The organism is Vibrio rotiferianus CAIM 577 = LMG 21460, from assembly GCF_002741985.1.
Lineage (GTDB): Bacteria > Pseudomonadota > Gammaproteobacteria > Enterobacterales > Vibrionaceae > Vibrio > Vibrio rotiferianus.
On the sequence record NZ_APHW01000029.1, the window covers coordinates 1 to 51,837 of the forward strand.

Consider the following 51,837-nt stretch of genomic DNA (forward strand, 5'->3'; position numbering starts at 1 on the left):
ACCGTGTCTCAGTTCCAGTGTGCTGATCATCCTCTCAGACCAGCTAGGGATCGTCGCCTTGGTGAGCCATTACCTCACCAACTAGCTAATCCCACCTAGGCATATCCTGACGCGAGAGGCCCGAAGGTCCCCCTCTTTGGCCCGTAGGCATTATGCGGTATTAGCCATCGTTTCCAATGGTTATCCCCCACATCAGGGCAATTTCCTAGGCATTACTCACCCGTCCGCCGCTCGACGCCGTTATCGTTCCCCGAAGGTTCAGATAACTCGTTTCCGCTCGACTTGCATGTGTTAGGCCTGCCGCCAGCGTTCAATCTGAGCCATGATCAAACTCTTCAATTTAAGATTTTGTTCGGCTCAATGAATACTGAACATTACATAAGTAATGTTTGAATTGACTGTGCTGAGTCTTTCGACTCAATGGTCACTTCGTATCATTGAAACCTAATTTGAAACCGAAGTTTCTAATTGGATTATCATCAACGAGTGCCCACACAGATTGATAGGTTCTTATTTTTAAAGAGCTACTCTTCTTTGTGACTCACATCACTTCGGAAGAGGCGGCCATTCTAGCGAGATAATTTTTTGTGTCAAACACTTTCTCAAATTATTTCGTTTTTCTTTTTGACCTTGCCGACTTTGCTTTGAACCCTTGTGAGCTCTGCCCTGTCGACAAGGAGGCATTATAGAGATCGCGCTCACATTGGCAAGCGTTATTTTGCAAAAATTGCAAAAATAATAGTTAAACGCTGAGTTTTCGATCAAAGCCTTATTTATCCAACTTTACCCAAAGAAGGCAAACAACTTATCCACAGAGTTATCCTTTTGAACCTAATATTTACTCTTATAAATAAAGAAAAGCTGCTTTACAGCAGCTTCTTTTAGTTAACTCAAACTCAACTTTAACCAACTGACCACTAGATACCGGAGCCGTCTTGCTCAGTTCCATCATCCTCATGTAATCCACACTCACGTTTTAAGCCAAAGAAACGGGTTTCCTCTTCAGACATGCCCGGCTCCCACTTTTTAGTCGTATGGGTATCACCTACCGAAAGGTAACCTTGCTCCCAAAGAGGGTGATAACTTAAACCGTGTTCTTCTAGATAATAGTGCACATCTTTATTTGTCCAGTCGATCACGGGCAAGAACTTAAACACACCATTTTGAATCGATAAGATAGGCAGACCTGCTCGAGATTTACTTTGCTCTCGGCGTAATCCAGAAAACCAAGTACCAACGTTTTGCTCACGCAGAGCACGTCGCATCGGTTCGACCTTGTTTATCTTGTTGTACTTCTCGATTCCCTCGATACCTTGTTCCCAAAGTTTCCCATAACGCGCTTCCTGCCAATGGGCACTTTCTATCGCTCGGTATACTTTAAGGTTGAGGTTTAGTTGCGCCTTTAACTGATCAATAAAATGATAGGTCTCTGCGAATAGATATCCGGTATCCGTTAGGATGATCGGAATATCCGGCTTTTGTTGTGTCACAAGATGAAGCATCACTGCAGCTTGGATACCGAAACTGGATGAGACTGCGAACTCCCCTTCCAAATTCTCCAATGCCCACTTTACTCTCTCTTGCGCCGAAAGCTGTTCGAGCTCGACATTGATTTGAGCAAGACGGAGGATTTGCTCCGTCTTTGTTAATGTCAGTAACTCTGCTAGCTCCGGCTTGGAGGCTACAGAATCAAGCATGGAAGTCCCTCTTTGATACGAACACTTCTTGAATAATTCCAGCTCGAATAGTGAAATCGCCAAATGCTTCGCCTTCTTCACGCTCAACAGCCCAACGAGCCACCAGCTGATCAATCTCTTCTAAGATTTGCTTATCCGTAATGTTCTCTTTATACATCTTCGGTACTCTTGTACCGCCGCGATTACCACCTAGGTGTAAGTTGTAACGACCCGGCGCTTTACCGACTAAGCCGATTTCTGCCAGCATTGCTCGTCCACAACCATTTGGACACCCTGTGACACGAAGAATGATGTTGTCTTCTTCAGGTAGACCATGCTTTTCTAAAATGTCTTCAACATCGGTAACAAACTGAGGAAGGAAGCGCTCGGCTTCTGCCATTGCTAATGGACAAGTTGGGAATGCCACACACGCCATCGAGTTCTTACGTTGTTCACTTACGCCGTCATCCATTAAGCCATGCTCACGAGCAATCTTCTCGATCTTCGCTTTTTGGTTTTTTGGTACACCAGCAACAATCAGGTTTTGGTTTGCCGTCATGCGGAAATCGCCTTTGTGGATTTTGGCAATTTCAGCGACCCCTTTCTTAAGTGGCTTACCCGGGAAATCCAACAAACGACCGTTTTCGATAAATAGCGCTAAATGATGCTTACCATCTATCCCTTCAACCCAACCAATACGGTCACCACGTTCTGTGAATTCGTAAGGACGGCTTTGCTCAAACTTAACACCGGCACGTTTTTCTACTTCCGCTTTAAACACATCACTACCGACACGATCTAATGTGTATTTGGTTTTTGCATTCTTACGGTTAGAACGATTACCCCAATCACGTTGAGTTGTTACTACAGCAGCAGCAACGTCAAGAGTTTTCTCTAATGGGATAAAGCCAAAGTCATCTGCTCTACGTGGATAAGTTGATGTATCGCCATGCGTCATGGCTAGACCGCCACCAACGAGTACGTTAAAACCAACCAGCTTGCCGTTATCTGCAATCGCGACGAAGTTAAGATCGTTAGCGTGTACGTCTACGTCATTTTGCGGAGGGATAACCACTGTGGTTTTAAACTTACGTGGCAAATAGTTCTTACCTAGAATCGGTTCGTCTTCTTCAGTACTTTCTACTTTTTCACCGTCTAACCAAATCTCTGCATAAGCGCGTGTCTTCGGTAATAGATGCTCACTGATCTTCTTCGCCCATTCGTAAGCTTCTTGGTGCAGTTCTGACTCGACAGGGTTAGTGGTACACAACACGTTACGGTTAACATCACCCGCAGTTGCAATCGAATCAATACCAATGCTGTTTAGCGTTTGGTGCATCAACTTGATATTTGGCTTTAGCACGCCATGGAACTGGAACGTTTGACGGGTAGTAAGACGAATACTTCCATATAAAGAGTGCTCAGTTGCAAACTTATCTATTGCCAACCATTGTTTTGGCGTAATAATGCCTCCCGGCATACGTGCTCTAAGCATTACGTTATGTAGTGGCTCTAACTTTTGCTTGGCACGCTCGTTACGGATATCGCGATCATCTTGCTGATACATACCGTGGAAACGAATCAATTGGAAGTTGTCTGCAGTAAAGCCACCAGTAATACGGTCTTGCAGGTCTTGCTCAATCGTTCCACGTAGTAAATTACTTTCTCTTTTAAGGCGCTCGTTATCCGAGAGTGGGCCAAGCACCTCACCTAATACTTCTTGGCTGTTTGATTGTTGATTCGCGCTCATTAGTACACATCCCTTTGGTAACGTTTCGCTTTACGTAGATCGTTGATAAATGCTTCTGCTTCTTCACGAGATAGCTTGCCTTGTTGCTCGGCTACAAATACCAGCGCATCATGAACATCTTTTGCCATACGAGTGGCATCACCACATACATAGATATAGGCACCATCTTGAATCCACTGCCAAACTTGTTCAGCATTTTCTAGGATGCGATGTTGAACATAAACCTTCTCTGCCTGGTCACGGCTAAACGCGACATCAAGGCGAGTCAGCAAACCTGACTTGAGGTACTTTTGCCATTCCACTTGGTAAAGGAAATCTTGAGTAAAGGTACGGTCACCAAAGAACAACCAATTCTTGCCTTCCGCGTCACGGTTATCACGCTCTTGAATAAAGCTGCGGAAAGGCGCAATACCAGTACCAGGACCAACCATGATAATTGGTGTGTTGTCATCTTGTGGCAGTTTGAAGTTATTGTTGTGCTCAACGAACACTTTCACTTCGCCGCCTTCTTCTAGACGTTGAGAGAGGAAACTCGATGCGCCGCCGTAGCGCTTCTCATCACCTTTGTCGTATTCAACTAATCCGACAGTTAGATGAACTTCTTCATCCACTTCCGTTTGACTTGAAGCGATAGAATATAGACGAGGTGTCAATCGACGAAGTAAACCAACCAACTCTTCTGCACTTAGCTTGGTCTTCTTCTCCGCAAGCACATCTACGACTTGATTGTTTGATGCGTACTCACGAAGTTTGTCTTTATCTTCCACTAGCTTTTGTAGTTTCTTACTACCAGATAGCTCTGCAAATTTGGTGACAAACTGAGGGTTTGATGCGGTGATCTCGTATTTGCTGACCAATGCACTGTGAATAGAAAGGCTTTCACCATCCACTTCAACACTCTCGACACCAGAAAGACCGACTTTCCCTAAAATGGTATTAGCAAGTTCAGAGCTATTATCGAACCACACGCCTAGGGCATCACCCGGTTGGTAAGTCAGGCCCGACTCTTCTATATCAATCTCTACATGACGCACGTCTTTACCTGAATCACGCCCCGTAATTTTCTGGCTGGTCAGTAGTGTGGCTGTATATGGATTTTGCTTGTTGTAAGCAGAATGCCCTGGAGCGGCTTGACCGACGGGTAGTTGAACCACTTCTGCTTCATTACCTGAAGAAAGGGCTTCTTTTACTTGTTCAAGCGCTTGCTTACGCCATTCTGCTGCCGGTGCTTCATAATCCACATCACAATCAATACGGTCGATGAAGGCAGTTGCGCCGAGCTTAGATAAGTAAGTATCAAAGTCTTTACCCGTTTGGCAGAAAAACTCGTAACTAGAATCACCCAGAGCAATTACGGCGTATTGCAGATTTGGTAACTTCGGGGCTTTCTTAGATTGAAGGAACTCATGCAGTTCAATGGCATTATCCGGCGCTTCACCCTCACCATTGGTCGACGCTACGATGATCACATGGGTTTCTTTAGCAAGGTTCTTGCCTTTGTAATCGCTGGCGTCAAATAGCTCAACAGCAATGCCTTCAGCTTTAGCTTCTTGCTCTAGAGCCTCAGCAACGCCTTTTGCGTTACCAGTTTGAGAAGCAAAAATGATGCTTAGCTTTCCTGCTGGTTTTGCCGCCACCGCTGCTGCCGCTTGAGCAATTGGGTTTGCAGCCGCTGCGCTTGGTTGGTTTTGAGCTAGCCCCCAGAAGTACCCACTGACCCATGCGAGTTGTTGTGAAGACAACTCAGAGACAGTTTGCTGGAGTGCGTTAAATTGTTGGTCATTGATCGGGCTTGCGATTGGCGGGTTACCACTCTGCCCTTTATTTTCTTCCGATACATTCTTTTGAAAAGACATTGTCACGACATCCCTATTCATTGCGTGACGATAGATTAACCAACCTCCTTAATAACAAGAAAGAATAGAAGTGAATGTTTTATAACTTTTTGGAAGTATGAAAGCGAAACCAAGATTCAACGATCTTCAATTCGAACTTGCTGAAAGCCGACAGCCATGGCTGACTTTGAAGCCGTATCGAGATCATCGTAGAGGCATTCTTCTCCATGACTGTCCGTGAGACAAACGAAACCTCCACGCGCATGGCGAAACTCAACAACCCATCCGCCTTCTTGAATTGAAGGTTCGATAATGGCTTCTACCAGCTGGTTGTCACGAAATAGATGTCGTAATTCATTTATTGTCATCGCAATCCCTGCTCCAACTTTTATACATTGCTCTTAGATAAGCATGGTCGAAGTCTGAAACTTGGGCGAGAAATTCGATTTAATATAATGAAGTGATATAAAAAAACGCCGCTTATAAAGCGACGTTTTAAAGAATTGAGTAGTATCGAGTTAGAAGGAGTATTCTGCAGATACAAAGAACCCGTTTGCAAAGATGAACTCTTTGCCTAAGCTCGATAAGAATTGTTCCGACTCTAAATCAATCACACGGTACCCCCCCCACGAAAAGCCAGTTGAGACTCTTGGAAAGGAATTCGGTATTGCATACCAGCCATCAGATCAGTGCTTTTAATGCCTTTGCTATCACCAAAGTTCATTTCACCAATTACATCAAAATTAGTATTTGGTACCGTTATTTCCGCATAGCCATACCAAGCCCAAATCAGCTCATCAAAATCTTCAGTACGAGCATTAGTGCCTGCATCCACGTATTTCGTGTCACTCAAATTACTAAAGGTAAGACCTGCATCAAAATGAAGCAAATCATGTTCAAGAACTTGGTAGTAAAGCGTAAGGTCTAGCTTGTCGAGGCCCATATAATCCGCATCAACGCTTGAGTAACGAAGGCGCGCGTTTGGTACATATTTTACATCATGCTCAATCGCTGCATAAAAAGTACCGGTTGCACTGCTATCTCTTCTAACCTCATTAACTTTAGTATCTGCCGCCCAGACTTCTGCTCCTACCTTAGCAGTAAAAGAAGACTCTTCTGCAAAACAAGGGTAAGACGTTGCCAGCGATAGGGATACTGTCGCTAAAGCGATGGTCGCTTTATATGTCATGTGATTTTTACTCCGAGATAGCTGATTTCAACATTAAGGGGCGTGCCGGAATAATATCATATTCTCGCAGCCCCCCATCAACTAAATATCCATAACAACTTACTTATAACGAGGTTGGGCAACGCAATTTTTAAAAAACCAAATACCTAACGCAATAACAATTAACCACGGTAATAACTTCAGTACTACGCCGACCATACCCAGCAAGAACATCACCACTAGAGCAATTCCCGTCGCGGCAAATACTGTGACCATGGTAATCCCTGTTACCAGCAAAGTTGCCGTGAAAACTAAAATAAAGATGAGTTCCAACATAATCACTTCTCCTTTGTTTTAGTTTAACTAGAGCAGGTTCTGTACCAACTTATGAAAAACGAACTAAACCAATGATCTATAGACAAAAATAAAGCCAGAGGCATTTCTACACTCTGGCTTTACTATTTGTTAGTTGGCAATTTTCACCAACCACTGGTGAAATTTACACGTTCAACTCTTTAGGAATCTTAGCAAGTGCGTCTTGTAGCACTTCTAGACCTGAACCAGGTTTATGCGCGTTTTCACTGATGTGACGACGCCATTGACGAGCACCTGGCATGTTTTGGAATAGACCCAACATATGACGCGAGATATGACCTAGGTAAGCACCTTTTGCCAATTGTGCTTCGATGTACGGGTACATCTCTTCGACAATTTCACTACGCTTTTTCACTGGAGCAGTTGAACCAAATAGCTCTTGATCAACAGACGCTAGCAAGTAAGGGCTTTGGTAGGCTTCACGACCGATCATTACACCATCTAGGTGTTGTAGATGCTCTTTTGCTTCTTCTAGTGACTTCACGCCACCATTGATAGCAATAGTCAGATGCGAAAAGTCTTGCTTCAATTGATATGCCCGTGGGTAATCCAATGGTGGGATTTCACGGTTTTCTTTCGGGCTCAAACCACTCAGCCACGCTTTGCGCGCATGAATAGTAAATTGCTCACAGCCACCTTTTTCAGACACAATCGAAACGAAGTCTGTTAGGAACTCATAAGAGTCTTGATCGTCGATACCAATACGTGTTTTTACTGTTACGGGAATATCCACAACAGATTTCATCGCTGCTACGCAGTCTGCTACCAACTGAGGCTCTGCCATTAGGCATGCACCAAAGCGACCGTTTTGCACACGATCAGATGGACAACCTACGTTAAGGTTGATTTCATCATAACCACGCTCTTGGGCTAACTTGGCACACGTCGCCAAATCTACCGGGTTAGAACCACCAAGCTGAAGGGCTAACGGATGCTCTTCTTCGTTATAAGCTAGGAAATCCCCTTTTCCATGAATGATTGCACCTGTCGTTACCATTTCGGTATACAACAAGGTTTCTTTGGTCATCAAGCGATGGAAATAACGGCAATGACGATCCGTCCAATCAAGCATTGGTGCTACCGAAAGCCTGCAAGAATGAGTCATGATAAAGACACCCATATACGTATTAATTAAGGGAGCGTGATTAGCGCTCAAAATTCAAGTCGGCTATTGTATACCTATTGGGCTTTGGGATGCGAGTCTCGTTGACAATTTCAGTCAATAGGAAACACGCATAAAGTGTGTGTTCCTGCACTAATTCATCATTTGAGCCCTACGCAATTTGCTTTATGTCATGATTTTCGTTTTGATAGCAGGTAAAATTAAGAATTTCTAAACCAAGTTCCAATAGAAATGGTTTATCATTAGGCTAGTCCAATAGTTATGGTGAAGGATTTGGACCCAACAATCATTGAACAAATTGAAGGAATATGTGCGGCCAGAGGAGTACGATTAACTCCACAGCGTCGACGCGTTTTTGAGCTTATTTGTTCTAATCGCCGCGCCTCTAGTGCGTATGAGCTATTGGAGCAACTAAAGGAGAGCGAACCTCAAGCCAAGCCTCCTACAGTATATCGGGCTTTAGATTTTCTGTTGGAACAAGGTTTCATTCATAGAGTCGAGTCTACCAATAGTTTCATCACTTGTTGCTCTTGCAACACCGATCAGCACTATTTCCAATTGCTAATTTGCGATAAATGTGGCGACGTCGTTGAACTTGAAGATGAGACACTGATATCCTTGTTAGCCAATAACGCAGAGAAGCATGGCTTTCGAGTTACTAATCAGGTAATCGAAACGCATGGTACATGCCAGACATGTTCCTCCGAAATGAAAGAATAAGTATATAGAAGAACGTTATGCGCGCTGAATTTGTAAACCCGTTTTTAGCTTCATTAATGAATGTACTAAAAACGATGGCTTCCTTGGAGCTGAAGCCTCAAAAACCCCGTATCAAGAAGGACGAAATTGCACGTGGCGATGTTTCTGGCTTGATCGGTATGGTTGGAGCTCAAACTAGAGGTTCAATGTCGATTACTTTTGACGAAGCTCTAGCGCTAGAAATCATGCAAAACATGTTGGGCGAACGCCCAAATGGATTGAACGAAGAAGTTACGGATATGGTCGGTGAAATCACTAATATGGTGACTGGCGGCGCAAAACGTATTCTGGCTGAAAGTGGGTTTGATTTTGATATGGCAACCCCAGTTGTAGTATCCGGTAAGGGTCACACCATTCGTCACAAGTGTGAAGGCTCAATCATTATCATGCCTTTCTCTTCACAGTGGGGAAATGCCTTCATTGAGATTTGCTTTGAATAATTGAGAAGAAATAGGTTGGTCCGTGCCAACCTATTTTGTTTCTGCCTCAAGCAATAAAAAAGGTCAGCATTTGCTGACCTTTTGTTTTTCTATTCAAACATTAAGCCTTGAACGCTTTAAATGCATTGATTAGACCGTTTGTCGAACTATCGTGTGAGTTGATTTCAGACTCATCAGCTAGCTCAGGTAGGATTTGGTTTGCTAGTTGTTTGCCTAGCTCAACACCCCATTGGTCGAAGCTGAAGATGTTCCAGATAACGCCTTGAACGAAGATTTTGTGCTCGTACATTGCGATCAGGTTACCTAGCGTGCGAGGTGTGATTTGCTTAACTAGGATAGAGTTCGTTGGGCGGTTACCTTCAAATACTTTGAACGGTACTAGAGACGCCATTTCTTCTTCGCTCTTACCTGCTTTCGCAAATTCTGCCTTCACAGTTTCTGCTGACTTACCAAATGCCAATGCTTCTGTTTGTGCAAAGAAGTTAGACATCAGTTTTTGGTGGTGGTCGCTTGCTGGGTTGTGGCTGATTGCAGGTGCAATGAAGTCACATGGGATCAGCTTAGTGCCTTGGTGAATCAGCTGGTAGAACGCGTGCTGACCGTTAGTGCCCGGTTCACCCCAGATGATAGGACCGGTTTGGTAAGTCACTGCGTTACCTTCACGGTCAACGTACTTACCGTTAGATTCCATGTTACCTTGCTGGAAGTACGCCGCGAAACGGTGCATGTACTGGTCGTAAGGTAGGATTGCTTCAGACTCAGCACCATGGAAGTTGTTGTACCAAATACCGATCAAAGCAAGAATCACTGGGATGTTACTTTCTAGATCTGTCGATACGAAGTGGTTATCCATCTCATGAGCACCGTCTAGAAGCTCAATGAAGTTGTCGTAACCTACAGACAAAGCAATTGAAAGACCGATTGCTGACCATAGTGAGTAACGACCACCAACCCAGTCCCAGAACTCAAACATGTTGTCTGTGTCGATACCAAACTCAGATACTGCAGGAGCGTTAGTAGAAAGCGCTGCGAAGTGCTTAGCAACGTGTGCTTGATCACCAGCTGTCTCAAGGAACCAATCACGAGCAGAGTGCGCGTTAGTCATGGTTTCTTGAGTCGTGAACGTCTTAGACGCGATCAAGAATAGCGTTGTCTCTGGGTCTACTTTCTTCAAAGTCTCAACGATGTGAGTACCATCAACGTTAGAAACGAAGTGTAGGTTCAGGTGGTTTTTGTATGGTGCCAATGCTTCAGTCACCATGTAAGGACCAAGGTCTGAGCCGCCGATACCGATGTTTACGATATCTGTGATTGCTTTACCTGTGTAACCTTTCCACTCACCGCCGATTACACGCTCAGTAAATGATTTAATTTTCTCAAGAACAGCGTTTACCGCTGGCATTACGTCTTCGCCGCCAACCATTACAGGTTTGTTCGAACGGTTACGCAGTGCAGTGTGAAGAACAGCGCGATCTTCTGTTTTGTTGATCGCTTCACCACTGAACATCGCTTCAATTGCTGACTTAAGCTCAGTCTCGTTAGCAAGAGCGAAAAGGTGCTTCAGAGTTTCCTCGTTGATTAGGTTCTTTGAGTAATCGACTAGGATGTCTGAGCCGAAGCGTGCAGAGTATTTGTCGAAACGCGCAGCGTCTTGAGCAAACAGCTCTTTCAGATCCATATCTTGTGCAGATTCGAAATGCGCAGTTAGCGCTTTCCAAGCTTGTGTTTGCGTTGGATTGATATTTTTCAACATGGTCTTTATCCCGATGTTACAGTAGGTTCCATTCCTTACAGTCTAGCGAAAACTGCGGAATCCCCGATTTAGCAAATAGAATATAAATGAGATGTTTGGGCAAATTGCCACAAAACAAGTCTTTGTAATTTTTTTTCAGTCGCCAATTATGACTGAGTGCCCTTACACTCACATTGAGTTAGGTCACGTTCCCTGTTTCGAATTTAAACAATTCATTTATGACGTTGGGAATCATATCATTTACTAATGACAGGCTCTAATTGGATTAGGATAGACGCCAAACCAAATTTTTCCAAAGGAACGCATATGTGGGCACAAAAAACTCTGCAATTAAAAGCACGTAGTCGAGGCTTTCATCTGATCACTGATGAAATTGAACAACAATTACCACAAATCCAATCGCTTTCAGTAGGTTTGTTACATTTATTCATTCAGCATACGTCAGCCAGTTTGACCTTAAATGAAAATGCCGACCCGACTGTGCGTATGGATATGGAAGCTCACTTCAATAAGTTTGTGCCTGAGCGTGCGCCTTATTATCAACACACCTATGAAGGTGATGATGATATGCCAGCTCATATTAAAGCGTCTTTACTTGGCAGCAGTGTGACAATTCCTATTCAAAATGGGCAATTAGCGCTGGGAACATGGCAGGGAATTTACTTAGGCGAGCACCGTGATTACGGTGGCAGCCGACGCATTATTGCCACCATCAACGGCGAATAACGCTGATAAAACAAAGGCTAACCACAGGGTTAGCCTTTGTTTTATATCGATTTAGAACGGTTGATTTATCATGACTCGGAAGGTGCCCTCGTCAGCACCTTTTGCCATCTCGGCACGAACTACAATCCCTTCAACTTGGAAGCGCACAGCGCCACCGACGTTCCACTTCATGTCTTCATGCAATGTCTTGAGGTCATAATTGTCCGCGACTCGCCCTACTTCGACAAATGCCACCCATTGCCACCAAGGTAAGTCGTAGTAGTTGATAAGAGGAATATCATCGAGTGGCTGCCAGTCTGGCAATACGCGGTATTCCGCAGAATAATGAATCGCACTGCGCCCATGATAACGACCTGCCGTATAACCACGCAGACGATACAAACCACCTAAGCGCACTTGTTCTTGCTCAGGTGGTCGACTACATACTGTACCATCACACTGATTCCATGTCGGTGTATCTGCTGTATAGAAATCGAATGCCAGAACTTGCTGATCAAACCAATCGCCCAACGGACCCAACGAGTAATACTGACTGTTTTGGAACTCCCACTTCAACCATAGATCTTCTGACTGTAAGCTCTCCGCTCCCGTAGTTAAGTCAAACGAGGTATGGGAGCCTCGCGTGGTATTACGCACACTGTCGCGGTTATCCCAGTCAAATGTCAGGCTAAAACCTGTCGCTTCTTCTTTCTTATCGTTGTAGATGTCTAACTCACGAGAAGAATAAAACGGCGTGAAGATAATTGAGCTGACACCGGACTCAACTGGAGAAGCAAAACTTACATCGCGAATCGGTTGGAATGCACCAAGTAACCCGTGTTCACGAACGTTGCCCCAAGGAAGCAGGAACTTGAACTCCAGCTTGTAGTTCTCTTCATCCCCATTGGTTATGGTTTTGTCTTCCGTTGAGGAGCCGTTTGAGCCTTGATCGCCTAAGTAATATGGATTGTCGTTAAAGCGCGCTTGATACATCTGCGTGCTAAACAAAAGGTTTGATGACAAAGCGTAATTGAAAGCCGAAAGAAAACCGACGTAGCTGTCTTTCTCAGAATACAGCCCCATACCAAACAGCGCGGCTTGTGGCTGACCAACGCCTTTTGCTACACCAGCTAGACCGATGGTGCTACCTAAGGTTTCGGTACTGAAATAAAAAGGAACGAATGCAGAGTCTTTTTCTTTCGCGACACTTTGGTGGGATAAAAAAAGGCTGGCAGAAAATGCCAGCACTAAACATACTTGGTTCTTCATGGGCTACTTCGTGTATTCCATTTCAACGCGAGAAGTCAGCTTAGTCACAAGCTCATAAGCAATGGTGCCTATGTGGCTTGCTACCTCTTCCACCGGTAAGTCCTTACCCCATAGAATCGCTTCATCGCTCACTTTATCCGTCGCATCGGGCCCTAAATCGACCGTCAACATATCCATAGATACGCGCCCAGCGATTGGCACTTTACGTCCGTTAACTAGAACTGGCGTACCATTTGGTGCCGTTCGCGGATAACCATCGCCGTAACCAACCGCAATAACACCTACTTTGGTGTCTCGCTCGCTAGTCCACATACCACCATAACCGACGCTTTCACCTTTCTTCACTTCGCGTACTGCGATCAGGTGCGACTTGAGCGTCATGACTGGTCGATAGCCCATGTCTTGCGCTGTTCGGTGATTAAATGGTGAAACACCATACATAATGATCCCAGGACGAACCCAATCAAGTTGGCTCTGTGGCCATGCAAGCAAACCTGCCGATGCCGCTAAAGAGCGCTCGCCCTGACAGCCAGCGGTCAGTGACATAAATAACTCAATTTGTTCTGTGGTGATGTTACTCTCTAGTTCATCTGCACAACCAAAGTGACTCATGTAACGCAGCGGCTTTGCTACATTGGGACAAGAATTTAGTCGACTAAGAAACTCATCATATTGCTCTGGGCGTACACCCAGTCGGTGCATACCACTGTCGATTTTTAACCACACGACGACAGGTGTCTCAAGCTCAGCTTGCTCAAGAGCCGCAAGTTGTTCCTCACAATGAACAACCGTTTGAATGTTGTTGGTCACCAAAACGGGCAGATCACCCGAGGAGTAGAAACCTTCGAGAAGAAGAATGGGTTTCACTACTCCGCATGCGCGAAGTTGAAGCGCTTCCTCGATTCGAGCTACACCAAATGCATCAGCGTGGGTGGCATGCTTAGCTACATGACGAAGCCCATGACCATAGCCATTCGCCTTCACCACCGCCATCACTTTGCTTTCTGGCGCTTGTTCTTTTACGCGTTGTAAGTTGTGTTGCAGTGCTGACAAGTCAATACATGCCATCGCGGCTTTCATATAGCTCATGGTATTACTCATCATCAATATCAAATGCTGGGCCCGCGTAGTTATCGAAGCGCGAGTGTTGACCTTGGAAGGTTAAGCGAACCGAGCCGATGGGGCCGTTACGTTGCTTACCAAGAATAATTTCTGCCGTACCTTGTACGGGCTATCTGGGTTATAAACCTCGTCACGGTAAATGAACATGATCAAGTCGGCATCCTGCTCGATAGAGCCCGATTCACGCAAATCTGAGTTAACTGGGCGTTTATCGGCACGCTGCTCTAGGGAACGGTTTAGCTGCGATAGTGCAACAACTGGTACGTTCAATTCTTTCGCCAATGCTTTCAAAGAGCGCGAAATTTCCGCGATCTCCAAAGTACGGTTATCAGAGAGAGCAGGAACACGCATTAGTTGAAGGTAGTCGACCATGATCATCGATAGGCCACCATGCTCACGAGCTACACGACGAGCACGGGAACGTACTTCTGTTGGTGTTAGACCAGAGCTGTCATCGATGTACATGTTTTTCTTCTGCATCAGGATACCCATGGTAGAAGAAATACGAGCCCAATCTTCATCATCAAGCTGACCAGTACGGATCTTGGTTTGGTCAACGCGAGATAGGGACGCAAGCATACGCATCATCAACTGTTCGGCAGGCATCTCTAGCGAGAAGATAAGTACCGGTTTGTCTTGGTCCATCGCCGCGTTTTCACACAGGTTCATCGCAAAAGTGGTTTTACCCATCGATGGACGTGCCGCTACAATGACCAAGTCAGAACCTTGCAGACCTGCGGTTTTCTTATTGAGATCATTAAAACCAGTGTTCACACCGGTCACGCCATCTTGAGGTGTTTTATAAAGCAACTCGATACGCTCAAGCGTTTTTTCGAGAATGTTATCAACGTTTTGCGGACCTTCATTTTCACTGGTTCGAGACTCTGCGATAGCGAAAACTTTACTCTCCGCCATATCGATCAAATCTTCAGAGCTTCTGCCTTGTGGATCATAACCAGCGTCTGCGATTTCATTCGCCACACCAATTAAACCACGAACAATGGCACGTTCAGCGACAATATCCGCATAGGCATTAATGTTTGCGGCACTTGGCGTGTTTTTGGCAAGGTCTGCTAGGTATGCAAAACCACCAACATCATCGAGCTGCTCATGACGTTCCAGGTGCTCTGACAAAGTAATCAGATCAAGTGGTTTCCCTGCTTCGAGAATGGTCTTAACACCTTCAAAGATCAGACGATGAGGGCGACTGTAGAAATCACTACTAACAACACGTTCAGCAACGGTGTCCCAGCGTTCGTTGTCTAGTAATAGACCACCAATTACTGATTGCTCGGCTTCTAGTGAGTGAGGTGGGACTTTGATTGCGTCGACCTGACTATCCGAAGGTTTGCGATTTCTATTTTCCGCCATGACTTTGCTCGATAACTACTAATGACCCGAGATTATAACCTTAAACCTAACCAAGATGCTTCCCTGATGAGACAATTAGTTGTCAGGAATTCAACTCACCAATAGGTATTGAATTTCGTTTGGGTCTAATAAAAATTAACCGACCATTGACCAAGCACACTATATGTATCAGTATCATTCCCCTCCTTTTCTCAACATCCGAGGTATTTGTGTCACGATACTGGTTACTTAGCTTTGGCTTGCTTTGTGCAGGTACAGCGTATGCCGAAGAATCAGTACAAACAGAGCAAACCGTCAAAGCTCCTGCTCCACTGAAAACGGAGGTCGAGTTCGGCTATCAAGCTCACACAGGTAACACGGATTCACGCTCCTTGAATGCTCGCCTGAGCACAGAGTACACCGCCGGACGGCACCGTTCGAATGGAGAATGGAAGTTCTATAATCTGTATAAAGATGGCGAAGAAGATAAGCGCTCCTCGACTTACAGCGCTCAAACCGACTATAAGTTAGGCCCTAAGACATATTTCTACGGCAGCTTTAAAGGCGTTGATTCTCGCTACAGTGCTTATTTCAAAGATTACACACTTTCTGGCGGTTTAGGTTATCAGTTCTCTTATACTGAACAATTTGTATTAGAGGTTGAGGTGGGGCCAGGCTTCCGTTATCAAGAACCTAACTTAGATGAAATTGATGACGATGACATTATCTTTCCTGACATAGTTCAAGAAGGCATCTTCCGAGGCAACATTAACACCTCATGGCAAGTACTCGACAACCTGAGTTTTTCAGCTGATGTCACGTTAGTAGCAGGTAAAAGCAACACCCGAGTTGATAGTGACTTAAGTATCACCAATGACATCACTGAAGATATTGCATTAAAGCTTACTCACTCCCGTCAATATCACGATAAAGTGCCAGATGGATTGGAAAAGGCTGACAGTGTCTTTTCAGTAAATCTGCTGTTTCTGTTCTAGAAACGGACTTCCTTCTTCGCAAATTTCAGACATAAAAAAAGCACCTCATAAGAGGTGCTTTTTAGCATTTCGTCTTGGTACTGAATTACTCAGCAGCAACAACTTGTACGTTCGCAGTAGCGAAAACTTCTGAGTGAAGTTGAACGCTGATCTCGAACTCACCAGTGTTACGTAGAGCACCTTCAGGAAGGCGAACTTCGCTCTTAGCAACTTCAACGCCTGCAGCTGTGATAGCGTCAGCGATGTCACGAGTACCGATAGAACCGAATAGTTTGCCTTCGTCACCAGCTTTAGATGCGATAACAACAGCTTCTAGAGCGTTAACTTTCTCAGCACGTGCTTCTGCAGCAGCTAGTTGCTCAGCAACTTTAGCTTCTAGTTCAGCGCGACGAGCTTCGAACATTTCAACGTTACCTTTAGTAGCCATAACTGCTTTACCTTGAGGGATAAGGAAGTTACGAGCGTAGCCAGATTTAACGTTTACAGTATCGCCAAGACCACCTAGGTTACCGATTTTATCAAGTAGAATAACTTGCATTGCTTAATCCTCTTTCTTAATAAAACGACCGATTACTGATGCTTGTCAGTGTACGGTAGTAGAGCTAGGTAGCGTGAACGCTTGATAGCGCGAGCTAGTTGACGTTGGTATTTAGCGCTTGTACCAGTGATACGGCTAGGAACGATTTTACCAGCTTCAGTGATGTAGTTTTTAAGAGTTGCTACGTCTTTGTAATCAATCTCTTGTACGCCTTCTGCAGTGAAACGGCAGAATTTACGACGACGGAAGAAACGAGCCATGGGCTATCTCCTGATCTTAAATTTGAGTAATGTTGTCGGCGTGTAACACTAATTTCCCAACGCCATTTCGGCCGGTTTGGTAAGCAACAAAACCACTTACCTTAATGTTACTGCCTTGTACTAAATTCTGAGTTAATGCTTGCGACCTAAGCCCACTGACAACTACCGGCATTCGACAATAAACTTGTCGTGGTAGGTCAGCTTCGATGATAGTAGAACGATGCTCTACCCAAAACCGACAGTGTTCAATGCCACTAGGGCTTTTACTACGAATGGGCGGCTTGGCAATGGTGCCACTCAGCTCCATTCGATTGGTCATAAGAAATATTACTCAGCAGCTGCTTCTGGCTTAGCTTCAGCACGCTCTTCGCGACGAGGAGCACGCTCTGCACGCTCTTCTTTCTGCTTAAGCATGATAGATTGCTCAGTGATAGCCGCTTTAGTACGCATGATCATGTTACGTAGAACTGCATCGTTGAAACGGAAAGCAGTTTCTAGCTCATCGATTACAGCTTGGTCAGCTTCAACGTTCATTAGAACGTAGTGAGCTTTGTGAAGCTTGTTGATTGGGTAAGCCAGTTGACGACGGCCCCAGTCTTCTAGACGGTGGATTTTACCGCCAGCTTCAGTGATTGAACCAGTGTAACGCTCGATCATGCCAGCAACTTGCTCGCTTTGATCAGGGTGCACCATGAATACGATTTCGTAATGACGCATTGGTTGCTCCTTACGGATTATTAGCTTCCACGATTGGCTCGGTCGTCCAGAGGAAGCAAGGAACTAAAGAAAATTGACCGAGTTTTAAGGAGCACGAATAGTACAGAAAGGAAGCAAAATAGGCAAGTGATTATTTGCACACCTCGCTCGATATTTTTGCTTAGCTCACGCCAGAAATAATAAAGGCTACCAACAAAGTGGCAGCCTTTTAAATCATCACGTTACAACGCTTGCTTTAAAGCTAATCTGTCAGCGCTTATTTGACGTCTGCAAGCTCTGCGCGCATTTTGTCGATCACCTGTTTGTAATCCGGCTCGCTGAAAATAGCCGAGCCAGCAACAAACATATCTGCGCCCGCTTCTGCAATTTCACGAATGTTATCAACTTTCACACCACCATCGATTTCTAGACGAATATCACGACCAGATTCGTCAATCATCTTGCGCACTGCTCGTAGTTTATCTAACGTATGAGGGATAAATGATTGCCCACCAAAACCAGGGTTTACTGACATCAGTAGAATCAAGTCAACTTTGTCCATGATGAACTCAAGATGCGCAAGCGGTGTTGCTGGGTTAAGTACTACACCCGCTTTACAGCCGTGCTCTTTGATAAGCTGGAGAGTACGGTCTACATGCTCAGATGCTTCAATGTGGAAAGTGATCATCGACGCGCCAGCTTTTGCGAAATCAGGGATGATACGATCAACAGGCTTCACCATTAGATGAACATCGATTGGGGCAGTAATGCCGTAATCACGTAGTGCTTTACACACTGGCGCACCAAAAGTCAGGTTTGGTACATAGTGGTTATCCATAACGTCGAAGTGCACCACATCCGCACCAGCTGCGAGTACTTTCTCTACGTCTTCACCTAGACGAGCAAAATCAGCCGATAAAATGGATGGTGCAATTAGAAAATCTTTCATACCTGACCTCAGTAGTGGCGAGCAAACAGCAAATAATTTGCGCGCAATTCTACCGAAGCCAGTGGGGAGATCCACTATTTAGATGCAATAGTGTGAGAATTAAGAGTCAGATTTATCTGCGTCTGACGCACGGAATAGAGCAAGCAGCTCGTCAACTTTATTGCGACCACTGCCGTTACGGCTGATAGTACGCTTCACTTTTACCACGTTCAGTTCTGCACCATGGTATAGGCGACGCGTTAACTTCGTGTCGTGGTTAGAGATCAGAACTGGAATACCTCGTTCAGTTGCCGCTTTCTCCGCAATGTCTGCCAACGCAGCTTGATCATCAAGCGTAAAGCCATTTCCTGCATAAGAGGTAAAGTTTGCAGTGTTAGATAGCGGTGCGTAAGGCGGGTCGCAGTAAACCACACTGCCCTTACGTGCTCGGCTGAATGTTTCTGGGTAACCTTCGCAAACAAAAGTCGCTTTCTTCGCTTTTTCAGCAAAGAATTCCATCTCTGCTTCTGGGAAGTACGGCTTCTTGTAAGAACCAAATGGCACGTTGAAGCCACCTTTCTTGTTGTAACGGCACAGCCCATTAAAACCAAAACGGTTCATGTATAGGAACGCTAGAGAACGGTACATGACGTCGTCCGTTTTATTAAACTCAGCGCGAATGCTCAGGTAGGCTTCTTTGCGGTTGTTCTCTGCAACAAACCAACGCTTCGCTTCTGAGATGTACTCTTCAGGACGCTCTTTCAGCAAGTTGTAGAGATTAATCAAATCTGGATTGATGTCCGCCAGTAGATATTGGTCGTAATCAGTATTAAGAAACACCGAACCAGCCCCAACAAAAGGTTCAACTAGCTTTCGAGCCGGTGGCAAATGGCGTTGGATGTCTTCAACCAGACCGTATTTTCCTCCTGCCCATTTCAGAAAGGCTCGTTGCTTTTTCATCTACTGCTCTATCTATCGACCAAAAATTAAGGCTGCGGAATGTAACATATTTTTCAGCGAAGCTCAGGATTATTTCACACGCTCTATCTCACGCTGAACTTGTCTTAACGATTTTGCCCAAGGACTCAGCGCTTTGAGTGAAGATGGTAAACTATCTACCGCATCTCTAGCCTGCTGAATGGTTGGGTAATCTTGATAAGTAATGATGTACCAATCAGTATTATTTCTCACTGTTGGGTAGATTCTTACTTTGCCGTTAAGTTGGTAATCATCTAAAAAAGATTGCACATCTTCTAAAGATGTCATCGCCGCTAACTGCAAGGTATACGCTCTCGGAGAGAGAGTCTTCAACTCCTCTTTAGCAAAAGAGAACTGAACAATCGGCGGTGAAGAAGCATCTGATTCAGGAATCGCCGCTTCCTCTGTAGCTTCAGGTCGAATCACCTCAATCAATGCTGAGCTTGCAACACTGGGCGTTTCGCTTTGAATCGAGGTCGGCTCTACAACTTGCTTTATTTCTGTTGTATCTACCGTATCAGTCTTACCTTCAAGCAATGCATCGACGACATCTGACTCAATAACTACTCGCTGCTGAGTATCTTCATTACCAACGCTAGCCACCTCTTCGACAATGGCTGGCGGCAGGGCATCCGAATCATCTTGAGCACCTGAAATATCCAAAGAGGGATCTACACTGTGATCTAACGGTGTTAAGTTTTCCGTTTTTTTAGCCTCTTTATCACTAGGCTCCGATAACGTCGGTATTGCCGTCTGTTCCAAAGAGCCTGCTATTTGCTGAGCTTTATCATCGGGAGTCGGCTGATTGAGCATCCACCAGTATCCACCAGCAGCAAGAAGCAATAATGCTAATACGACAATAGCAATTTTAATTGGTGAGCCAACTATAGAGCGGATAATAATCCTTTTTTCCACTTTTAAATCTCCTAACGCCATAATGTCACCAGGGATTGGACTGACTGTTTTAAAAGCAGCCCGTGTACGCTTTTCATTGTCATCATCAACATAGCGCATTACTAATGACTCAAAAAACTGCCTTGCTTCCATTTCAGACAGCATATCAACTTCGAGCTCAACGGGTTTAAGTTCTTGCCCGTAACTCACCCGTTGCAAAACGTTTTCTAAACGACCAAGCTGAGAAAATAGTATGACATTGATTTTCCAATTTGGATTTGCCTGAGCCGCTAATACAAGCATCCACAGCTCAGAAATAAGTGCTTCACTTAACAGGTGGGCGTCATCGACCACTATCGCAATGTCACACGACTCGCTATCTAGAATTCGCTCCATACTATCTAGCAAACTATCTTGCTGATTAAAAAGCGCATCACTCACAATTTGACTTAAAATCTGCATACGACGCTGGGTATCATCCTGGTTGGGATGACACAGCAATAAGCACTGATTCTTATTCATTGCACCAACTTCAAGATATCGTTGGGCTAGCCATGACTTTCCGAATCCAATATCACCATTAACTACAATAAGGTTAGAGCTAAAGTTGCTCAACATAGCGAGGCGATGCAATAAATCTGTTTGAGAGTCTAATTCTAAAATATGAGCTGCACTCATTCGTTAACCCTAATAATGCATCAATGACGCCTTAAGGCGTCACTGTTTAGGTTAAATATCGCGACCGAAGTCGATAGCTTGTTTGATTATGTCTTGCGATGTGTCCGCAATGACTTCTGCACTGCCAATGCCAGTTGGCAGAACTAAACGCAGCTGACCGGATAAGACTTTCTTATCTCGCATCATGTGTGTCATGAAGTCATCAAAGCTCATGGTATCTGGCGTATGCACTGGTAGTTTTGCTCGACGCATAATGGTAATAATGCGATCCAGCTGTTGCTGCGTAATTAAGCCACGTAGATGCGACGCCTTCGCTGCCATAACCGTACCAGAAGATACCGCTTCACCATGCAACCAGTTACCGTAACCCAATTCAGCTTCAATCGCGTGACCAAAGGTATGACCTAAGTTCAACAACGCTCGAATGCCCGATTCTTTCTCATCTTGAGCTACAACTTCTGCTTTGATTTCACAACAACGTGCGATGGCATAAGTCAGTGCTTCTTCATCCAATGCATATAGACGGTCAAGGTTCTCTTCTAACCAGTCGAAGAAAGCGCCATCGTAAATAATGCCGTACTTGATCACCTCAGCAATACCCGCTGCAAACTCACGCTCTGGGAGCGTCGATAGGCAATTGGTATCGATGATAACCGCTTTAGGTTGGTAAAAAGCACCAATCATGTTTTTACCAAGCGGATGGTTCACTGCCGTTTTACCGCCAACCGACGAGTCCACTTGAGACAATAATGTGGTTGGAATCTGGATGAAATCAACACCGCGTTGGTAGCATGCCGAGGCAAAGCCAACGAGGTCGCCAATCACACCACCACCTAGCGCAATAATCACTACGTCACGAGCATAGCTTCCTTCTAGCAGGAAGTTCATGACTTGATTAAATGTGTCTAAGCTTTTGTATTGCTCACCATCAGGTAATTCAAGCAATGAGGCATCACAACCAAGCTGTTTTAGCTGGCTAAGGATTTTGTCCGCGTACAGAGGAGCAACCGTGACATTACTGATCACGACGACTTTCTGATTGGCATTTTTGTTTGAAAGAATTTGAGAAAGGTACGCCGGGTCTTCAAATAACCCGGCGCCAATTGAGATTGGGTAGCTACGCTCTGCTAGATTGACCGTAATCCGTTCCATCGGTGTGCTCCAATTTGAAAAAGATAAATGCTTATCTCTCTTCTAGCATTTTTACGATCTGGTTGGCTACCACTTTTGCACTCTGATCGTCAGTACGAACTGTGTAATCCGCTACTTCTTCGTATAGAGGGTTACGTTCGCCTGCCAAACTTTCCAATACTTCACGAGGGTTGTCAGTTTGAAGTAAAGGACGCTTCTTGTCGCGGTTTGTGCGAGCAAGTTGCTTTTCAATAGTTGTTTCTAGGTAAACAACAACACCACGTGCTGAAAGACGGTTGCGGTTTTCTTTGCTCTTTACAGAGCCACCGCCCGTTGCTAGCACGATGCCTTGCTCTTGAGTTAGGTCTTCAAGTACAGCTTCTTCGCGTTTGCGGAAGCCTTCTTCACCTTCAACATCAAAAACCCAAGCGATATCTGCACCCGTGCGTTCTTCGATCACTGTATCAGAGTCCACAAACTCCATATGCAGTTGCTGTGCTAGGTGTCTACCAATTGTACTTTTGCCGGCGCCCATTGGGCCAACAAGGAAAATATTACGTTTCTCAGCCATATTTAGCGGTAATTTACAACGTTAATTCAATAAGATCGCCACAAGAAAACACAGCTAAACCGCTGTTATACAAGGCTTGTGGCACCAATTCCTCACAGATAATTCGTGATAAGACCCGAAATTATCCAAGCATGGTGCCTCTAATGCAACTTTATTTTTGATCTGATCGCCTTTTTATCTGTGAATCTATCACTGAATTACTACCTTAGGCGTAACAAAGATCAACAGCTCACTCTTACCTACATCTTCATAAGTACGGCGAAATAGAGCGCCCAACAAAGGTAAATCTCCAAGCAGCGGAACTTTGTCAATTGTATTACTGACACTATGTTGGAAAATGCCGCCTAAAACAACGGTTTCACCATTATTTACTAACACTTGCGTGCCGATTCGCTGTGTATCAATCGCGACCGCTTCTCCAGTCCCAGTTTTAACAACTTTACCAGGTCTATCCTGGGTCACGCTGAGATCAAGAACTAAGCGGTTATCGGGCGTTATCTGGGGGGGGTAACTTTTAGACTCAATACTGCTTTTTTAAAAGTAATGGTCGTTGCACCACTGGAGGAAGCCTCTAAGTAAGGAATTTCTGTACCTTGCTCGATATAGGCAGGCTTTTTGTTTGTCGTTACCAAACGCGGACTTGAGATGATTTCAGCCTTAGATTCTTGCTGTAGAGCTGAAAGCTCCAAATCCAGTAGAGTGTCAGAGCCCAATTTAGCGACTTGAAAAGCGATGCTGCTTGCATTTGTCGATGCAGCTGCCAAATTGACATTCAGAAAGTCATCAATTCCAACTGTGCTTCCATCCTCAGCATTACCACCTTCGTCGTATAAGCCAATCGCAGCCAAGTTATTCTCAATTGAACCACCAACCATGTTATTACCATTAATAGAAGTGAAGCCCCAGCGAACACCTAATTCATCTAGGTTCCCCTCTTTCACGGTCACAATTCTGGCCTCTATCTGAACTTGCTTAACAGGAATATCAAGAGACTCAACAATCTCACGTATTACTGCGATATTTTCTGGTAGTTCACGGATAAGTAGAGAGTTTGTACGTTCATCAATGGTCATACTGCCACGGACAGACAGCATGCTAATATTCCCTTCACCATTGATCATTTGAGCAATATCTGAAGCTTTAGCAAAATTAACTTTGATTATTTCTGAAGAAAGCTCTCCTATTTCTTCTTCTAATTTCAACTTCTCCAATTGCTGCTTTTCACGTAAGTCCAGTTCTTCTTTTGGTGCGACTAGAATAACGTTGCCATCAACGCGTTTATCTAGCCCCTTAACCTGCAGAATAATATCTAGTACCTGCTGCCATGGCACACCATCCAAGCGTAACGTTAAGTTCCCCTCAACAGAATCCGAGACCACCAAGTTGAAATCGTTGTAGTCAGCGATCAACTGCAAGACATTTCTTACCGGTATATCTTGAAAGTTAATAGAGATGAGCTTGCCTTCCTTCTCAAGGATACTTTTATCTGGCACCTTTTCATTCGGTTTTAAGCGTGCAACTTTTACTTCGAGATATCTCCCCGTAAGCCTGTAATCATGTGTATAGTCACCTTCAATGTGCGCCAACAATCTAGTTGTTGCTGCATCTCTAAAAACTTCTACGCTATCCACTGCGGTAGAGAAATCCTTAACATCGAGCAAGTAAAGCTGGTTGTCTTCAACAGAAGTATTCAACAAATCAATACTAAGCCCTTCTTGAACTCTTTTGACATCTACAATCGCTGCAGGTGAAGCGAGTTCAACAATAATGACCGCTTCTTTATCTTTGTTAGTCCTGAAATCAATACTTTTCAATGCATTGGATGACGACTCTTCCGCCCAAACAAAAGGAGCCATTAACAACAAACTCCATAACCACAAGAGTTCAAATAACTTCCTGTATCTCAATGTATATCCTTGTCTCATTTCTTTTACTCAATTCTAAAAATCAAAACGGAATTACTTATCTCAGAGCGAGCTTTACTTTGCGTTTTTGCCAACACCCTAAGCCATCGGGTAAAGTCTCGTTAATTAGTAAATACGAATGCGTAACGTGAGTTACTTTGCCATTATTTTTTCCGATGTACTGACCAGCATGAACCTTGTATACGGTTCCATTGGGAGCCTGTACTAACCCAGAGACACTATTTCCCATCCCCATAACACCTTTTAGTCTCAACTGGCTTAGAGGAAAATGCTCCAGCTTGCCACTTCGTTTGCGGTTTGAAGGTTGCCAACAATCTTTTCGAGCAACTGGCTGAGATGCAATTGTCGCTTCCTTAGGTAGCTCAAAAGGTGCTCGTTGAGCTTTTGCTTGGTATGCAGCAACCGCGAACTCTTCAATAGGCTCAAGTTGGGCGACATCTCGCCTAGCATCAGTTTCGACTTGACGAATATAATCATCAAGAGAGTCGTCGTTGGCTTGACATCCAAGGAGGGCAGCACTGATCACTGCCAACAACAAGACATTAGCTTTCATCTTGTTTTTCCTCTGGCTTAAACTGATAAGTATTGGCTCTAACTCGAAAATGTAAGGTTTCACTCTCTTGACTGACTCTCTGCCAAGTAACATCCTTAAATGTAATGATGCGAGGAAGCGTTGCTATCGCTTGTGCGAAGCTCCCAATATCATGAAATGCGCCAGTAAGTTCGATATTCAATGGGAGCCTATACAAAAATTGTTCAGATTGTTTCTTCCCCCAATCGATCCGTGTGAAAGTCAGATTATTATCGATGCCAAGTTCGTTGACAGAAGCAAGCATTGTGGCCAGCTCTTTCTGCGCTGGTAATTGCTGCAATAGATATTCATATCGATGAGTCAGTTCATCCAATTGGGCTTGCAGTTTGGGTAATGCTGCGACCTTATTGGCTTTGATTTTCAACATTACTTTAAGTTTCTGCTCTTCGGCGATTAACGAGTTCAAACGCTGTTTATCCGGCTTAACAAAAGCCCAATAGCCCCCTGCTAGTAGAACTATTACCAATAAACAAACGACCAAAGACTGGGGTAATAGAGGCCAATCTGTTATTTCATCTAATTCTAGTTCTTGCCAGTTGCTCATTGTGACTCCTCCTGCCTAGCCATAACTAGACTTGCAGGTTTCTGGAACAAAAATGAAACCTTGAAAGTTTGAAACTCCTTACCAAAACGTGCTTTTCCATGAACAATAGAGTGCATCTCAACATCCATGAGAGCAGAAGACCGTTCAAGATTATCTAACATGGTTGCAAGTCGAGAGGTGCTATCACTTATCCCACTAATCTCCACTTCTCTATCATCCATTTTGATTTTGTCGACATAGACACCTGACGGAATAGCAGACGGCATAAGATTCATAAACTCAGTCGTTTTATTACGTCCTTTTTGCAAACCCTCCACAACCTTTAACCTTGTTAAGATTTTGCTATGCTCTTGCTCTGCAATTTTCATATCGGCAATACGCTGATCGAGTTCATGAATATAAAGTGTGAGGTAATCTAGGCGTTCTTGTTGCATGCGTTGTTGGTGCTGAAAATAAAATGAGATGGCCCATTGCAAGCCGACAGCGACAAAAACTCCAAGGATGAGTAGCCCAAAAAACCTTCGACGATGCTCTTCTCTCTTCGCCTCTCTCCACGGTAGTAAGTTAACGGGATGCAACATGGCTCCCCCTTTGCCAGTCAATAGCTCTTATTGCTATACCAGCCGCAGTTACAAAACGCTGCCAGTCAACATTTCTTCTTTTACGCTTCGGAACCTTCATTTCAAAAAGACTAAATGGATTCAACAATTCACAATCCAGTTGTAACTGACGCTCCAACGTTTCTGCGAGCATTAAAGTGGATGCGCCTTCACCGACAAGCCAAATACCACGAATATCTCGTTCACCATTCATTGAGCTGTAAAGTTGAAGCTGTCTCTTTACCCTATCTGCCGTTTCATGGTTAAACCTTTCCACTTTCTCTTGTTCGCTCGCATTCTCCTCAAGAGATGTTTGAAAGTTATTGATAACTTGCTCTAAGCCTGATGAAAACTCCTTATAAAAGAACTCACCTTGAGCAGTAAACATGGAAATAGAACAGTTTCTTTCTCCCACATAAAGCAAACAGTATTGCGCTTTTTCAGGATGCCGCTCTGTCGCCAATTGCCATATTGCTCCCTGAGAGTGAGAGTGAACGTCAAGCAAAATAGGTGTCAGGCCAGCCTTTTCAATTGCCTGTTTTCGACTTTCTACCACCTCTTTTCTAGTAGCAAAGACTCGAAAACCAGCAACCTCATTTCCTTTGCTGTCACAGTTCGGCACAAAATCTAAACTTAATTCCTCAATAGGAAACGGAGACTGAAGAGAAAATGCCTGCATGATTGCAAACTCAACCTCACTTTCTTCCAATTGAGAGTCAAGCTGTAAGCTTTTGCTAATTACAGCGCTATCTGGAATAGATGCAGCCGCTTTTCGGTGTAATAGTGGTAGTTCTTTTTTTATCTCTTTTAGGGTCTTTACAATTTCTTGATGATTTATTGTATGGTTTTCAGCGACAATAGCGTCGTTTAGCACTATTTCTTTATAACCTAGCAAGGAGTACCCCTCCTTTGCTGGCTTTAGTATTACGGCTTTTAGGCTATTGTGACTAATATCAATGCCCGCAACTGTTAACTTATCCATATAGACTCTCGCTCCGAAATTTCTTCGTGCAAAGGTTGTTATTAGCATCTAAATAAGAGTTAATATCTTGATTGCTAATTTTTTACCTAGAGTACTAGGGTTTACCGTCATACAGCCTCAACCAATCAGGGATTCTCCGGTGAAGTTCATAAAGCGTTTATTATTTTTAACATTGATTTGCATAATTCTTGGAGTGACCACAATTTTTGGCTTCTATCAATATGTGAAGCCTGAATTGCCAGATGTTGCGACATTAAAAAATGTTGAATTACAAACACCTATGCAAGTTTATAGTCAGGACGGGAAGCTGATCGCACAGTTTGGCGAAAAGCGTCGCATTCCTGTAACTTACGATGAGATTCCTCAGGATCTCATTCATGCGCTGATTGCAACTGAAGATAGCCGTTTCTATGAGCACCCTGGTATTGATCCGATCGGTATTACTCGTGCCGCTGTTGTTGTTGCTCTATCAGGCTCAGCTAAGCAAGGTGCAAGTACCATTACCCAGCAGCTAGCACGTAACTTCTTCTTATCTAATGAGAAGAAAATCATGCGTAAAATCAAAGAGATCTTTATAGCAATTCACATTGAGCAACTTCTTTCTAAACAAGAAATCATGGAGCTATATGTCAACAAGATCTTCCTTGGTTATCGCTCTTATGGCTTTGGCGCTGCGGCACAGGTTTACTTTGGTAAGAGCTTAAATGAGTTAAGCCTAAGTGAAATCGCCACGCTAGCAGGCATGCCTAAAGCACCTTCGACAATGAACCCTCTATATTCTCTAGACCGTGCTACTAAGCGTCGAAATGTCGTTTTGATGCGTATGCTGGATGAAAAATACATTACTCAAGAGCAATATGACGAAGCGCGCTCAGAGCCAATTGTGGCCCGTTACCACAGTGCCGAGATTGAGCTTTCTGCCCCATATGTTGCAGAGCTAGCACGCTCATGGGCGGTAAAAGAGTACGGTGAAGAAAAGGCTTATACTTCAGGACTAAACATCTACATGACGGTAGATTCAAAACTGCAAGATGCTGCCAACAAAGCCTCAATCAACAACATCCTTGCTTACGATGAACGTCACGGCTACCGCGGTGCTGAGAAAGTGCTTTGGAAAGAAGGCGAAAGCTCTTGGGATACTGAGCAGATTGAAAAACACCTAAAGAAACAGCCAACATACGGCCAACTGTACCCAGCGGTTGTCACCGAAGTTGACGACAAAACTGCACAGGTTTGGGTGAAGAACAACGATGAGCAAACCATCGCTTGGACAGGTATGAACTGGGCACGTAAATATCTGACCGATGAACGCCAAGGCGCTGTGCCAAAATCAGCGAAACAAATTTTAGAATCAGGCCAACAAGTCTGGGTTCGTGAAATCAGTACTACCGATAAAGAAGGTAACACTACCCATAGCTGGAAACTAAGCCAAGTGCCAAGTGCAAACACAGCATTTGTGGCCATGAACCCAGAAAACGGTGCTGTCTTGTCTTTGGTGGGTGGTTTCAACTTTGTTCATAGTAAATTTAACCGTGCGACTATGTCTGTGCGTCAGGTTGGTTCAAGTATCAAACCTTTCATCTACTCAGCAGCAATCAACAAAGGTCTAACCCTTGCCTCTTTGGTCAACGACGCACCGATCAATAAATGGGATGCAGGTTCTGGTTCAGCATGGCGTCCAAAGAACTCACCACCGACTTACATCGGCCCTACTCGCCTACGTATCGGCCTCGCTCAATCAAAGAACGTCATGGCGGTACGTACTCTGCGTGAAGTTGGCTTAGACGAAACTCGTGAATACCTAACGCGCTTTGGTTTTGATATTGATGAAGTACCACGCTCTGAGACCATCGCTCTGGGTGCTGGTAGCTTAACACCAATGAAAGTTGCACAAGGCTACTCCGTGTTTGCCAACGGTGGTTACTACGTAGAACCGTTTTATGTTGATCACGTAGAAGATTCATTCGGTGAAGTGGTATTTAAAGCAAATCCGAAAGTGATCTGCCAGCACAACTGTCCTCAAATGGATGAGCAGGCTCCTGCAGAAGATAAGTTTGTCGCTGAATTTGGCGAGCAAGATGTCACAGCAGATAGCATTGCACCAGACAACGCACTAGAAAACGACACTCCACAATACGCGAAGCAAGTGATCTCAGCGCAAAACGCATTTCTAATGCGTGAGATGATGTACAGCAATATATGGGGTGGAGGTAGCTGGCGTGACGGCACAGGCTGGAATGGTACTGGTTGGCGTGCACAGAAACTGGATCGTCGCGATATTGGGGGTAAGACAGGAACCACCAACGATTCGAAAGACACTTGGTACAACGGCTACGGCCCTGGGATTGTGGCAATTGCGTGGGTTGGTTTCGATGATCACTCTCGTACACTAGGTCGAACGACAGTAAACAGCAACCTTGGAAAAGGACAAATATCTGGCGCAGAATCCGGAGCGAAAACCGCAGAACCAGCTTGGATTGACTTCATGCACGTAGCGCTCGATGGTGTACCACAGCAAGGTAAGTCTATTCCAGATGATATCGTTCGTGTGCGTATCGACCGCGATAGCGGCCTATTGACGCATAAAGTCGACGGTTCATCCATGTTCGAGTACTTCGAGAAAGGCACTGAGCCTACTGAATACGTCGGTAACAGCCTAGAAGATAGCATCTACTCTGGTGGTGGAAGTTCAGAAGAGCTGTTCTAATACCGAATTAGTGATATGAAAAAAGGGAGCCATTGAGCTCCCTTTTGTTTATCTGGATTATCTGATTAAAGCAGAAACTTAGGCTGCAATAGAGCTTTGCTTTGCTTCAAGAATATTCTTAATTGTCGCAGCTAATGCTTCGAAACGCGCTCGCAACGGCGAACCAGGACGATAAACCAATACGATACTGCGCGAAGGTGTTGGATTGACAGCAGGAACGTAACATACGCCATCTTTCTTCTTCTCATGCGGCACAGATAGCTGTGGTAGTAACGTAATGCCTGCACCTGCAGCCACCATGTTACGCAACGTTTCTAAGCTAGTTGCTTTAAAGCGTTCATCATCTTTTGCACCTGCAGCAAAACAGAAGCCAAGTGCTTGGTCGCGTAGGCAATGACCATCGCCCAACGCCAATACCGTTTTACCGTTCAGATCGAGCATTTCGATATGATCAAGACCAGCCCATTCGTGATCACAAGGCACTGCAACACTTAGCGGCTCGTTATAGACCTCAATCTCTTTGAACGGTGCTGTTTCATCGACTGAAGCTAAAACAAGACAATCAAGCTTACCTTCTTCCAATTGGCGAACCAACTGATGAGTTTGAGCTTCATGTAAGAACAGCTCTAAGTCTGGAAACTCTTCTTTAAGATGAGGAACAATTTTAGGTAAGAGATAAGGGCCGACAGTTGGGATAAAGCCAATGTGCATTGGGCCAGTCATGGCACCACTTTGACCACTCGCCATATCTTTAAAGGTTTTCACTTCACTTAAGATGCGTTTTGCTTGCTCCACCAGTTGCAAACCAGAATCAGTAAACAGCACGCGACGGCTGCTTCTTTCTAGCAACGCTGTACCTAATTCGTCTTCCAACTTACGAATCTGGCCGCTTAAGGTTGGCTGACTAACAAAGCAGGCTTCCGCAGCTTTTCGAAAATGCTTGTGCTCCGCAAGCGCCACCAAGTACTCAAAATCTCGGATATTCATACGTACGATTCGCTTCTTGTTTGGCGATAGAAATAATCTATCAAAACCATAGCATTAAACGATTAGAGCTATCAAAGTTTTTTTTCAATAATGAGCTCAACAAAACGAAACTGAGCGACAAATAACGCTAAGCTCGAAAACGAATTATTTCATAGATTTAAAAAGGAAATCATCATGTTTGCATCAAAAGAAGGTCAAGCTGTACCACAAGTTACTTTTCCGACTCGTAAAGGTGACGCATGGGTGAACGTAACCACGGATGAACTGTTTAAAGACAGAACGGTTATCGTATTCAGCTTGCCAGGTGCGTTTACTCCGACGTGTTCGTCGAGCCACCTACCTCGTTACAACGAGTTGTTCTCAGTATTCAAAGAACACGGCGTGGATGAAATTCTATGTGTATCAGTCAACGATACGTTTGTGATGAACGCATGGAAAGCTGACCAAGAAGCAGAAAACATCACCTTTATTCCAGATGGTAACGGTGAGTTCACAGATGGCATGGGTATGCTAGTAGACAAAAACGACATCGGCTTCGGCAAGCGTTCATGGCGTTACAGCATGCTAGTGAAAAACGGCGTGGTTGAGAAAATGTTCATCGAACCAAACGAGCCAGGCGACCCGTTCAAAGTATCTGATGCAGACACGATGATGAACTACGTTGCACCTGAGTACAAAACTCAAGAATCGATCACTGTGTTCACTAAACCAGGCTGTCCTTTCTGCATGAAAGCGAAGCAAAATCTGATTGACCACGATCTTCAATATGAAGAAGTGATTTTGGGTAAAGACGCAACAACCGTAAGCCTACGTGCAATCTCTGGCCGTACAACGGTTCCTCAAGTCTTCATCGGTGGTAAACATATCGGCGGTAGCGAAGAACTAGAAGCTTACCTAGGTTAATAATTTGCCTAACGGGCTTGGGTTGGCAATCTAGCTGTCCATAACTCAGCCCTCGGCCTCTCGGAGCATCCCTCGCCCGGGAGGCCATCCCCCTGTAAACAAAAAGCCTCGTTATACACGAGGCTTTCTTAATCCAAACTTATCAATTCAAGAATCAATAGAGTGGTGGTTATGCAGTCATCATTGCGTAACGGCTAACAAGCACAATAGCGGTAAAACCAATTGTGAAGAAACCACCAGCAAGGCCTAGTGCTACTTTAAGTTCTGTCGACATTATTATTTTCCTATTGTCTGGCTGACGGCGCACCATACACCAATTACGTGCTACACACGTTTCACCAAGCTAATTTTCCATTTTTGGTTTGATAGACGTGATACTAAAACCAGACAAAGAAAACCTAAAACGTGAGTTAGGGTTATAATCAGGGACAAATAGGTAGTATGGATAGAACAATGGCTTGTCGCGGTTGCCAAGAGCATTGGTTTTGGAAAAAGATCGGTCGTTGCCAACGATGTATGGATCAACTGACGGTATTATCGGTCCTATGCTGGATCGTATGGTGGTTTGCGTTTAAAGATGATCCACAGAGTATTGAGTCGATCGCGCTGATCTTTGCGGGCTTTGCGTTTAATGGCTTGCTGTTTTTACACCTTTGGATGCGCTTCGTTATATTTCCGTGGCAGCGCCGTCGTAGAAAACAAAGTAAGGATGAGCATCGCTCAGATGACAGATAGAAAAAAGCCCCAAAACCAATACCGGTTTTGGGGCTCTCTTAGATTCTTCTAAGAAAAAGCAGTGGTACTTTAATAGACCGGGCTTCCTCCTAAAGGTTCCAAATTTTTTCCTGTTTTTTTAGTATTTTCTTAAATACTCATAGAATCATTAACCTAGGCCACATTGCTTTTTTGGATCAATTGCTCAAACAAGTTTATCTCTAGTGCCACCTCGTCACACGCATGCTGACGTGGACACTGATCGCAATCTTTCAGTACTTTCTCCGGAAGCAACGACTTCGAAGTTGGTAAGAAGCTTTGCTTCATAAAGAACTCAGGCGTACGTGTCAGCACAAACACTTTCTTAATCGCCATCTGACGCGCCTTATCAACTAGGTAGTTCACTATCGCACTGCCCTGCCCCTGACCTTGCCACCCTGCTTCAATACCTAATGAGCGAACCTCAGCGAGACCAGAATCGTACACGTACAGAGAAGCACAACCCGTTACCTCACCATGGTGTTCAGCCACTGCAAAGGAGCCAATATCACGTACCAACTCATTGCGTGAGCGTGGTAGGTTCTCGCCCATATTTGCCCAATACGCCACCATGCCTTCCAGCGTTTCGATATCTGTCAGACGTGCAGGGCGTACTTTGACTGCTGAAGTATCACGTTGAGACAGGCGCTTGTCTGCTTGGTCGACCGCATAAGCCACTTGCTGCGGCGACACGCCACCAAGCGCACAACGTTTCTCAAGGCATGAATCGATGGTCAAGATGTCATATACATCCGCCTCAATCACTTCAGAGAAGGATTTCAATTCTTCAATCGACAACTCTTCTAACGCACAGCCTTTGGCAATTGCACCAACCACAGCAACACCGACGATATGGTGCGCTTCACGGAATGGGATGCCTTTCGCCACTAGGTAATCCGCCAGCTCAGTTGAGTTTGCATAACCTTGCTTCGCCGCTTCTAACGTACGCTCGCCATTAACCTTAATGCCATCGAAACACAATGCTGCCATTTCCATGCAGTCATTCCATGTATCAAGCGCATCGAACAGACCTTCTTTGTCTTCTTGCATGTCTTTGTTGTAAGCCAGTGGCAGCGCTTTCACCGTCATCATCATGCCAGCAAGCGCGCCGTATACACGACCTGTCTTACCACGAATAAGCTCTAATGCATCTGGGTTTTTCTTCTGTGGCATCAGCGAAGAACCTGACGTTACCGTATCGGCTAATTCAATAAAGTTAGATTCACCCGAATTGTAGAAGATCATGTCTTCTGCCAAACGAGATAGGTGTAACATCGAGATAGACGCCACAGACATCAGTTCCATCACATGGTCACGGTCAGAAACCGAGTCTAGCGAGTTACGTGTCGCACGGTGGAAACCAAGGTTGTGAGCCAGCTCTTCACGGTCGATAGGGTAAGCGGTCCCCGCAAGCGCACCCGAGCCGAGTGGACACGTATCCAAACGCTTTAGCGCATCGTTCAGACGTGAGTAATCACGCTCAAACATTTCAACATAAGCCAAGCACCAGTGAGCAAACGTCACAGGCTGAGCACGTTGTAAGTGCGTATAACCAGGAAGAACAGTACCTTGATGCTGCTTAGCAACACCAACCATTTGAGTTTGTAGGCGATCAAGTGCAATCAACAGTTGTTGACCTTGCTGACGACACCAAAGCTTGAGATCGGTTGCAACTTGGTCGTTACGAGAACGTCCCGTGTGTAGCTTTTTACCTAGGTCACCAACTTTATTGATCAGTTGCTGCTCGACCCAAGAGTGGATATCTTCAGCGTCTGAACGTAAGATTTGATGTGGGTCTTCCATCACTTCAAGCTTGAGTTCATTTAGTGCTAGCTCAAGCTTTTGTTGTTCATCTTCAGATAACACGTCAACAGACAGCAATGCTTTAGACCACGCAATTGAGCCTACGATGTCTTGCTCGGCCAATCGGTAATCGAAACGCAACGAATCGTTGAAGTCTTTAAATCTGGTATCTGCCGCTTGGGTAAATCTTCCGCCCCATAATGCCATTGCGTCTCTCCTGATGACTATTGCTTACGCTAACGTGTTATTCATTAAGTGTTGACCAAATCGGTGGTCATTTGCTCACTTTTTCTTATGCCTCAACGTTACGATAATCGTAGATAAAAATAAAGTAGAAATTCAATATTTTTACATATTTATTCATGACTATTTTATCTTTATGCCAATAAGGTCAGCAAAAACCAAAAAGACCTGCCAATAGTGGCAGGTCTCTTATCTTATAAGGCGTTAAATTGGCTTATTTTTTCTGGCTGTTCAGCGCACGGATACGGCTTGATAGTGAGTAAAGACGGATAAAGCCTTCAGCATGGCTTTGGTCATAAACTTCATCTTCACCAAAAGTAGCAAACTCTTCAGAGTACAAACTGTTATCCGAACGTTTTTGCGTTACCGTTGCGTGACCTTTGTAAAGCTTCACAACCACTTCGCCATTCACGTCTTGCGCGAGCTCCTCAGAAGCCGCAAGAATAGACTTGCATAGCGGCGTGAACCAACGACCATCATAAACAAGGTGTGATGCTTTCAGACCAAGCTCCTCGCGGAATTCAAATGACGCTTTATCCAGCACCAGTTGCTCTACCGCACGCAGTGCTTCCATCATGATGGTGCCTCCCGGAGTTTCGTAACAACCACGAGACTTCATTCCCACTAGACGGTTTTCGACAATATCGATACGACCAACACCGTGCTTCGCACCTTTTTCGTTTAGGTAAACCAACGCGTTATATGGTGTCATCGCTTCACCGTCTACCTCAACAACTTCACCTTTCGCTACTTTCAGCGTCACGGTTTCTGCTTCATTCGGTGCTTGCTCTGGGTCTACAGTCCAAGCCCAGCAATCTTCATTTGGCGCGTTCCATGTATCTTCTAGAACGCCACCTTCAGTAGAAATGTGCCATGCGTTCGCATCACGCGAGTAAATCTTAGTAAGAGATGCTGAACAAGGAATGTTACGCTCTGCTAGGTAATCTAAGCACTCTTCACGGCTCACTAGATCCCATTCACGCCAAGGCGCAATAACATGCAGATCTGGTGCTAGTGCTGCAAATGCACCTTCAAAACGTACTTGGTCATTACCTTTACCTGTACAACCATGGCACAGAGCGTCTGCGCCCACTTTACGTGCAACTTCAACCTGCGCTTTGGCAATGATTGGACGCGCCATTGATGTACCTAGTAAGTATTTACCTTCGTAGTAAGCACCGGTTTTTAGCGTAGGGTAAATGTAATCCGCTACCATTTCTTCTTTCAGATCAGCGATGTAACATTCAGAAGCACCAGAAGCTTTTGCTTTCGCTTCAATGCCTTCTAGCTCCTCCGCACCTTGACCAACATCGGCAACGAAAGCTACTACTTCACAGTCGTAGTTCTCTTTTAGCCACGGGATGATTACTGAAGTATCTAGACCGCCTGAGTATGCGACTACCACTTTATTTACGTTCACTTTGCTCATGTTTTTTCTCCAAACTTAACTGGCGCTGCTCTCGGCGGTCAGTGCCAACCACTTCCTAATGTTCAATTCTTTAACTGGTTTGCTTCTGCTCTATTGCGGCAGAAACTGCGTTCCGATACTTTCACCCGCGAATAGCTGGGTCAGTTTCTCTGGGTAACGCCATGTCGCAACTTCGATAGGACGACCAAGATCATTGGCAGCCTCCAAAGCGGCTTTAACTTTGACGATCATACCGTCGGTGATCACTTGCCCTTTGATCAATGCATCGGCTTCTTGCTCGGATAGCGTTTTGATCAGGTGACCTTTGCCATCGAGTACACCGCTAACATCAGACAGAAGTACTAACTCCGCATCTAACGCACCGGCCACGGCAACCGCAGCTTGGTCCGCATTCACATTCATCATCTGACCTTTTTCAGTCAGACCAATTGAGCTGATGATCGGCAGTGCACCTGCGTTTAGCACCGCTTGTAATAGGGTTGAATCACCCGGTGATGCTTTGCCGACAGCTCCTAGTTCTGGGTCAAGCTCTTCAACATGACATAAACCACCATCAGCAAGGCTAAGGCCCACCGCATTCAGGCCATCAGAAATTGCTTGGCCTTGCAGTATCTTGTTCGCGGTACCCGCAAGCGCACCTGCAATCACAGGAATTTGCTCATAAGGCGTCACGCGAAGACCGTTTTTCTTTACGGTTTCAAGCTGAAGCTTTGCCATCAACTCATCAACTAGGTAGCCACCGCCATGAACGATGGCGATTTGTCGCTGTGCCGACTTTTGGTAAGCCGCAATGGCGCCAAACAGTTGGCTTAAGGTTTGAGTGCAAGATAGAGCTGCACCACCGAGCTTAATGACTAAAGGAGCTTGATTGGTTTGCGTCATCGCATTTCCCTCTTTCAACGACTACAGCAACGCTGTCAGTTCTGGGTAACCGTAATGAATGTTGAGACATTGCATCGCTTGACTCGATGCACCTTTAAGTAGGTTGTCGATCGCCGAAATCACAATGATGTGTTCGCCTTGCACCTTCCAGCCGATATCACAGAAAGGGGTATTTTCGACATCCTGAATACGTGGAATACCATCACCTTTAAGACGAACCGCAGGCTTGCCTTGGTAAGCTTGTTCAAACGCTTTCGCCACCTGTGCTTCCGTGACGCCTTGCGCCAACTTCATCGTGATGGTGGCAAGAATGCCGCGCTTAAAGTTGCCTAGGTGTGGAGTAAAAATCACATCGCAACCCAAATGCTGAGCAATCTCTGGTTGGTGACGATGGTTAAAGACACCGTAAGGTTGCAAGCTCACTTCGCAGAAGCTGTTAACCATGGAGGCTTTACGCCCTGCACCTGATACACCACTGGTTGCGTTAATCACAGGCCATTGGTTGGTATCCAGTAATGCGTGTTCTAATAAAGGTTTGATTGCAAGCTGTGAAGCGGTCGGGTAGCAACCTGCCACTGCAATCAAAGGAGTGGTTTTTATTGATTCTTGGTTCCACTCTGCTAAGCCGTATGCTGCTTTATCTAGCCAGTTGTTATATTGATGTTCAAAGCCATAAAAAGTGTCGTAAAAGCCTTCGCTTTTCACACGGAATGCACCGGATAAATCGAATACCTGACAGCCCGCCTCTAAGAAAATTGGAGCTAGGTCGTGACTCACTTCATGGGCCGTTGCCAGAAAGACCACATCAGACGCTTGAGCAACTTGCTCAGGGTCAGTCAGTGGCGAAACTGGCATATCAATCACACCCGCTAACTTGCCGTGCAATTGAGCAATATTCTTTCCTGCATCGACGCTATTGGCGGAAACGTATAAACCTGATAGCGTGAGTTCAGGGTGTTTGTTGACCATTAAAGCCAACTCTGCGCCGGTGTAGCCGCTGGCTCCGATAATCGTGGTTTTTAGCATTACATGACATCCATATACTTAAAGCTCAAAATGACTATTCATATTTAATTTTTGCTTTATTTTGATTTTTTATTCATTAAATATGATTTAATATGTGTTTTACATTTTTGTGCTCTGTCTGTCAATAGGAGAATTGAAGAATCCATGCAATTACCAAGTTTTCTAGAGGTCTATGAAGGACTGATCAGCACCTCTTCGATCAGCTCAACCGATCCAAGCTGGGATCAAGGCAATGCCAAAGTGATCGAGAAGCTAGCTTCTTGGTTTAAAGATCTTGGCTTCAGCGTTGAAGTGATCGAAGTGGAACCAGGCAAACACAATATGATCGCACGTATGGGCGAAGGTGAAGGCGGTCTACTTCTAGCTGGTCACAGCGATACCGTGCCATTTGATGAAGGACGCTGGAGTTTTGATCCACATAAGCTGACCGAGAAAGACAACCGCTTTTACGGTTTGGGTACTGCGGATATGAAAGGCTTCTTTGCCTTTATTTATGAAGCGGTAAAGAAAGTCGATTGGAGTAAGCAGACCAAGCCGCTTTATGTATTGGCGACCTGTGATGAAGAAACCACCATGCTGGGTGCGCGTCATTTTACTGAGAATGCGCCTTTTAAACCGGACTACTGCATCATTGGTGAGCCCACCAGCCTTGTACCCATTCGTGGTCACAAAGGGCATGTGGCAAATGCCATTCGCGTAACCGGCAAATCCGGTCACTCATCCGATCCAGCGCTCGGCGTCAACGCCATTGAAATCATGCATGAAGTCATGTTTGCTATGATGCAACTGCGTGACAAGCTAGTAAAAGAGTATCACCATCCGGGTTTTGCCATTCCAAGCCCTACCCTAAACCTTGGTCATATCCATGGCGGTGACAGCGCAAACCGCATTTGTGGTTGTTGTGAACTGCATTACGACGTGCGCCCTCTTCCTGGGATCAGTCTTGATGGTTTGGAGAACATGCTGCGTGGCGCATTAAAAGAAGTCGAAGCAAAATGGCCAGGGCGATTAGAGATTATTCCCCTGCACGAGCCAATTCCGGGTTACGAATGCCAACATGACCACCCATTTATTGGTGGTGTTGAAGAGATCTGCCAAACCAGTTCAGAAACCGTCAACTACTGTACTGAAGCGCCTTTCCTTCAACAGTTGTGTCCAACGCTGGTTCTCGGCCCTGGTTCTATTGACCAAGCCCACCAGCCAGATGAGTTCCTCTCCTTCGACTTTATCGACCCAACCATCGATGTGCTATCACGCGCAATGGTAAAATATTGTTGCTAGTCGCATTCTGTACTCGCTTCACAATGCAGCTCGATTGAGCTGCATTTTGTTCTCTTTACCACTATTCTTCTAGCACGCTATATCCTTATTTTAACGGCCATTTTGTAATTAATTTTCACTTCTACTGAGATAAGCTGGCCTAATTTTGCTCTAAATCAGGTCAGCAGCGGAATAATTGCAAACTTACTCTGCTTTATTTGACTAGAACTGGTGATTTTCGCTAGATTGGAGTCTTAACAAGGACAATGGATGTAGTTTTTTTACGAGGCAGGATGACAATGAACGAGAAATACGCCGCACTTAAAAGCAATGTGCGCATGTTGGGCCACCTTCTGGGCAACACAATTCGCGATGCCCATGGCGAAGAAATCTTCGAGAAAGTGGAAACCATTCGTAAATTATCCAAATCAGCCCAAGCTGGAAATAATGCTGACAGAGAAAGCTTAATTGAAGAAATTAAAAGCTTACCCGATGAGCAATTGACGCCTGTTACCCGCGCGTTCAACCAATTTCTAAACCTGACTAATATTGCTGAGCAGTACCATACCATCTCACGCCACTGTGAAGAGCATATCTGCGAACCTGACGCAATTAACTCGCTGTTCTCAAAGCTAGTGCAAAATGATGTGAGCAAGCTAGACACGGCACAAGCGGTTCGCGACCTGAACATTGAATTGGTTCTAACTGCGCACCCAACCGAAATCACTCGTCGCACCATGATCAACAAACTGGTGAAGATCAACGAGTGCCTATCTAAGCTAGAGCTGAGCGATCTCTCTTTCAAAGAGCGTAAGAAAACTGAACGTCGCCTTGAGCAACTTATCGTTCAAAGCTGGCACTCTGACGTTATCCGTCAGCAGCGTCCAACGCCTCTTGATGAAGCCAAGTGGGGCTTTGCGGTTGTAGAGAACTCACTATGGGAAGCCGTACCTGACTTCCTACGTGAAATGAACGACCGCCTGAAATCTTACCTTGGCGAAGGTCTACCAATTGATGCCCGCCCTGTGCACTTCTCATCTTGGATGGGTGGTGACCGTGACGGTAACCCATTTGTAACCCACAGCGTGACTCGTGAAGTACTGCTTCTGTCTCGCTGGAAAGCGGCAGACCTATACCTTAATGACATCAACGAGCTGATCAGCGAACTGTCGATGACAGTATGCAACGATAAAGTTCGTGAGCTTGCCGGTGATGATCAGCACGAACCATACCGTGCGATCCTGAAACAGCTTCGTTCACTATTGAACGAAACCAAAGACATTCTAGACGCGAAAGTTCATGGCCAGAAACTGGCAGTCAAAGCGCCACTGCAAAAAGTAGAGCAGCTTTGGGAACCGCTCTACGCGTGTTACCAATCACTAAACGAATGTGGCATGGGCGTGATTGCTAACGGCTCACTGCTGGATACGCTACGCCGTGTTAAAGCGTTCGGTATCCACTTAGTTCGTCTCGATATCCGTCAAGAAAGTACTCGTCATGCCGATGTTCTATCTGAACTGACTCGTTATCTAGGTATTGGTGACTATGAGCAGTGGAGCGAGCAAGATAAGGTAGCTTTCCTAACCAACGAACTTGCATCTAAGCGCCCTCTTCTACCTCGTGACTGGGAACCATCAGAACCAGTTAAAGAGGTTTTGGATACCTGTAAGATTGTTGCTGCGCAACCTCGCGAAGCGTTTGGTGCTTACGTTATCTCAATGGCACGTACCGCTTCTGACGTACTTGCCGTGCACCTACTGTTGCAAGAAGCAGGTTGTCCTTACCGCATGGACGTATGTCCTCTGTTCGAAACGCTAGACGATTTGAACAATGCAGAAGCGGTAATCAAACAACTGATGGGCATCGACCTATACCGCGGCTTTATCCAAAACCACCAAATGGTGATGATCGGCTACTCTGACTCTGCAAAAGATGCAGGTGTAATGTCGGCGGGCTGGGCTCAATACCACGCGATGGATTCACTGGTTAAGGTTGCAGAAGAAGAAGGCGTTGAACTGACGCTATTCCATGGCCGTGGCGGTACGATTGGTCGCGGTGGTGCGCCAGCACATGCTGCACTACTGTCTCAGCCACCTAAGAGTCTAAAAGGTGGTCTGCGTGTAACAGAACAAGGCGAGATGATTCGCTTTAAGCTTGGCCTACCAGATGTTGCGGTAAACAGCTTCAATCTGTATGCAAGTGCTATTCTAGAAGCGAACCTACTGCCACCACCAGAGCCTAAGCAAGAGTGGCGTGACCTAATGGATGTCCTGTCTGAAGTCAGCTGTGAAGCGTACCGTAACGTCGTTCGCGGTGAGCCTGATTTCGTCCCTTACTTCCGTCAAACAACACCTGAACTAGAGTTGGGCAAACTACCTCTGGGCTCTCGTCCAGCGAAACGTAATCCAAACGGAGGTGTAGAAAGCTTACGTGCGATTCCGTGGATCTTCTCTTGGAGTCAAAACCGTTTGGTTCTGCCTGCGTGGTTAGGTGCAGGTGAAGCCATTCAGTACTCTGTAGACAAAGGCCACCAGGCGTTACTGGAAGAGATGTGTCGTGAATGGCCATTTTTCTCTACTCGCTTAGGTATGCTCGAGATGGTTTACACCAAGTGCAACATGGATATCTCCCGCTACTATGATCAACGCTTAGTTGAAAGTCAGCTGTTGCCATTGGGTGACCGTCTGCGTGATCAACTTCAGCAAGACATCAAGTCCGTTCTGAATGTAGAAAACAACGAGAACTTAATGCAGAGTGACCCTTGGGGTCTTGAATCCATCCGTCTACGTAACATCTACGTTGAGCCATTGAACATGCTTCAAGCTGAGTTGCTGTACCGAACTCGCCAAACTGAGGAGCCTTCTGCAAACTTGGAAGAAGCCCTAATGGTGACGATTGCTGGTATCGCAGCAGGTATGCGTAACACTGGTTAAACTACGCAGAAAAAACCAAAAGGCTGAGTGAAAGCTCAGCCTTTATTATTACCCACCAATCACTTTCACTCTCAGAACAAGAAATAACCAGTAAATAACTCTAAAGAAAAAACAAAAAGTCCCAGCAATACAAAACAAAACACTACCAAAAAACACTATTGAGTATTTTATTAGTTTTTTTGGGTAATTTTGTCCTAGTATTCCACTTCATGCTTATTATTTATATACTACTTGCCTGCTGGAAGCTCACAAGTCCAATCAAATAAGCTCCAGCTCGATGGGCACCCCATCACTCTAGGTGATAAACGGCTTTAAGGTGACAGGACCAACATTGTTGGTGCTATTTACACATTAAAAAACTCAAGCGTCATTAAGAACGCAACTGAAAGTGTAGATAGCTTGTTTACAAGTTTATTGACCATTTGGATTGAAGACATGTCATTACCACACGTAATCTTAACTGTACTTAGCACTCGCGACGCTACCGGTTACGACATCACTAAAGAATTCTCAGCTAGCATCGGTTACTTCTGGAAAGCAAGTCACCAACAAGTTTACCGTGAACTAAACAAAATGGCTGAGAAAGAACTGGTTACTTGCGTATTAGAACCTCAAGAAGGCAAACCAGACCGCAAGGTTTACTCAATCACTGACGCTGGCCGCAGCGCGCTGGGAGAGTGGTTTGATCAACCAACAGCACACCCAACGGTACGTGACGAATTCTCTGCGAAACTGATCGCTTGTGCAGTACAACCTGCGGCACCGTTCCGTGATCAACTTTCTGAGCTTGTAGAAGAATCTCGTAAGCTGGTTTCTCACTACAAAGAAATCGAAGCAGCGTACTACGCAACACCATCAACGCTAGACAAGCAAGCGCGCCTAGAACGTCTAACACTTCGTCGTAATCTAATGCTACGTGAAGCGTGGATTAACTGGGCGGAAGAAGTACTGACTGAACTTGAAGTGATCGGCTAATTCTGTCACTTAAATTGAAACGAAAAAGGCTTGCCGATGGGCAAGCCTTTTGTCTATCTGGGAAAGCGTATTAAGCGCCAACAGCCACTTGTGGACGTACGCCTAGAGTATGGCATAACGCATAAGTCATCTCTGCACGGTTAAGCGTATAGAAGTGGAAATCTTTCACTCCTTCACGGCTTAGTACACGCACCATATCAATCGCTTGGCTAGCACCAACGAGCTGGCGTGTCACAGGGTCATCATCCAAGCCTTCAAACTGCTTGCTCATCCAACCTGGTACTTTCACATTGTTCTGCGCCGCAAAGCGAGAGGCTTGCTTGAAGTTTGAAACTGGCAAGATGCCCGGAACAATTTCTACATCGATACCTGCCGCAACACAGCGGTCACGGAAACGTAGGTAAGACTCCACATCAAAGAAGAACTGAGTAATCGCGCGGTTAGCACCTGCATCCACTTTACGCTTTAGGTTAAGAAGATCCGATTGGGCGCTTTTCGCTTCTGGATGTACTTCTGGAAATGCCGCCACTGAGATATCAAAATCATGACGCGCTTTAAGCAACTCTACCAAGTCCGATGCGTACATATCTGGCGCACCACCACCTGGTGGAATGTCACCACGTAAAGCAACGATGTTTTTGATACCGTTATTCCAGTAATCATCAGCAATATCGATCAACTCATCACGAGTTGCATCGATACACGTTAGGTGGGGTGCAGCCACAAGGCCGGTCGCCGCTTTGATTTCTTTAATGATTGAGTGAGTTCTGTCACGCTCGCCTGAGTTTGCGCCGTACGTTACAGAAACGAATTTTGGTTGAAGAGTTTTAAGACGATGTACTGAGTTCCACAGTGTTTCTTCCATCTTCTCACTGCTTGGTGGAAAAAACTCAAATGAGACGTTGATATTATCTGATAGTTCAGCGATGTTCTGGTTTAAGGCATCAATGTGCCCTGCATGCGTATATCCCATCTTACTCTCCCTGTGGCAACTCCACCACGAAATCAAAATTCCTTAAATCGACGTTTAGACGTCTATATGTCTACAGAATGTATTGAATACGATTTAATGTCAACCTTGTGATTATGAATTTTTTTCAAGTTCATAATGAGGATAGTTCAAGTTGCTGTATGGCTAATCCTTAGCCGAAATTTCCTATTCAGTATGGCATTATCAAAATAATAAAAAAACCCGGAGATAGTCCGAGGTTTTGTTGTCGTTCGCAAAAATTGGTTTGGTCAGATTAGAACAAACCTGCCAAGCGATTCAGGTCTGATTGAATCGCCCCAGCGGTCACTTCACGCCCTGCACCTGGACCACGAATCACTAATGGGTTGTCTTTGTACCATTTACTCTCGATAGCGAAGATATTGTCACACGGCAGCAAGTTCGCCAGTGCGTGCTCGCGTGATAATGCTTCAACACCCACCGTTGCTTTGCCATTACGCTCTAAACGCGCGACATAACGCAGCACTTGATCGTTTTTCTGCGCTTTGGTCAGACGCTCTTGCAGAATCTCACTTAGTATATCGCCATGATCAAAGAACGCATCCAAGCTCAATTCTCGCAATTCCTCCGGTACAAGTGATTCCACTCTCACGCTCTCCGGCTCAATATCTAAACCTGATTCGCGAGCGAGGATAACCAGTTTACGCATCACGTCAGATCCATCTAAATCAGAGCGAGGGTCGGGTTCAGTCAAACCTTGTTGCCATGCTAAATCGACCAGTTCAGCGAACGGCACTGAGCCATCAAACTGCTGGAATAACCACGATAGCGTGCCAGAGAAGATGCCTGATAGTGCGACGATATCATCACCACTTTCACGCAAATCTCGAACGGTATGGTTTATCGGCAGCCCTGCACCAACGGTGGCATTGTACAGCCAGTGGCGACCAATCTTAGCAAAAGCGTCTTGTACTTGATGGTAGTACTGACTACCAGCAGAGCCAGCCACTTTGTTTGCCGAGATAAGATGAATACCTTGTTGCGCGATCTCCACATAACGTGACGCTAACTCTTTACTCGCGGTGACATCAAGCACCACCGCTTCATCAAAATTCTGAATCGCACCAAGCTTAGTTAACCACTTATCATCATTCTCGATACTCTCATCATTAAAACGCTGGGCAACTGTTGCTGCATCGATACCATTTTCATCGAACCAATAAGTCTGGCTATCGACCACTGCCACTAGCTCAAAGCTCATACCGTGACGTTTTTCGAGCTCTTCTTTTTGCTCAGAAAACAGCGCTAACCAACTTGAGCCAATGTTGCCTTTACCGCACAAGGCGACAGCGACACGCTTCTGTGCTTGAAACAGTTGGCTATGAATACTTTGCACTAATCCTTCCACTTCTGCGCGGCGTAACACCGCGACCAAGCTCAAGCCAGATTCCGCCTCAGAAATAAACTCCACCGGTGAATGCTTTAGCTGTTGGTAAAAACCAAAGCAGTGATTTGCGTTTTTTGTCACGCCAGCACCGACGGCAGCAAGCAGTGAGTAGCCTTCTTTTAGTTTGATCTCTGCTTCAACGGCTAACTCTTGCAGATAAGCTAATGCCCCGCCTGCAATCTCAGCAGTGTAGGCTAAGCGCAAGGTTTGCTGATCCTCTTGCGCTTCAAACGCTAATGGCTCCAGTTGGGCACGCTTTAGGGCTTGCAATACTTCTTTCTGCGCACGCTCAAAATCGTGACCGTGGATAAAAGACAGTTGAACCAACAACACTTCATCAAGAGACGTAATGATTTTAGCACCGCGACCTGAAGCCAATACGCGCTCAATACGCGTTGAACCTGATTCCGGTTGATAGCTGCATTTGAGGTTCAAATCCATCGTGCTTTGAGCAACAGGCTGTAGTGTACGACTGTGCAGCACTGGCGCAGCCAAACGCGCAAGTTCACTCGCCTCATCTAAACGCAGCAGCGGCAACAAGCAAGCATCCGACACTAAACGTGGGTCTGCACTGTAAACGCCAGCAACATCGCTCCAGATGGTCACTGTGTTTACCTCAGCCAATGCACCAATCACCGTTGCTGAATAGTCAGAGCCATTACGCCCCAGCAGTACCGTCTCACCAGCTTCGTTTTGTGCCATAAATCCGGTGATGATTACGCGTTTATGGTTGTGTTGAGTCAATGCTTCTTTGATCAATGCATAAGAGCGAGCTCGGTCAACTTCTGGCTGTGTTCCAGCTTCTGCGCGTAAAAAGGCGCGAGAATCTTGCGCTACCGCAGGAAGATCCTGTTGTGATAACAGTGCAGCCAGTAAGCGTGACGACCATACTTCACCATGCCCAAGCACTGCTGCTTTTTGCGCCTCTGTAAGTGGCGCAGTTAACTCTGCTAGGGTACTGAATTCATCTTGAAGAGAAGCAAGCAGTTGCGCTTGCACTTCACCTTCTAGTAAAGCTTCTACCAATTCAGTTTGGAACTGTCGCAAGCTCTGCAACGCTTCATGGGCAATGCGACCGTCTTTATCTAAGCCTTCTAAAAACTCGATCAAGCGATTGGTGGTTTTCCCTGCCGCAGAGACCACCACCAAGTCATTTTCTGCCGAATACTCTTTAAGAATACTCACCACGCGCTGGTAGCATTCTGGGTTCGCTAAGCTGCTGCCGCCAAATTTATGCAGCTGACGTTGTACACTCATGACCTTCCTCTCCCAACTACTGTGCTGCTTTCGCGAATGCTTGCTCAAGATCGGTAATCAGATCCTGCGCATCTTCCAAGCCAACAGATAACCGTAGCAACTGCTCAGAGACACCTGCTTCAGCCAGTGCTTCTTCACCCATCGCACGATGCGTCATTGAAGCTGGGTGGCAGATCAAGCTTTCTACCCCGCCTAGCGACTCTGCAAGAGAGAAGAGTTCAAGTTCTTTAACAAACACTTTTAGCTGCTCAAATGAGCCAGCAAACTCAAAGCTCAGCATTGAACCAAAACCTGATTGTTGTTTTTTCGCGATGTCGTGACCCGGATGCTCTGGCAAACTAGGGTGGTAAATCTTCGCCACCAAAGATTGCGTTTGTAAATACGTCAACACTTGCTGAGAGCTTTCTTCGTGAACTCGCATTCGTGCACCCAACGTACGAATTCCTCTAAGCGTCATGTAGCTATCAAATGGTGTACCCGTTGCACCAATGCAGTTGCCCCACCATGCCAACTCTTCAGCATGCTCTTCGCTTTTAGTGATCACCACACCACCAATCACGTCAGAGTGACCATTAATGTACTTCGTCGTTGAGTGGATAACAAAGTCCGCACCTAGATCTAAAGGCTTTTGGTACACAGGTGTCAAAAAGGTATTATCCACTGCGACTAATGCGCCTACCTGCTTCGCTTTCTCGCATACTGCCGCAATATCGACCACGCGCACGAGCGGGTTAGACGGTGTTTCTAGTAAGACAAGCTTTGGCTTTTTAGCAATCGCAGCATCCAGAGCTTGCTGATCCGATTGGTCGACAAACAGAACTTTAAAATCACCTTTGCTTGCTCGAGTATTGAACAGACGATAGGTCCCCCCCCGTAGCAATCGTGTGGCGCCACAATTAAGTCATCAGGACCAAGAAATGCCGATACCCAAAGGTTTAATGCCGACGTACCGCAGTTAGTGACAACCGCACCTTTACCTGATTCAAGTTCGTATAGCGCTTTCTCCAGCAGACCTCGGTTTGGGTTACCGGAACGGGTGTAATCGTACTGTGGAACTTCACCAAATGCAGGGAATCCATAGTTAGTAGAAAGGTAGATTGGTGGTACTACAGCGTGGTATTGACTGTCTGACTCGATACCAGTGCGTACAGCAATGGTCGCAGGCTTACGGGTGCTCATGGGTGTATCCTTTCACGGGTGGTGACATCTAAATGGGAATGCGCTATATCTAGCTTATGCTGCTCACTTGATTAATACTCTTCCCTGACTATTAACCTCACTTTACTTGTCTAAAAATAAGACGTCAACACTTCTAGACGTCTATATGTCTTTGCTTATGGCGGTAAATGCAGCTAAAATCAGCACCTATATTTATTTTTCTAACTTATTACATTAATGAAGGTGCGCAATGGCTGACTGGAATGGCGAATACATTAGCCCGTATGCTGAGCACGGTAAAAAAAGCGAACAAGTAAAAAAGATTACCGTCTCTATCCCGCTAAAAGTTTTAAAGGTGCTGACTGATGAGCGAACTCGCCGTCAGATCAACAACTTACGCCATGCAACTAACAGTGAACTACTATGTGAAGCGTTCCTACATGCGTACACAGGTCAACCACTGCCAACTGACGAAGACCTTCGTAAAGACCGTCCAGATGATATTCCTACAGAAGCGAAAGCGCTGATGACGGCTATGGGCATCGAATTCGAAGCGTTTGACGAAGAATAATTGCTTACAAATTCGTTAGCATGATGACGCTACGCCGGGGGTAGCTTCAGAGCAAACTAAAAAGGGACGCTACTGCGTCCCTTTCCTTTATCTGAAGAATTCTATTCTATCACTTACTCAGCCATGTAATTTTCTGGCATTTCAATGCGAGCAACACCCGAATCAACTGCTGCTTGAGCAACGGCTTTCGCAACACGTGGTAACAGACGCGAATCCATTGGTTTTGGAATGATGTAATCAGAACCAAACTCTAGCTTATCTACGCCCGCCGCCTTCAGTACCGCTTCAGGCACAGGCTCTTTAGCCAACTCACGAATCGCATCAACAGCCGCTAACTTCATCTCATCGTTGATTTCGCTTGCACGAACGTCCAACGCCCCACGGAAGATGAATGGGAAACACAGTACGTTGTTTACTTGGTTCGGGTAGTCACTACGACCAGTACCCATGATCAAGTCATCACGCACTTCGTGAGCCAGTTCAGGTTTGATTTCTGGATCTGGGTTTGAACATGCGAACACAACTGGCTTGTCTGCCATTAGCTTCAACGCTTCTGCTGGTAGTAGGTTTGGACCCGATACACCCAAGAACAGATCCGCACCTTCAATCACATCTTCAAGCGTGCGCTTGTCAGTGTTGTTTGCGAACAACTGTTTGTATTCGTTTAGGTCGTCACGACGTGTATGGATCACCCCTTTACGATCCAGCATGTAGATCTTCTCGCGCATTGCGCCACATTTGATCAACAGCTCCATACATGCCACAGCTGCAGCACCTGCACCAAGACAAACGATGGTTGATTCTTCTAACTTCTTACCTTGCAGCTCGATTGCATTCAGCATACCCGCTGCCGTTACGATTGCTGTACCGTGTTGGTCATCATGAAATACTGGCACGTCACAACGTTCGATAAGACGCTTTTCAATCTCAAAACAATCTGGTGCTTTGATATCTTCTAAGTTGATACCACCGAAAGTGTCAGCAATGTTTGCTACTGTGTCGACAAATTCGTCGATCGTACGATGTTTTACTTCGATATCAATAGAATCTAGCCCAGCAAAGCGTTTGAATAGCAGTGCTTTACCTTCCATTACTGGCTTAGAAGCTAGCGGGCCAAGGTTACCCAAACCAAGAATCGCCGTACCGTTAGAAATAACCGCAACCATGTTGCCCTTCGCCGTATACTTGTACACATTATCAGCATTCTGTGCGATTTCACGAACAGGTTCCGCAACACCTGGGCTGTATGCCAATGCAAGATCGTTGGCAGTTTCAGCAGGCTTAGTCAGCTCTACTGCGATTTTTCCCGGAGTTGGGTACGCATGGTAGTCTAATGCTTGTTGGCGGCGTTCTTCTTCTGGGGTGACTTCTTGGCGATTGTCTTCAGACATGGATCGTTTCTCTTTTGTTATTTTTCGGTACGGGGGAATAAATTCTAAAGGATAGAAGTCAAACTTCATAGGCTAGATTGCGAGCTATATCCTTAAAAAGGCCGATAATAAAAGAGATTAGACCAGATATTAGTGATGAGCACCCTTTTTACAGGTCAGGTGCTCTCTTAATCACTTAGTTCGGAAAAGAAAACAGCGAAATATAATCTCACTCTTCATCCACGTACTGCGCTTGTAGGTAATTCTCAATGCCGGACATCTCAATCAAGCCCAGTTGCGTCTCAAGCCAATCGACATGCTCTTCTTCGTCTTCAAGGATATCTTGGAATAGATCGCGTGAAACATAATCACGAATATCTTCGGCATAAGCGATGGCATCTTTAAGATCAGGAATGGCCGCCATCTCGAGTTTAAGATCACACTCAAGCATCTCTTTGGTATCTTCACCAATCATCAACTTACCGAGATCTTGTAAGTTAGGTAAACCTTCTAAAAACAGAATTCGTTCGATCAAGTGATCGGCGTGCTTCATTTCATCGATTGACTCGTGGTACTCCTTATCGGCTAAGTGCTTTAACCCCCAGTCTTTGTACATACGAGCGTGTAGGAAATATTGATTAATAGCGACGAGCTCATTACCGAGCACTTTATTGAGATGTTGAATTATGATTGGATCGCCTTTCATGACAAAGCCCTCCTCTTTGGCTTCATTTAAATGTAGAAGCAAATGAGAAGGTGTCAAAAAGCCCTAACTAATAATTAGCTAGCTTGTTTCAGTGTTAAGTATTCCGTTTCCGCTAACATTTCTTTCGCTTGTTTGATGCACTTGCCACATTGGCTACCTAGAGCTGTGCATCGCTTGATTCCTCTGATGTCAGTTACGCCTTCATCTATCGCCAACTTCCTAATTTTCTTGTCAGAGACACCATGACAAAGACAAACGTACATACTCACAACCTTTAAATTTTACTTTGGAGCGAAATATAAACAAGAATCGTTCTTGTTGCTAGTTGTAATAACACGAATTACAGAACGTTTTGTTATATGGATTTGGACAGTTTAAGTCATTTTCAGGGACTTAGCGTGACGCTAGAAAAATGGGAAACTTGGAATGATATAAGGTTATGTTTTTCAATGATAAAAAGCATAACAAAGAGAGGGGGGGGCTTATAACCATATTGGAAAGAGAAATAGCAGATATAAAAAAGGGAAGCCTTAGCTTCCCTTTTTCTAGCGCTTTCTTCAAAAAGAAGAAGAGTGCAAGATTACGATTAATTCGTTAAGAATTAGTCGAAGATCTTAGCAACAACACCAGCACCTACTGTACGGCCACCTTCACGGATAGCGAAACGTAGACCTTCGTCCATAGCGATAGGAGCGATTAGCTCAACTTGCATTTGGATGTTGTCGCCTGGCATTACCATTTCTACGCCTTCTGGTAGAGAGATGTCACCAGTTACGTCAGTTGTACGGAAGTAGAACTGTGGACGGTAGCCTTTGAAGAATGGAGTGTGACGACCACCTTCA

General features: G+C 45.2%; 44 protein-coding genes, 1 rRNA gene and 4 pseudogenes. 11 read left to right on the forward strand and 38 right to left on the reverse strand.

Annotated features, from left to right (window positions below):
• The 8 genes and pseudogenes from B853_RS13415 to dusA all read right to left on the reverse strand — a co-directional run.
• A 16S ribosomal RNA gene (locus tag B853_RS13415) occupies positions 1 to 342 on the reverse strand; the annotation flags it as partial.
• A 575-nt stretch (positions 343 to 917) separates the two neighbouring features.
• Positions 918 to 1,697 (reverse strand): phosphoadenylyl-sulfate reductase, encoded by a 780-nt coding sequence (locus B853_RS13425; RefSeq protein ID WP_010443866.1) that lies wholly within the window; start codon positions 1,695 to 1,697, stop codon positions 918 to 920.
• On the reverse strand, positions 1,690 to 3,426 hold the full coding sequence (gene cysI / locus B853_RS13430; protein WP_038885623.1) for an assimilatory sulfite reductase (NADPH) hemoprotein subunit: 1,737 nt from the start codon (positions 3,424 to 3,426) through the stop codon (positions 1,690 to 1,692). The genes B853_RS13425 and cysI overlap by 8 nt, the downstream gene beginning before the upstream one ends.
• A complete protein-coding gene (locus tag B853_RS13435; protein ID WP_038885622.1) occupies positions 3,426 to 5,282 on the reverse strand; it encodes an assimilatory sulfite reductase (NADPH) flavoprotein subunit in 1,857 nt (618 codons plus the stop codon). The genes cysI and B853_RS13435 overlap by 1 nt, the downstream gene beginning before the upstream one ends.
• Before the next feature lie 116 nt (positions 5,283 to 5,398).
• Positions 5,399 to 5,629, reverse strand: a complete 231-nt coding sequence (locus B853_RS13440; RefSeq protein ID WP_010443872.1) for a hypothetical protein — start codon at positions 5,627 to 5,629, stop codon at positions 5,399 to 5,401.
• A gap of 150 nt (positions 5,630 to 5,779) precedes the next feature.
• Positions 5,780 to 6,450: pseudogene (locus B853_RS13445) on the reverse strand (TIGR04219 family outer membrane beta-barrel protein).
• Positions 6,451 to 6,549: 99 nt separating this feature from the next.
• On the reverse strand, positions 6,550 to 6,765 hold the full coding sequence (pspG, locus tag B853_RS13450; RefSeq protein WP_010443877.1) for an envelope stress response protein PspG: 216 nt from the start codon (positions 6,763 to 6,765) through the stop codon (positions 6,550 to 6,552).
• A gap of 163 nt (positions 6,766 to 6,928) precedes the next feature.
• Positions 6,929 to 7,909, reverse strand: coding sequence for a tRNA dihydrouridine(20/20a) synthase DusA (dusA, locus tag B853_RS13455; protein ID WP_038885625.1), 981 nt, complete (start codon positions 7,907 to 7,909; stop codon positions 6,929 to 6,931).
• A gap of 279 nt (positions 7,910 to 8,188) precedes the next feature.
• Here dusA and zur point away from each other — a divergent pair, with 279 nt between their 5' ends.
• Both zur and B853_RS13465 read left to right on the forward strand, forming a co-directional pair.
• Positions 8,189 to 8,647 (forward strand): zinc uptake transcriptional repressor Zur, encoded by a 459-nt coding sequence (gene zur, locus B853_RS13460; protein WP_010443880.1) that lies wholly within the window; start codon positions 8,189 to 8,191, stop codon positions 8,645 to 8,647.
• 17 nt (positions 8,648 to 8,664) lie between these two features.
• Entirely contained in the window at positions 8,665 to 9,126 is a 462-nt protein-coding gene (locus B853_RS13465) for a chemotaxis protein CheX (protein ID WP_010443881.1), read from the forward strand.
• 100 nt (positions 9,127 to 9,226) lie between these two features.
• Here B853_RS13465 and pgi read toward each other — a convergent pair whose 3' ends face one another.
• Positions 9,227 to 10,879 carry a glucose-6-phosphate isomerase gene (pgi, locus tag B853_RS13470; RefSeq protein ID WP_033007639.1) on the reverse strand — a complete coding sequence of 551 codons (1,653 nt, stop codon included), beginning with the start codon at positions 10,877 to 10,879 and terminating at the stop codon, positions 9,227 to 9,229.
• Positions 10,880 to 11,185: 306 nt separating this feature from the next.
• Here pgi and B853_RS13475 point away from each other — a divergent pair, with 306 nt between their 5' ends.
• Entirely contained in the window at positions 11,186 to 11,605 is a 420-nt protein-coding gene (locus B853_RS13475; RefSeq protein WP_021017969.1) for a secondary thiamine-phosphate synthase enzyme YjbQ, read from the forward strand.
• 51 nt (positions 11,606 to 11,656) lie between these two features.
• On the opposite strand, the gene B853_RS13480 is transcribed toward B853_RS13475, so the two are convergent.
• From B853_RS13480 to B853_RS13490, 3 genes and pseudogenes are all read right to left on the reverse strand, one after another.
• Positions 11,657 to 12,853 (reverse strand): BamA/TamA family outer membrane protein, encoded by a 1,197-nt coding sequence (locus tag B853_RS13480; RefSeq protein ID WP_038885617.1) that lies wholly within the window; start codon positions 12,851 to 12,853, stop codon positions 11,657 to 11,659.
• Positions 12,854 to 12,856: 3 nt separating this feature from the next.
• The gene (alr, locus tag B853_RS13485) at positions 12,857 to 13,933 is read right to left on the reverse strand and encodes an alanine racemase (protein ID WP_088881582.1); all 1,077 of its coding nucleotides are present in this window, start codon (positions 13,931 to 13,933) and stop codon (positions 12,857 to 12,859) included.
• Between the two features lie 13 nt (positions 13,934 to 13,946).
• Positions 13,947 to 15,346, reverse strand: a pseudogene (locus B853_RS13490) (replicative DNA helicase).
• 209 nt (positions 15,347 to 15,555) lie between these two features.
• On the opposite strand from B853_RS13490, the gene B853_RS13495 reads away from it, so the two are divergent.
• The gene (locus B853_RS13495; protein ID WP_038885616.1) at positions 15,556 to 16,320 is read left to right on the forward strand and encodes a DUF481 domain-containing protein; all 765 of its coding nucleotides are present in this window, start codon (positions 15,556 to 15,558) and stop codon (positions 16,318 to 16,320) included.
• 85 nt (positions 16,321 to 16,405) lie between these two features.
• Here B853_RS13495 and rplI read toward each other — a convergent pair whose 3' ends face one another.
• The 14 genes and pseudogenes from rplI to pilM form a co-directional block, all read right to left on the reverse strand.
• The gene (gene rplI, locus B853_RS13500) at positions 16,406 to 16,858 is read right to left on the reverse strand and encodes a 50S ribosomal protein L9 (protein WP_010443888.1); all 453 of its coding nucleotides are present in this window, start codon (positions 16,856 to 16,858) and stop codon (positions 16,406 to 16,408) included.
• 32 nt (positions 16,859 to 16,890) lie between these two features.
• Positions 16,891 to 17,118, reverse strand: a complete 228-nt coding sequence (rpsR, locus tag B853_RS13505) for a 30S ribosomal protein S18 (protein WP_000090472.1) — start codon at positions 17,116 to 17,118, stop codon at positions 16,891 to 16,893.
• Between the two features lie 16 nt (positions 17,119 to 17,134).
• Positions 17,135 to 17,437: a primosomal replication protein N gene (priB, locus tag B853_RS13510; RefSeq protein ID WP_010443889.1), complete on the reverse strand. Its 303-nt coding sequence runs from the start codon at positions 17,435 to 17,437 to the stop codon at positions 17,135 to 17,137.
• Positions 17,438 to 17,445: 8 nt separating this feature from the next.
• Positions 17,446 to 17,835 carry a 30S ribosomal protein S6 gene (gene rpsF, locus B853_RS13515; protein ID WP_010443890.1) on the reverse strand — a complete coding sequence of 130 codons (390 nt, stop codon included), beginning with the start codon at positions 17,833 to 17,835 and terminating at the stop codon, positions 17,446 to 17,448.
• Between the two features lie 256 nt (positions 17,836 to 18,091).
• Positions 18,092 to 18,763, reverse strand: coding sequence for a ribulose-phosphate 3-epimerase (gene rpe, locus B853_RS13520; RefSeq protein ID WP_038885615.1), 672 nt, complete (start codon positions 18,761 to 18,763; stop codon positions 18,092 to 18,094).
• Positions 18,764 to 18,862: 99 nt separating this feature from the next.
• Positions 18,863 to 19,702, reverse strand: a complete 840-nt coding sequence (locus B853_RS13525) for a Dam family site-specific DNA-(adenine-N6)-methyltransferase (protein ID WP_010443897.1) — start codon at positions 19,700 to 19,702, stop codon at positions 18,863 to 18,865.
• 69 nt (positions 19,703 to 19,771) lie between these two features.
• The gene (locus tag B853_RS13530) at positions 19,772 to 21,292 is read right to left on the reverse strand and encodes an AAA family ATPase (protein ID WP_038885611.1); all 1,521 of its coding nucleotides are present in this window, start codon (positions 21,290 to 21,292) and stop codon (positions 19,772 to 19,774) included.
• A 51-nt stretch (positions 21,293 to 21,343) separates the two neighbouring features.
• Positions 21,344 to 22,444: a 3-dehydroquinate synthase gene (gene aroB / locus B853_RS13535; RefSeq protein ID WP_010443901.1), complete on the reverse strand. Its 1,101-nt coding sequence runs from the start codon at positions 22,442 to 22,444 to the stop codon at positions 21,344 to 21,346.
• A 31-nt stretch (positions 22,445 to 22,475) separates the two neighbouring features.
• On the reverse strand, positions 22,476 to 22,994 hold the full coding sequence (gene aroK / locus B853_RS13540; protein WP_010443904.1) for a shikimate kinase AroK: 519 nt from the start codon (positions 22,992 to 22,994) through the stop codon (positions 22,476 to 22,478).
• 189 nt (positions 22,995 to 23,183) lie between these two features.
• Positions 23,184 to 24,850, reverse strand: a pseudogene (locus B853_RS13545) (type IV pilus secretin PilQ).
• Positions 24,851 to 24,956: 106 nt separating this feature from the next.
• Positions 24,957 to 25,472 carry a pilus assembly protein PilP gene (locus B853_RS13550; RefSeq protein WP_010443909.1) on the reverse strand — a complete coding sequence of 172 codons (516 nt, stop codon included), beginning with the start codon at positions 25,470 to 25,472 and terminating at the stop codon, positions 24,957 to 24,959.
• Positions 25,462 to 26,055, reverse strand: coding sequence for a type IV pilus inner membrane component PilO (locus B853_RS13555; RefSeq protein WP_038885610.1), 594 nt, complete (start codon positions 26,053 to 26,055; stop codon positions 25,462 to 25,464). Before B853_RS13555 ends, B853_RS13550 begins: the two co-directional genes overlap by 11 nt.
• On the reverse strand, positions 26,052 to 26,636 hold the full coding sequence (locus B853_RS13560) for a PilN domain-containing protein (protein ID WP_038885608.1): 585 nt from the start codon (positions 26,634 to 26,636) through the stop codon (positions 26,052 to 26,054). The genes B853_RS13555 and B853_RS13560 overlap by 4 nt, the downstream gene beginning before the upstream one ends.
• The gene (gene pilM, locus B853_RS13565; protein ID WP_038885606.1) at positions 26,620 to 27,636 is read right to left on the reverse strand and encodes a type IV pilus assembly protein PilM; all 1,017 of its coding nucleotides are present in this window, start codon (positions 27,634 to 27,636) and stop codon (positions 26,620 to 26,622) included. Before pilM ends, B853_RS13560 begins: the two co-directional genes overlap by 17 nt.
• 139 nt (positions 27,637 to 27,775) lie before the next feature.
• Here pilM and B853_RS13570 point away from each other — a divergent pair, with 139 nt between their 5' ends.
• Positions 27,776 to 30,343, forward strand: coding sequence for a penicillin-binding protein 1A (locus B853_RS13570; RefSeq protein ID WP_010443931.1), 2,568 nt, complete (start codon positions 27,776 to 27,778; stop codon positions 30,341 to 30,343).
• A 78-nt stretch (positions 30,344 to 30,421) separates the two neighbouring features.
• On the opposite strand, the gene oxyR is transcribed toward B853_RS13570, so the two are convergent.
• A complete protein-coding gene (oxyR, locus tag B853_RS13575) occupies positions 30,422 to 31,330 on the reverse strand; it encodes a DNA-binding transcriptional regulator OxyR (RefSeq protein ID WP_010443932.1) in 909 nt (302 codons plus the stop codon).
• 174 nt (positions 31,331 to 31,504) lie between these two features.
• Here oxyR and B853_RS13580 point away from each other — a divergent pair, with 174 nt between their 5' ends.
• Entirely contained in the window at positions 31,505 to 32,233 is a 729-nt protein-coding gene (locus tag B853_RS13580) for a redoxin family protein (RefSeq protein ID WP_010443933.1), read from the forward strand.
• 453 nt (positions 32,234 to 32,686) lie between these two features.
• Positions 32,687 to 32,968: a DUF3624 domain-containing protein gene (locus tag B853_RS13590; protein WP_038885605.1), complete on the forward strand. Its 282-nt coding sequence runs from the start codon at positions 32,687 to 32,689 to the stop codon at positions 32,966 to 32,968.
• A gap of 153 nt (positions 32,969 to 33,121) precedes the next feature.
• On the opposite strand, the gene argH is transcribed toward B853_RS13590, so the two are convergent.
• From argH to argC, 4 genes are all read right to left on the reverse strand, one after another.
• Positions 33,122 to 34,996, reverse strand: coding sequence for an argininosuccinate lyase (argH, locus tag B853_RS13595; RefSeq protein WP_038885604.1), 1,875 nt, complete (start codon positions 34,994 to 34,996; stop codon positions 33,122 to 33,124).
• A 250-nt stretch (positions 34,997 to 35,246) separates the two neighbouring features.
• A complete protein-coding gene (locus B853_RS13600; protein ID WP_005451488.1) occupies positions 35,247 to 36,461 on the reverse strand; it encodes an argininosuccinate synthase in 1,215 nt (404 codons plus the stop codon).
• 90 nt (positions 36,462 to 36,551) lie between these two features.
• Positions 36,552 to 37,343, reverse strand: a complete 792-nt coding sequence (argB, locus tag B853_RS13605) for an acetylglutamate kinase (RefSeq protein WP_038885603.1) — start codon at positions 37,341 to 37,343, stop codon at positions 36,552 to 36,554.
• A 21-nt stretch (positions 37,344 to 37,364) separates the two neighbouring features.
• Positions 37,365 to 38,369 carry an N-acetyl-gamma-glutamyl-phosphate reductase gene (argC, locus tag B853_RS13610; protein WP_038885600.1) on the reverse strand — a complete coding sequence of 335 codons (1,005 nt, stop codon included), beginning with the start codon at positions 38,367 to 38,369 and terminating at the stop codon, positions 37,365 to 37,367.
• Between the two features lie 144 nt (positions 38,370 to 38,513).
• Between argC and argE the strand changes: the two genes are divergently transcribed.
• The 3 genes from argE (at position 38,514) to B853_RS13625 (ending at position 43,537) form a co-directional block, all read left to right on the forward strand.
• Positions 38,514 to 39,650, forward strand: coding sequence for an acetylornithine deacetylase (argE, locus tag B853_RS13615; protein ID WP_038876055.1), 1,137 nt, complete (start codon positions 38,514 to 38,516; stop codon positions 39,648 to 39,650).
• Between the two features lie 278 nt (positions 39,651 to 39,928).
• Positions 39,929 to 42,562 (forward strand): phosphoenolpyruvate carboxylase, encoded by a 2,634-nt coding sequence (gene ppc / locus B853_RS13620; protein WP_038886868.1) that lies wholly within the window; start codon positions 39,929 to 39,931, stop codon positions 42,560 to 42,562.
• Positions 42,563 to 42,997: 435 nt separating this feature from the next.
• Positions 42,998 to 43,537 carry a PadR family transcriptional regulator gene (locus B853_RS13625; protein WP_010443942.1) on the forward strand — a complete coding sequence of 180 codons (540 nt, stop codon included), beginning with the start codon at positions 42,998 to 43,000 and terminating at the stop codon, positions 43,535 to 43,537.
• 70 nt (positions 43,538 to 43,607) lie between these two features.
• Here B853_RS13625 and metF read toward each other — a convergent pair whose 3' ends face one another.
• From metF to B853_RS13640, 3 genes and pseudogenes are all read right to left on the reverse strand, one after another.
• Positions 43,608 to 44,510 carry a methylenetetrahydrofolate reductase gene (metF, locus tag B853_RS13630; RefSeq protein WP_005432740.1) on the reverse strand — a complete coding sequence of 301 codons (903 nt, stop codon included), beginning with the start codon at positions 44,508 to 44,510 and terminating at the stop codon, positions 43,608 to 43,610.
• Positions 44,511 to 44,781: 271 nt separating this feature from the next.
• Positions 44,782 to 47,190: a bifunctional aspartate kinase/homoserine dehydrogenase II gene (locus tag B853_RS13635; protein WP_038886866.1), complete on the reverse strand. Its 2,409-nt coding sequence runs from the start codon at positions 47,188 to 47,190 to the stop codon at positions 44,782 to 44,784.
• Between the two features lie 16 nt (positions 47,191 to 47,206).
• Positions 47,207 to 48,369: pseudogene (locus tag B853_RS13640) on the reverse strand (O-succinylhomoserine (thiol)-lyase).
• Positions 48,370 to 48,598: 229 nt separating this feature from the next.
• On the opposite strand from B853_RS13640, the gene metJ reads away from it, so the two are divergent.
• Positions 48,599 to 48,919 carry a met regulon transcriptional regulator MetJ gene (metJ, locus tag B853_RS13645; RefSeq protein WP_005432736.1) on the forward strand — a complete coding sequence of 107 codons (321 nt, stop codon included), beginning with the start codon at positions 48,599 to 48,601 and terminating at the stop codon, positions 48,917 to 48,919.
• Positions 48,920 to 49,032: 113 nt separating this feature from the next.
• On the opposite strand, the gene B853_RS13650 is transcribed toward metJ, so the two are convergent.
• The 4 genes from B853_RS13650 to B853_RS13665 form a co-directional block, all read right to left on the reverse strand.
• Entirely contained in the window at positions 49,033 to 50,310 is a 1,278-nt protein-coding gene (locus tag B853_RS13650) for a malic enzyme-like NAD(P)-binding protein (RefSeq protein WP_009705505.1), read from the reverse strand.
• Positions 50,311 to 50,518: 208 nt separating this feature from the next.
• The gene (gene bfr / locus B853_RS13655) at positions 50,519 to 50,995 is read right to left on the reverse strand and encodes a bacterioferritin (RefSeq protein WP_005381359.1); all 477 of its coding nucleotides are present in this window, start codon (positions 50,993 to 50,995) and stop codon (positions 50,519 to 50,521) included.
• 74 nt (positions 50,996 to 51,069) lie between these two features.
• Positions 51,070 to 51,258, reverse strand: a complete 189-nt coding sequence (locus tag B853_RS13660; protein ID WP_038886864.1) for a (2Fe-2S)-binding protein — start codon at positions 51,256 to 51,258, stop codon at positions 51,070 to 51,072.
• A gap of 338 nt (positions 51,259 to 51,596) precedes the next feature.
• The coding region (locus tag B853_RS13665) for an EF-Tu C-terminal domain-related protein (RefSeq protein WP_038889594.1) at positions 51,597 to 51,837 on the reverse strand (241 nt) is incomplete at its 5' end.

Coding starts and splice junctions, on each gene's coding strand:
- oxyR (WP_010443932.1), bottom strand. CDS start 31,330: ATGAATATCCGAGATTTTGAGTACTTGGTGGCGCTTGCGGAGCACAAG.
- argE (WP_038876055.1), top strand. CDS start 38,514: ATGCAATTACCAAGTTTTCTAGAGGTCTATGAAGGACTGATCAGCACC.
- B853_RS13590 (WP_038885605.1), top strand. CDS start 32,687: ATGGCTTGTCGCGGTTGCCAAGAGCATTGGTTTTGGAAAAAGATCGGT.
- B853_RS13480 (WP_038885617.1), bottom strand. CDS start 12,853: ATGAAGAACCAAGTATGTTTAGTGCTGGCATTTTCTGCCAGCCTTTTT.
- B853_RS13555 (WP_038885610.1), bottom strand. CDS start 26,055: ATGAGCAACTGGCAAGAACTAGAATTAGATGAAATAACAGATTGGCCT.
- B853_RS13435 (WP_038885622.1), bottom strand. CDS start 5,282: ATGTCTTTTCAAAAGAATGTATCGGAAGAAAATAAAGGGCAGAGTGGT.
- B853_RS13530 (WP_038885611.1), bottom strand. CDS start 21,292: ATGAGTGCAGCTCATATTTTAGAATTAGACTCTCAAACAGATTTATTG.
- argC (WP_038885600.1), bottom strand. CDS start 38,369: ATGCTAAAAACCACGATTATCGGAGCCAGCGGCTACACCGGCGCAGAG.
- alr (WP_088881582.1), bottom strand. CDS start 13,933: ATGAAAGCCGCGATGGCATGTATTGACTTGTCAGCACTGCAACACAAC.
- B853_RS13660 (WP_038886864.1), bottom strand. CDS start 51,258: ATGTACGTTTGTCTTTGTCATGGTGTCTCTGACAAGAAAATTAGGAAG.
- metJ (WP_005432736.1), top strand. CDS start 48,599: ATGGCTGACTGGAATGGCGAATACATTAGCCCGTATGCTGAGCACGGT.
- pgi (WP_033007639.1), bottom strand. CDS start 10,879: ATGTTGAAAAATATCAATCCAACGCAAACACAAGCTTGGAAAGCGCTA.
- B853_RS13625 (WP_010443942.1), top strand. CDS start 42,998: ATGTCATTACCACACGTAATCTTAACTGTACTTAGCACTCGCGACGCT.
- B853_RS13650 (WP_009705505.1), bottom strand. CDS start 50,310: ATGTCTGAAGACAATCGCCAAGAAGTCACCCCAGAAGAAGAACGCCGC.
- ppc (WP_038886868.1), top strand. CDS start 39,929: ATGAACGAGAAATACGCCGCACTTAAAAGCAATGTGCGCATGTTGGGC.
- bfr (WP_005381359.1), bottom strand. CDS start 50,995: ATGAAAGGCGATCCAATCATAATTCAACATCTCAATAAAGTGCTCGGT.
- B853_RS13580 (WP_010443933.1), top strand. CDS start 31,505: ATGTTTGCATCAAAAGAAGGTCAAGCTGTACCACAAGTTACTTTTCCG.
- cysI (WP_038885623.1), bottom strand. CDS start 3,426: ATGAGCGCGAATCAACAATCAAACAGCCAAGAAGTATTAGGTGAGGTG.
- B853_RS13635 (WP_038886866.1), bottom strand. CDS start 47,190: ATGAGTGTACAACGTCAGCTGCATAAATTTGGCGGCAGCAGCTTAGCG.
- priB (WP_010443889.1), bottom strand. CDS start 17,437: ATGACCAATCGAATGGAGCTGAGTGGCACCATTGCCAAGCCGCCCATT.
- rplI (WP_010443888.1), bottom strand. CDS start 16,858: ATGCAAGTTATTCTACTTGATAAAATCGGTAACCTAGGTGGTCTTGGC.
- B853_RS13425 (WP_010443866.1), bottom strand. CDS start 1,697: ATGCTTGATTCTGTAGCCTCCAAGCCGGAGCTAGCAGAGTTACTGACA.
- aroK (WP_010443904.1), bottom strand. CDS start 22,994: ATGGCTGAGAAACGTAATATTTTCCTTGTTGGCCCAATGGGCGCCGGC.
- pilM (WP_038885606.1), bottom strand. CDS start 27,636: ATGGATAAGTTAACAGTTGCGGGCATTGATATTAGTCACAATAGCCTA.
- zur (WP_010443880.1), top strand. CDS start 8,189: ATGGTGAAGGATTTGGACCCAACAATCATTGAACAAATTGAAGGAATA.
- argH (WP_038885604.1), bottom strand. CDS start 34,996: ATGGCATTATGGGGCGGAAGATTTACCCAAGCGGCAGATACCAGATTT.
- B853_RS13475 (WP_021017969.1), top strand. CDS start 11,186: ATGTGGGCACAAAAAACTCTGCAATTAAAAGCACGTAGTCGAGGCTTT.
- B853_RS13560 (WP_038885608.1), bottom strand. CDS start 26,636: ATGTTGCATCCCGTTAACTTACTACCGTGGAGAGAGGCGAAGAGAGAA.
- B853_RS13465 (WP_010443881.1), top strand. CDS start 8,665: ATGCGCGCTGAATTTGTAAACCCGTTTTTAGCTTCATTAATGAATGTA.
- rpsF (WP_010443890.1), bottom strand. CDS start 17,835: ATGCGTCATTACGAAATCGTATTCATGGTGCACCCTGATCAAAGCGAG.
- aroB (WP_010443901.1), bottom strand. CDS start 22,444: ATGGAACGGATTACGGTCAATCTAGCAGAGCGTAGCTACCCAATCTCA.
- argB (WP_038885603.1), bottom strand. CDS start 37,343: ATGACGCAAACCAATCAAGCTCCTTTAGTCATTAAGCTCGGTGGTGCA.
- B853_RS13525 (WP_010443897.1), bottom strand. CDS start 19,702: ATGAAAAAGCAACGAGCCTTTCTGAAATGGGCAGGAGGAAAATACGGT.
- B853_RS13550 (WP_010443909.1), bottom strand. CDS start 25,472: ATGAAAGCTAATGTCTTGTTGTTGGCAGTGATCAGTGCTGCCCTCCTT.
- rpe (WP_038885615.1), bottom strand. CDS start 18,763: ATGAAAGATTTTCTAATTGCACCATCCATTTTATCGGCTGATTTTGCT.
- pspG (WP_010443877.1), bottom strand. CDS start 6,765: ATGTTGGAACTCATCTTTATTTTAGTTTTCACGGCAACTTTGCTGGTA.
- dusA (WP_038885625.1), bottom strand. CDS start 7,909: ATGACTCATTCTTGCAGGCTTTCGGTAGCACCAATGCTTGATTGGACG.
- B853_RS13600 (WP_005451488.1), bottom strand. CDS start 36,461: ATGAGCAAAGTGAACGTAAATAAAGTGGTAGTCGCATACTCAGGCGGT.
- metF (WP_005432740.1), bottom strand. CDS start 44,510: ATGGGATATACGCATGCAGGGCACATTGATGCCTTAAACCAGAACATC.
- rpsR (WP_000090472.1), bottom strand. CDS start 17,118: ATGGCTCGTTTCTTCCGTCGTCGTAAATTCTGCCGTTTCACTGCAGAA.
- B853_RS13440 (WP_010443872.1), bottom strand. CDS start 5,629: ATGACAATAAATGAATTACGACATCTATTTCGTGACAACCAGCTGGTA.